General features: G+C 64.2%; 53 protein-coding genes and 1 riboswitch (1 of these 54 only partly in view). Of the genes, 25 read left to right on the forward strand and 28 right to left on the reverse strand.

Annotated features, from left to right (window positions below):
• Positions 1 to 304, forward strand: a 304-nt coding sequence (locus AB4Y97_RS18975) for a transketolase C-terminal domain-containing protein (RefSeq protein WP_442000609.1), incomplete at its 5' end; no start/stop codon positions are given.
• Positions 305 to 365: 61 nt separating this feature from the next.
• Here AB4Y97_RS18975 and AB4Y97_RS18980 read toward each other — a convergent pair.
• Positions 366 to 1079, reverse strand: coding sequence for a superoxide dismutase (locus AB4Y97_RS18980; protein WP_442000610.1), 714 nt, complete (start codon positions 1077 to 1079; stop codon positions 366 to 368).
• 128 nt (positions 1080 to 1207) lie between these two features.
• On the opposite strand from AB4Y97_RS18980, the gene AB4Y97_RS18985 reads away from it, so the two are divergent.
• On the forward strand, positions 1208 to 1936 hold the full coding sequence (locus AB4Y97_RS18985; protein ID WP_442000611.1) for a TlyA family RNA methyltransferase: 729 nt from the start codon (positions 1208 to 1210) through the stop codon (positions 1934 to 1936).
• Between the two features lie 4 nt (positions 1937 to 1940).
• Positions 1941 to 3179, forward strand: a complete 1239-nt coding sequence (locus AB4Y97_RS18990) for a class I SAM-dependent RNA methyltransferase (protein ID WP_442000661.1) — start codon at positions 1941 to 1943, stop codon at positions 3177 to 3179.
• A gap of 44 nt (positions 3180 to 3223) precedes the next feature.
• On the opposite strand, the gene AB4Y97_RS18995 is transcribed toward AB4Y97_RS18990, so the two are convergent.
• From AB4Y97_RS18995 to AB4Y97_RS19010, 4 genes are read right to left on the reverse strand one after another with little or no spacing between them, the layout of a single operon-like run.
• Positions 3224 to 3976: an SOS response-associated peptidase gene (locus tag AB4Y97_RS18995; RefSeq protein ID WP_442000612.1), complete on the reverse strand. Its 753-nt coding sequence runs from the start codon at positions 3974 to 3976 to the stop codon at positions 3224 to 3226.
• Positions 3977 to 3980: 4 nt separating this feature from the next.
• Positions 3981 to 4970: a magnesium transporter CorA family protein gene (locus AB4Y97_RS19000; RefSeq protein ID WP_442000613.1), complete on the reverse strand. Its 990-nt coding sequence runs from the start codon at positions 4968 to 4970 to the stop codon at positions 3981 to 3983.
• A gap of 39 nt (positions 4971 to 5009) precedes the next feature.
• Entirely contained in the window at positions 5010 to 5861 is an 852-nt protein-coding gene (locus AB4Y97_RS19005; RefSeq protein ID WP_442000614.1) for an SDR family oxidoreductase, read from the reverse strand.
• 4 nt (positions 5862 to 5865) lie between these two features.
• The gene (locus AB4Y97_RS19010; RefSeq protein WP_442000615.1) at positions 5866 to 7647 is read right to left on the reverse strand and encodes an acyl-CoA dehydrogenase; all 1782 of its coding nucleotides are present in this window, start codon (positions 7645 to 7647) and stop codon (positions 5866 to 5868) included.
• A gap of 181 nt (positions 7648 to 7828) precedes the next feature.
• On the opposite strand from AB4Y97_RS19010, the gene AB4Y97_RS19015 reads away from it, so the two are divergent.
• Positions 7829 to 8818: an L-threonylcarbamoyladenylate synthase gene (locus AB4Y97_RS19015; RefSeq protein WP_442000616.1), complete on the forward strand. Its 990-nt coding sequence runs from the start codon at positions 7829 to 7831 to the stop codon at positions 8816 to 8818.
• A 27-nt stretch (positions 8819 to 8845) separates the two neighbouring features.
• Here the strand turns inward: AB4Y97_RS19015 and wrbA are convergent, their stop codons facing one another.
• Positions 8846 to 9448, reverse strand: coding sequence for an NAD(P)H:quinone oxidoreductase (gene wrbA, locus AB4Y97_RS19020; protein ID WP_442000617.1), 603 nt, complete (start codon positions 9446 to 9448; stop codon positions 8846 to 8848).
• 168 nt (positions 9449 to 9616) lie between these two features.
• Here wrbA and AB4Y97_RS19025 point away from each other — a divergent pair, with 168 nt between their 5' ends.
• A complete protein-coding gene (locus tag AB4Y97_RS19025) occupies positions 9617 to 10540 on the forward strand; it encodes a LysR family transcriptional regulator (protein WP_442000662.1) in 924 nt (307 codons plus the stop codon).
• A gap of 158 nt (positions 10541 to 10698) precedes the next feature.
• On the opposite strand, the gene acuI is transcribed toward AB4Y97_RS19025, so the two are convergent.
• The 6 genes from acuI to AB4Y97_RS19055 form a co-directional block, all read right to left on the reverse strand.
• Positions 10699 to 11685: an acrylyl-CoA reductase (NADPH) gene (acuI, locus tag AB4Y97_RS19030; RefSeq protein ID WP_442000618.1), complete on the reverse strand. Its 987-nt coding sequence runs from the start codon at positions 11683 to 11685 to the stop codon at positions 10699 to 10701.
• An 88-nt stretch (positions 11686 to 11773) separates the two neighbouring features.
• Entirely contained in the window at positions 11774 to 13015 is a 1242-nt protein-coding gene (locus tag AB4Y97_RS19035; protein WP_442000619.1) for an MFS transporter, read from the reverse strand.
• Positions 13016 to 13246: 231 nt separating this feature from the next.
• Entirely contained in the window at positions 13247 to 14728 is a 1482-nt protein-coding gene (locus AB4Y97_RS19040; protein WP_442000620.1) for a M10 family metallopeptidase C-terminal domain-containing protein, read from the reverse strand.
• Positions 14729 to 14955: 227 nt separating this feature from the next.
• Entirely contained in the window at positions 14956 to 16131 is a 1176-nt protein-coding gene (locus AB4Y97_RS19045; protein ID WP_442000621.1) for a cell wall hydrolase, read from the reverse strand.
• 140 nt (positions 16132 to 16271) lie between these two features.
• Positions 16272 to 17096, reverse strand: coding sequence for a helix-turn-helix domain-containing protein (locus AB4Y97_RS19050; RefSeq protein ID WP_442000663.1), 825 nt, complete (start codon positions 17094 to 17096; stop codon positions 16272 to 16274).
• A complete protein-coding gene (locus AB4Y97_RS19055) occupies positions 17096 to 17224 on the reverse strand; it encodes a hypothetical protein (protein ID WP_442000622.1) in 129 nt (42 codons plus the stop codon). The genes AB4Y97_RS19050 and AB4Y97_RS19055 overlap by 1 nt, the downstream gene beginning before the upstream one ends.
• A 15-nt stretch (positions 17225 to 17239) precedes the next feature.
• Between AB4Y97_RS19055 and AB4Y97_RS19060 the strand changes: the two genes are divergently transcribed.
• Complete coding sequence (locus tag AB4Y97_RS19060; RefSeq protein ID WP_442000623.1) at positions 17240 to 17641, forward strand: hypothetical protein; 402 nt, start codon at positions 17240 to 17242, stop codon at positions 17639 to 17641.
• A gap of 60 nt (positions 17642 to 17701) precedes the next feature.
• Here AB4Y97_RS19060 and AB4Y97_RS19065 read toward each other — a convergent pair whose 3' ends face one another.
• The 7 genes from AB4Y97_RS19065 to AB4Y97_RS19095 all read right to left on the reverse strand — a co-directional run bounded on the left by AB4Y97_RS19065 (position 17702) and on the right by AB4Y97_RS19095 (position 26681).
• Positions 17702 to 18049 carry a GFA family protein gene (locus tag AB4Y97_RS19065; RefSeq protein WP_442000624.1) on the reverse strand — a complete coding sequence of 116 codons (348 nt, stop codon included), beginning with the start codon at positions 18047 to 18049 and terminating at the stop codon, positions 17702 to 17704.
• A gap of 10 nt (positions 18050 to 18059) precedes the next feature.
• The gene (gene ppdK, locus AB4Y97_RS19070; RefSeq protein ID WP_442000625.1) at positions 18060 to 20738 is read right to left on the reverse strand and encodes a pyruvate, phosphate dikinase; all 2679 of its coding nucleotides are present in this window, start codon (positions 20736 to 20738) and stop codon (positions 18060 to 18062) included.
• Positions 20739 to 21077: 339 nt separating this feature from the next.
• Positions 21078 to 21728: a L,D-transpeptidase gene (locus AB4Y97_RS19075; RefSeq protein ID WP_442000626.1), complete on the reverse strand. Its 651-nt coding sequence runs from the start codon at positions 21726 to 21728 to the stop codon at positions 21078 to 21080.
• Positions 21729 to 21823: 95 nt separating this feature from the next.
• On the reverse strand, positions 21824 to 24073 hold the full coding sequence (gene glyS / locus AB4Y97_RS19080; protein ID WP_442000627.1) for a glycine--tRNA ligase subunit beta: 2250 nt from the start codon (positions 24071 to 24073) through the stop codon (positions 21824 to 21826).
• 15 nt (positions 24074 to 24088) lie between these two features.
• A complete protein-coding gene (locus tag AB4Y97_RS19085; protein WP_442000628.1) occupies positions 24089 to 24508 on the reverse strand; it encodes an endonuclease domain-containing protein in 420 nt (139 codons plus the stop codon).
• A 119-nt stretch (positions 24509 to 24627) separates the two neighbouring features.
• Entirely contained in the window at positions 24628 to 25608 is a 981-nt protein-coding gene (locus AB4Y97_RS19090) for a glycine--tRNA ligase subunit alpha (RefSeq protein ID WP_442000629.1), read from the reverse strand.
• Between the two features lie 191 nt (positions 25609 to 25799).
• Positions 25800 to 26681, reverse strand: a complete 882-nt coding sequence (locus AB4Y97_RS19095; protein WP_442000630.1) for a S49 family peptidase — start codon at positions 26679 to 26681, stop codon at positions 25800 to 25802.
• 180 nt (positions 26682 to 26861) lie between these two features.
• On the opposite strand from AB4Y97_RS19095, the gene AB4Y97_RS19100 reads away from it, so the two are divergent.
• Positions 26862 to 27140 carry a hypothetical protein gene (locus AB4Y97_RS19100; protein ID WP_442000631.1) on the forward strand — a complete coding sequence of 93 codons (279 nt, stop codon included), beginning with the start codon at positions 26862 to 26864 and terminating at the stop codon, positions 27138 to 27140.
• A gap of 46 nt (positions 27141 to 27186) precedes the next feature.
• Here AB4Y97_RS19100 and AB4Y97_RS19105 read toward each other — a convergent pair whose 3' ends face one another.
• On the reverse strand, positions 27187 to 27927 hold the full coding sequence (locus tag AB4Y97_RS19105; RefSeq protein WP_442000632.1) for a tRNA1(Val) (adenine(37)-N6)-methyltransferase: 741 nt from the start codon (positions 27925 to 27927) through the stop codon (positions 27187 to 27189).
• Entirely contained in the window at positions 27920 to 28144 is a 225-nt protein-coding gene (locus tag AB4Y97_RS19110; RefSeq protein ID WP_442000633.1) for a putative signal transducing protein, read from the reverse strand. Before AB4Y97_RS19110 ends, AB4Y97_RS19105 begins: the two co-directional genes overlap by 8 nt.
• A gap of 112 nt (positions 28145 to 28256) precedes the next feature.
• Here AB4Y97_RS19110 and AB4Y97_RS19115 point away from each other — a divergent pair, with 112 nt between their 5' ends.
• Together AB4Y97_RS19115 and AB4Y97_RS19120 are read left to right on the forward strand one after the other, a co-directional pair.
• Positions 28257 to 29276, forward strand: coding sequence for a polyprenyl synthetase family protein (locus AB4Y97_RS19115; RefSeq protein WP_442000634.1), 1020 nt, complete (start codon positions 28257 to 28259; stop codon positions 29274 to 29276).
• Between the two features lie 260 nt (positions 29277 to 29536).
• Positions 29537 to 29612, forward strand: a riboswitch (SAM riboswitch).
• A 193-nt stretch (positions 29613 to 29805) separates the two neighbouring features.
• Positions 29806 to 30612, forward strand: a complete 807-nt coding sequence (locus tag AB4Y97_RS19120; RefSeq protein WP_442000635.1) for a MetQ/NlpA family ABC transporter substrate-binding protein — start codon at positions 29806 to 29808, stop codon at positions 30610 to 30612.
• Between the two features lie 186 nt (positions 30613 to 30798).
• Here AB4Y97_RS19120 and AB4Y97_RS19125 read toward each other — a convergent pair whose 3' ends face one another.
• The 3 genes from AB4Y97_RS19125 to AB4Y97_RS19135 all read right to left on the reverse strand — a co-directional run bounded on the left by AB4Y97_RS19125 (position 30799) and on the right by AB4Y97_RS19135 (position 35462).
• The gene (locus AB4Y97_RS19125) at positions 30799 to 31671 is read right to left on the reverse strand and encodes a 4-(cytidine 5'-diphospho)-2-C-methyl-D-erythritol kinase (protein ID WP_442000636.1); all 873 of its coding nucleotides are present in this window, start codon (positions 31669 to 31671) and stop codon (positions 30799 to 30801) included.
• 153 nt (positions 31672 to 31824) lie between these two features.
• The gene (locus AB4Y97_RS19130; RefSeq protein ID WP_442000637.1) at positions 31825 to 33600 is read right to left on the reverse strand and encodes a tetratricopeptide repeat protein; all 1776 of its coding nucleotides are present in this window, start codon (positions 33598 to 33600) and stop codon (positions 31825 to 31827) included.
• A 197-nt stretch (positions 33601 to 33797) separates the two neighbouring features.
• Complete coding sequence (locus tag AB4Y97_RS19135) at positions 33798 to 35462, reverse strand: electron transfer flavoprotein-ubiquinone oxidoreductase (protein WP_442000638.1); 1665 nt, start codon at positions 35460 to 35462, stop codon at positions 33798 to 33800.
• Between the two features lie 247 nt (positions 35463 to 35709).
• Between AB4Y97_RS19135 and AB4Y97_RS19140 the strand changes: the two genes are divergently transcribed.
• The 3 genes from AB4Y97_RS19140 (at position 35710) to moaB (ending at position 38282) form a co-directional block, all read left to right on the forward strand.
• Entirely contained in the window at positions 35710 to 36543 is an 834-nt protein-coding gene (locus AB4Y97_RS19140; protein ID WP_442000639.1) for a uracil-DNA glycosylase, read from the forward strand.
• An 88-nt stretch (positions 36544 to 36631) separates the two neighbouring features.
• A complete protein-coding gene (gene ypfJ, locus AB4Y97_RS19145; protein WP_442000640.1) occupies positions 36632 to 37492 on the forward strand; it encodes a KPN_02809 family neutral zinc metallopeptidase in 861 nt (286 codons plus the stop codon).
• 235 nt (positions 37493 to 37727) lie between these two features.
• The gene (moaB, locus tag AB4Y97_RS19150) at positions 37728 to 38282 is read left to right on the forward strand and encodes a molybdenum cofactor biosynthesis protein B (protein ID WP_442000664.1); all 555 of its coding nucleotides are present in this window, start codon (positions 37728 to 37730) and stop codon (positions 38280 to 38282) included.
• Positions 38283 to 38471: 189 nt separating this feature from the next.
• Here moaB and AB4Y97_RS19155 read toward each other — a convergent pair whose 3' ends face one another.
• On the reverse strand, positions 38472 to 38975 hold the full coding sequence (locus tag AB4Y97_RS19155) for a hypothetical protein (protein ID WP_442000641.1): 504 nt from the start codon (positions 38973 to 38975) through the stop codon (positions 38472 to 38474).
• 118 nt (positions 38976 to 39093) lie between these two features.
• Between AB4Y97_RS19155 and AB4Y97_RS19160 the strand changes: the two genes are divergently transcribed.
• From AB4Y97_RS19160 to AB4Y97_RS19175, 4 genes are all read left to right on the forward strand, one after another.
• Positions 39094 to 40275: a PA0069 family radical SAM protein gene (locus AB4Y97_RS19160; protein WP_442000642.1), complete on the forward strand. Its 1182-nt coding sequence runs from the start codon at positions 39094 to 39096 to the stop codon at positions 40273 to 40275.
• A gap of 414 nt (positions 40276 to 40689) precedes the next feature.
• Complete coding sequence (locus AB4Y97_RS19165) at positions 40690 to 41325, forward strand: ribonuclease HII (RefSeq protein ID WP_442000643.1); 636 nt, start codon at positions 40690 to 40692, stop codon at positions 41323 to 41325.
• Between the two features lie 159 nt (positions 41326 to 41484).
• Positions 41485 to 42681 carry a site-specific DNA-methyltransferase gene (locus tag AB4Y97_RS19170; protein ID WP_442000644.1) on the forward strand — a complete coding sequence of 399 codons (1197 nt, stop codon included), beginning with the start codon at positions 41485 to 41487 and terminating at the stop codon, positions 42679 to 42681.
• Between the two features lie 264 nt (positions 42682 to 42945).
• Complete coding sequence (locus tag AB4Y97_RS19175; protein WP_442000645.1) at positions 42946 to 43842, forward strand: LysR family transcriptional regulator; 897 nt, start codon at positions 42946 to 42948, stop codon at positions 43840 to 43842.
• Positions 43843 to 43981: 139 nt separating this feature from the next.
• Here AB4Y97_RS19175 and mutY read toward each other — a convergent pair whose 3' ends face one another.
• Complete coding sequence (mutY, locus tag AB4Y97_RS19180) at positions 43982 to 45097, reverse strand: A/G-specific adenine glycosylase (RefSeq protein WP_442000646.1); 1116 nt, start codon at positions 45095 to 45097, stop codon at positions 43982 to 43984.
• Between the two features lie 60 nt (positions 45098 to 45157).
• Here mutY and AB4Y97_RS19185 point away from each other — a divergent pair, with 60 nt between their 5' ends.
• The 9 genes from AB4Y97_RS19185 to AB4Y97_RS19225 all read left to right on the forward strand — a co-directional run bounded on the left by AB4Y97_RS19185 (position 45158) and on the right by AB4Y97_RS19225 (position 53425).
• Positions 45158 to 45673, forward strand: a complete 516-nt coding sequence (locus AB4Y97_RS19185) for a DUF721 domain-containing protein (protein WP_442000647.1) — start codon at positions 45158 to 45160, stop codon at positions 45671 to 45673.
• A gap of 73 nt (positions 45674 to 45746) precedes the next feature.
• Entirely contained in the window at positions 45747 to 46385 is a 639-nt protein-coding gene (locus tag AB4Y97_RS19190; protein WP_442000648.1) for a DsbA family protein, read from the forward strand.
• Positions 46386 to 46430: 45 nt separating this feature from the next.
• Positions 46431 to 49889 (forward strand): chromosome segregation protein SMC, encoded by a 3459-nt coding sequence (gene smc / locus AB4Y97_RS19195; protein ID WP_442000649.1) that lies wholly within the window; start codon positions 46431 to 46433, stop codon positions 49887 to 49889.
• Positions 49890 to 50098: 209 nt separating this feature from the next.
• Positions 50099 to 50473: an AtpZ/AtpI family protein gene (locus AB4Y97_RS19200; protein ID WP_442000650.1), complete on the forward strand. Its 375-nt coding sequence runs from the start codon at positions 50099 to 50101 to the stop codon at positions 50471 to 50473.
• A gap of 56 nt (positions 50474 to 50529) precedes the next feature.
• The gene (locus AB4Y97_RS19205; RefSeq protein ID WP_442000651.1) at positions 50530 to 51258 is read left to right on the forward strand and encodes a F0F1 ATP synthase subunit A; all 729 of its coding nucleotides are present in this window, start codon (positions 50530 to 50532) and stop codon (positions 51256 to 51258) included.
• A 57-nt stretch (positions 51259 to 51315) separates the two neighbouring features.
• On the forward strand, positions 51316 to 51540 hold the full coding sequence (locus AB4Y97_RS19210; RefSeq protein WP_009764739.1) for a F0F1 ATP synthase subunit C: 225 nt from the start codon (positions 51316 to 51318) through the stop codon (positions 51538 to 51540).
• Between the two features lie 121 nt (positions 51541 to 51661).
• The gene (locus AB4Y97_RS19215; RefSeq protein WP_442000652.1) at positions 51662 to 52210 is read left to right on the forward strand and encodes a F0F1 ATP synthase subunit B family protein; all 549 of its coding nucleotides are present in this window, start codon (positions 51662 to 51664) and stop codon (positions 52208 to 52210) included.
• A gap of 13 nt (positions 52211 to 52223) precedes the next feature.
• Positions 52224 to 52709 carry a F0F1 ATP synthase subunit B family protein gene (locus AB4Y97_RS19220; protein ID WP_442000653.1) on the forward strand — a complete coding sequence of 162 codons (486 nt, stop codon included), beginning with the start codon at positions 52224 to 52226 and terminating at the stop codon, positions 52707 to 52709.
• Between the two features lie 65 nt (positions 52710 to 52774).
• On the forward strand, positions 52775 to 53425 hold the full coding sequence (locus AB4Y97_RS19225) for an HAD family hydrolase (protein ID WP_442000654.1): 651 nt from the start codon (positions 52775 to 52777) through the stop codon (positions 53423 to 53425).
• A 398-nt stretch (positions 53426 to 53823) separates the two neighbouring features.
• On the opposite strand, the gene gcvPB is transcribed toward AB4Y97_RS19225, so the two are convergent.
• Positions 53824 to 55392, reverse strand: coding sequence for an aminomethyl-transferring glycine dehydrogenase subunit GcvPB (gene gcvPB, locus AB4Y97_RS19230; protein WP_442000655.1), 1569 nt, complete (start codon positions 55390 to 55392; stop codon positions 53824 to 53826).
• Positions 55392 to 55485, reverse strand: the final stretch of a protein-coding gene (gcvPA, locus tag AB4Y97_RS19235; protein WP_442000656.1) for an aminomethyl-transferring glycine dehydrogenase subunit GcvPA. It continues 1247 nt past the right edge of the window; only the last 94 of its 1341 coding nucleotides appear in the window; its start codon lies beyond the right edge, outside the window — the gene reads right to left on this strand; its stop codon occupies positions 55392 to 55394. Before gcvPA ends, gcvPB begins: the two co-directional genes overlap by 1 nt.

Below are 55485 nucleotides of genomic sequence, written 5' to 3' on the forward strand. Positions count from 1 at the left end.
GGGCTTTGCCAAGCCGCTCGACGAAGACCTGATCCTGCGGCTGGCGCGCGAGCACGAGGTGCTGGTCACGGTGGAGGAAGGCGCGATCGGCGGGTTTGGGTCGTATGTGCTGCAGCTGTTGGCCGAGCATGGCGGGCTCGACCGCGGCAGCCTCAAGGTGCGGTCGCTGGTGCTGCCGGATCTGTATCTCGACCACGACAAGCCCGAGCGCCTGTATGCCAGGGCCGGCCTCGATGCCGCCGGCATCGTCGCAAAAGTCTTCGAAGCGCTGGGACAGGAAACATCACGCAAGGCGCGGGCGTAAGCGTAACTCGCACCATCATTCCGGGCTCGCCTGCGGCGACCCGGAACGACAGTGGAGGTTCTCAAATCACCAGCTTACCCGCTTTTGCCGCAGCATAGCGTTGGCCGATCTTGTCCCAGTCGAGCACGTTCCACCACGCTTTCAGATAGTCCGGGCGGCGGTTCTGGTATTTGAGGTAATAGGCGTGTTCCCACACGTCGTTGCCCATGAGGACATGGTGCCCGTCCATGAGCGGCGTGTCCTGGTTCGGCTTGGTCACGAGGGCGAGCTTGCCCGAGCGGTCGACGGTCACGAAGACCCAGCCCGAACCGAAGACTTTTTCACCCGCATTGTTGAAATCGGCCTGGAACTTCGACATTCCACCGAGATCGCGGTCGATGGCGCTCTTCACCTCGCCCGTCGGCTCGCCGCCCGATCCGCCCATGATCTCCCAGAACATGGTGTGATTGGCGTGGCCGCCGCCATTGTTGCGGACCGCGATGCGGATCGATTCCGGGACCTTATTCAAATTGGCCAGAATGTCCTGAAGCGGCATTCTGGCCACGTCCGTATGCTGCGCAACCGCATCGTTGAGATTCTTCACATAAGCCGCATGGTGTTTGTCGTGATGCAGTTCCATGGTCATCGCATCGATATACGGCTCGTTCTTGTTGGGCGCATAAAGCAGCGGCGGCAGCGTGAATGGACCGTTGGGGGCTTGCGCGAAGGCACGGGGAATGGCAGCGCTGGTGGCGAGAAGAGCGGCTCCGGTCAGGAGATGGCGGCGGCTGATCATCTGTGGCTCCCTCATTTCGGCCATCGTCGGCGTCTCGAACGGGAGATGCGGAACGGGGGGTTTTGTTCCTGGCCCAGAGGAAGCGGGAAGGTGGGAATTATGAGCGGCATGATCGGGACGAGGTTCGCATGACGCGCAAGCGGGCCGATATGGTTCTTGTCGAGCGGGGCTTCTTCACGAGCCGCGCGCGGGCGCAGGAAGCGATTGCGGCGGGCCTCGTCACGGTCGACGGCGCGGTCGTGCGCAAGGCTTCCGATATGGTGCCGAATGACGCCGTCATCACGGCGGAAGCGCCCCACCCTTACGTCTCGCGTGGCGGCGTGAAACTGGCGGCGGCGCTCGACATGTTCCACATCGACCCCAAGGACTGCATCTGCCTCGATATCGGAGCCTCCACCGGAGGATTCACGGAAGTGCTGCTTCTGCGCGGCGCGGCCCATGTCTACGCGGTCGATGTCGGGCATGGTCAGCTGCATCCCAAAATCGCGCAGGATACGCGCGTGACGAGCCTCGAGAGTACGGATGCGCGCATGGTGAGCCCGGCTCTCATCCCCGAGCCTGCGGACCTTCTCGTGGCCGATGTGAGCTTCATCTCGCTGAAGCTCGTCCTTCCCGCGGCTGTCGCACTTCTCAAGCCGCGCGCCTCTCTCGCCGTGCTCGTGAAGCCGCAATTCGAGGCAGGGCGGGGTCATGTGAAGAAGGGCATCGTGCGGGACGAAGCGGTGCATCGCGCCGTCTGCGAGGATATGACGAGTTTCGTCACGTCCCTCGGCTTCACCCCGCTGGGGCTGATTCCCTCCCCCATCGCGGGCGGGGACGGCAATCGTGAATTTCTGTTGGGAGCGCGCCGTGGCTGAACGGATGACGATCAAGCGCCTGGGCGCGAAGGCGGATGGCATTGCGGAAACGGAAAACGGTCCCGTCTTCGTACCTTATGCACTGCCGGGAGAAACGGTCCTGATCGAACGCGAGGGCTCACGGGGGCGGCTTCTCAGCGTCGAGGCCGCTTCGCCGGAGCGCGAGACTCCCTTCTGCCCCTATTTCGGAGAATGTGGCGGCTGCGCGACACAGCATATGCGGCACGGATTCTATCAGACCTGGAAACAGGAAACGCTGGCGCATACCTTGCGGCAGGCGCGGATCGATGCGCCGCTCGAACCGCTGATCGACGCCCATGGCGAGGGACGGCGGCGCGTGACGTTGCATGTGCGCTTTCCTGATCGCGCCATGCATGTGGGCTTCATGGCGGCACGCAGCCATCACGTGGTGGAGATCGATCACTGCCCCATCGCCGTGCAGGCTCTGCAACGGCAGGCCCCGATCGTCGCCCGCGCCATCGGCAAACATCTGAGCGCGGCGCGAAAACCCCTCGATGTCCAGATCACGGCGACGGAGAGCGGCCTCGATGTGGATGTGCGCGGGCACGGCCCCATCACGGACAAGGACCGCTTCAGCCTGATCGATCTCGCGGCGAGCCTCGATCTGGCGCGCCTTTCGCTCCATGGCGATGTGATCGTCGAGCGCCGCCCCCCGGCAATCACCGTGAGCCGTGCCTCCGTCGTTCCACCGCCGGGATCCTTCCTGCAAGCGACGCAAAGCGGCGAAGAAACCATGGCTGCTCTCGCGACCGATGCCTGTCAGCGCGCGAAGCGTGTCGCCGATCTGTTTTCCGGCTGCGGCCCCTTCGCCCTGCGACTGGCGGAGAAATCGGAGGTTCATGCCGTCGAAACCGATAAGGCTTCGATGGTGGCGCTCGACAAGGCGGCGCGCGCCACGCCCGGCCTGCGGCGCGTGAGTGTGGAAGCACGAGATCTCTTCCGCCGTCCTCTGCTGCTGCCCGAACTGAACACCTTCGATGCCGTCGTGATCGACCCGCCCCGCGCCGGTGCGGAAGCACAGGCGCAGCAGCTTGCCGTCTCGAAGGTGCCTCTCGTGGTGAGCGTGTCCTGCGACGCGGCGACCTTCGCCCGCGATGCGGCGATCCTCATGGGTGGCGGATACAGGCTGGAACGCGTCGTGCCGGTCGACCAGTTCAAGTATTCGCCGCATCTGGAAGTCGTCGGCATCCTGCGGCGGGATGTGGTGAAGAAACGGCGGTAGCGCGACATCCTCCCTCTCCCTCAGGGAGAGGTGATGGCACACAGCTAAAACAAGCTCCCCTGATCGTCCTCGTCGCTGGAGCGCGGCTTGGCGGCCTTGCGCTTCGTCTCGCGCACGGGCGCCGCTTCAGGTTCAGCAAGCGGCTCCTGCAGGCCCGGATCGTCGTTCTCGACCTTGTTCACCCGGCGGCTGACAGGAACCATGTCGAGCCATTCTTCGGGACAGGGGCGGACGAGACGCATGGCCCTGCTCGTGTCTTCATTCCGCACATCGAGCCAGGCGCCCATATCGTCCGGCGACAGGATCACCGGCATGCGGTCATGCACGGCGGAGAGGACGCCGTTGGCATCCGTCGTCACGATGGCGGCGGTGTCGATCTCGCCGCCTTCAGGATCGCTGTAGGTTTCCCACAATCCCGCCAGCGGCAACGGTTTCCGGTTGCGCTTGCGGATCAGGAACGGAGCTTTCTCGCGTCCGTGCCGCTGCCATTCGTAGAAGCCGTCGGCGAGAAAGATGCAGCGGCGGCGTTTCAAAGCGGCCTTGAAGGTCGGCTTGGTCTCGAGCGTTTCGCCGCGCGCATTGATGACGAGCGGGAAATCCCTCGGATCCTTCGCCCAGGATGGCAGGAAACCCCAGCGCACGAGCCTGAAATGCCGCTCGCCCCGATCCTCGATGACGACGGGCACGGGCTGTGTCGGCGCCACGTTGAAGCGCGGCGGAAAATTGGGTTGCTCCGGGTAGCCGAAAAATTCCCGATAGGCTTCCGGAGAAAGCGTGATGGCGTAGCGGCCGCACATGTCGTTAAAGCCACCGTTTCCAGCGGAAGAACAGATAGGGCAGGATGGCCGCCACGACGATCGCGCCGATGGCGTAGGGATAGCCGAGCTTCCAATGCAGTTCCGGCATGATTTCGAAATTCATGCCGTAGACCGACGCCACAAGGGTCGGCGGCAGGAAGATCACCGACATCACCGAGAACAGCTTGATGATGTCGTTCTGCTCGATGGTGACGAGGCCGAGCGTCGCATCGAGGAGGAATTGCAGCTTGTTCGAGAGAAAGGTCGCGTGCTCCTCGATGGATTGTACGTCGCGCACGGCGCTGCGCCATTCCGCATGCACTCCCTTACCCTTCTGGGACCGAGGAAGGCTGGCCGACAGGAACAGCAGAAGGCGCTCGATCGACATCATGCTCTCGCGGACCTTGGAGATGACATCGCCTTTCCGGCCGATGGATTTCAGCCCGGCCCGGAAGGCCGCCGCGCGACGCGGTCCCTGGCGTTCGTTGTCGAAGATCGATTGCGAGAGGCGGTCGATGCGCGCTCCGACCTGAGCCAGGATTTCGGCGGCGCGGTCGATGATAGTCTCGATGAGCCCTTCGAGCACCGCTTCGGGCTGCGGACGGCAGCCGCCGGGCTTCACGGCGCGGGACATGAACATGGTGAAGGAGCGCGGCTCGCCGTAGCGCACCGTCACAAGGGCCCTGTCCGTCAGGATGAAGGAGATATCGATGAGTTTGGGGGTCTCCGTCTCGGAACTGCACAGGACACGCGCCGTCATGTAGAGCGCGTTGTTCTCGCGGTAGAGGATTTCCGACGGCTCGATATCCGCCATCTCTTCCCGGGTCGGGATCTGGATGTTGAGAAACTGTTCGACGAGCTGATCTTCGTCGCGGGCCGGCTCGATCAGGTCGATCCACAGGGCATCTGCGGGAATGATTTCGCCCGGCCTCAGAATATGGCGCTCGAGTGTCGCCAATCCCGCTTTTTCCTTCGGTCTGTGAATGACGATCATGCCCGTCTCCGCCTGTTCGGATGGAGTTTTATCCGGTTTTCAAGAGGACCGCGAGGGCGGCCGGCTGTCGTCCGGCACGAAGAAATCCGGCATCAGGGGCTTGGACGGATCGACGCGGTATTTCTCGAAATCGGTGACGCCTTCGCCGCCCAGGAACGTGTCGTCGATGAGGAAATTCCCGGTGAAGGACTCCGCCGGCTTCTCGAAAATCGCATGGGCCGCATCCGCCAGGATTTCCGGCGTGCGGCTCGCCTGCGCGATCTGATCCCCGCCGAGCAGGTTCTTCACCGCACTCGTCGCGATGGTGGTGCGCGGCCAGAGCGCGTTGACGGCGATGCCCCTGCCCCGCAACTCGCCCGCGAGTCCAAGCACGCACAGGCTCATGCCGTATTTCGCCAGCGAATAGGCGAGATGCGGCGCGAACCATTTTTCCTTCATGTCGAGCGGCGGCGACAGCATGAGGATGTGCGGGTTTTCCGCCTTCTCCAGATGCGGGATCGCATATTTCGACACCATGTAGGTGCCGCGCGTATTGATCTGGTGCATCAGATCGAAACGCTTCATGTCGGTCTGCGGCGTCGGCGTGAGGCTGATGGCGCTGGCATTGTTCACGACGATATCGAGGCCGCCGAAGGTCTCCACGGTTTTGTCGATGGCGCCCTTCACCGCGTCCTCGTCGCGCACGTCGACGACGAGGGGCAGCGCCTTGCCGCCCGCCTTCTCGATCTCGCTCGCCGCCGTGTAGATGGTGCCCGGCAGCTTCGGATGCGGTTCGGCGGTCTTGGCCGCGATTACCACATTCGCGCCGTCCTTGGCCGCGCGAAGACCGATGGCAAGCCCGATGCCGCGGGAGGCACCGGTGATGAAGAGGGTTTTGCCTTTGAGACTCATGATGTCAGCTCACCAGGGCCAGATTTGCGTCATGCAGGAAACCTGCGCCGCTCAGGACCGTATCCTCCAGTCCCTTGGCGCCGACGGCGATGTTTTCCGCGAAGAAGCGGCAGAGCGCGATACGTCCTGCATGAGCCGGATCGGTGTCGCCCTCAGCCATCATCCTGTTGGCGGCAAGCGCCGCATCCGCGAGGGCCGTGCCGCCTTGCGCCAGGGCGAAGAGGCGTAAGTAAGGCGTCGCACCGGCAAGCGCCTCGGCGGGCGCATTCGCAAGCACGATCTTGAGTAGATAGCCGGTCGCCCGGTCGAGGCTCTCGACGGCATCGCGCAGGCGCGGCGCGGTGTGTCTGAAAGACGGTGTTCCCTCTTTCAGGAGGCGCGTGACCGTGGCGCGCATGGCGGCGATCTGCGCCCGCACCGTATCGCCGCCGGAGAGCGGCAGCTTGCGCATGACGAGGTCGATGGCCTGGATGCCGTTGGTGCCCTCGTAGATCGGCGCGATGCGCGCATCCCGCAGATGCTGCGCCGCGCCCGTCTCCTCCACATAGCCCATGCCGCCATGAACCTGGATGCCGAGGGAGGCCACCTCGACGCCGATATCGGTGGAGAAGGCTTTCGCCACCGGCGTGAGCAGGGAGGCGCGCTCATTGGCCTTCCGGCGAGCGGCCTCATCCTGCGCGAGATGGGCGCGGTCGATGGCGGCGGCGGTCATGTAGCAGATCGCGCGGGAGGCGGCGGTCAGCGCCTTCATGGTGAGGAGATTGCGCTGCACGTCCGGATGCTCGACGATGGGGCTCATGCCGTCCTGCGCACTGCCGACAGCGCGCCCCTGCCGGCGCTCATGAGCGTAAGCCAGAGCCTGCTGATAGGCCCGCTCCGCAATGGCGACGCCCTGCAAGCCCACTGCGAGGCGGGCATTGTTCATCATCGTGAACATGCAGGCGAGGCCGCGGTTTTCCTCGCCGACGAGCCAGCCGACGGCGCCGCCACGATCGCCGAAAATCATAGTGCAGGTGGGCGAGGCATGGATACCGAGCTTGTGCTCGATGCCGCTGCAACGAACGTCGTTGCGGGTCCCGTCGGGCAGGGCTTTGGGCACGAGAAACAGCGAGATGCCGCGCGTGCCCGCGGGCGCATCGGGCAGGCGCGCCAGCACGAGATGGACGATATTGTCCGTCAGGTCGTGCTCGCCATAGGTGATGAAGATCTTCTGGCCCCTGATGCGATAGGTGCCGTCCCCCACCCGTTCGGCGCGGGAGCGCAGGGCCGCGAGATCCGAGCCCGCCTGCGGCTCGGTCAGGTTCATGGTCGCCGTCCATTCGCCCGAGACGAGCTTTTCCAGATACCGGCTTCGCAGGTCATCGGAACCATGGGCGATCAGCGCCTCGATGGAACCCATGGTCAGGATCGGGCCGATGCCGAAGGCCATGGAAGCGGAGTTCCACATTTCGACGCAGGCGGAGTTGAGAAGGGTCGGCAGGCCCTGCCCGCCAAAGTCCATCGGGCCCGGCAGGGCATTCCAGCCCGCTTCCGTCCAGGCCCGGTAGGCCTCCTTCCAGCCCGGAGCGGTCGTGACCTCGCCATCTTTCAGCGTGACGCCATGCTTGTCGCCCTCACGGTTGAGGGGGGCGATCACCTCGCCCGCGAAACGGCCCGCCTCCGCCAGGATCGTCTCCGCCAGATCGACGGAAAGATCGCCATAAAGGCCATCCTCCAGAGCGCGGTCGAAACCTGCCACGTGGCGCAAGGTGAAGGCGATGTCGGAGACAGGGGCGCGGTAGGCCATCGGTTTCCTCTCGGCAGAAGGCTTGTTATGACGCGCGTCGCCGCACGGTTGGAGTATCTTGCGATTCCATAGGGTCGCAAGGCGCTCTGGAAGTCTTCATTCAACGCATTCTCTTTTGCGGAGAATGCTCTAAACCCGCCCGGCAAGTACTGAGCCTGCCTGGACAAAGGATAGTTTAGAGGTGAACGATCACGGGTCAATGGTGCGGACGGACCGCCTGCAACCGGATGCGGCCGGGCTTGCCCGAGCGGCGGAGATCCTGCGCCACGGCGGGCTGGTCGCCTTCCCGACGGAGACCGTCTACGGGCTGGGCGCCGATGCCACCCAGGCGGAAGCCGTGGCGGGGATCTATGCCGCCAAGGACCGCCCAAGCTTCAACCCCCTGATTTCCCACCTGGACAGCGTCCGATCCGCTCAAGTCCAGGGCATCTTCGACGAGACGGCACTGCGTCTGGCCGCAGCCTTCTGGCCCGGCCCCTTGACCCTCGTGGTCCCGGTCGCGCCGACCTGCACCATCTCGGACCTGGCCCGCGCGGGCCTCGACAGCGTCGGCCTGCGCGTGCCCTCGCACCCCCTCGCCCATGCCCTCCTGGCCGCGTTTGGCCGCCCCGTTGCCGCTCCTTCGGCCAACCGGTCCGGGCGTGTGAGCCCGACGGCTGCGGATCATGTGCTGGGCGATCTCGACGGGCGCATCGATGCGGTACTCGACGGCGGCGCTGCGGAGGTCGGACTGGAATCGACCATCGTGGCCTGCCTCGGCGGCCCCCCTCGCCTGCTGCGCCCCGGTGGCGTGCCGCGTGAGGCAATCGAAGCCGTCATCGGACAAAAGCTCGAAGGCGCTTCGGAGACGGGCAACAACCCTGTCGCGCCGGGCATGCTGGCCTCCCATTACGCGCCGCGCGCACAGGTGCGCCTCGATGCGAAGGATATCCGCTCCGGCGAGGCGGCACTGCTTTTCGGGGCCGGCCGGCCCGGCGGCATCGAGGGAGCGGCCGCCTCCCTCAACCTGAGCGAAAACGGCGACCTCACCGAGGCCGCCGCTCACCTGTTCTCTTATCTGAGGCAACTCGACGCGTCGGGCGCCGCAACCATTGCCGTGAGCCCGATCCCGGAGGCGGGCCTCGGCGAGGCGATCAACGACCGGCTCAGGCGGGCGGCGGCGGAGCGGTAATCCGCCCCACGACCTTTCGAACCGAGTTTACTTCGCGGCGAGCTTGCCGGCGATCTGCGCCACGTGCCGCCCCTGGAAGCGCGCCGCGTCGAGCTCGACCTTGCTCGGCTGGCGCGATCCGTCGGCGCCGGCAATCGTCGAGGCGCCGTAGGGCGAGCCGCCCTTCACTCCCTCGACGCCCATCTGGCCCGCGAAAGCATAGGGCAGGCCGACGACGACGAAGCCCAGATGCAGAAGGACCGGGTGGAAGGTCAGGATGGTCGATTCCTGACCGCCATGCTGGGTCGCGCTGGAGGCGAAGACCGAACCCACCTTGCCGACCAATGCACCGCTCGCCCAGTGGGCGCCTGTCTGGTCGAGGAAGTTCTTCATCTGCGCCGTCATGTTGCCGTAACGGGTCGGCGTGCCGAAGATGATCGCGTCGTACTGGGGAAGCTCCTCGATCGTGGCGATGGGTGCCTTCTGGTCGAGCTTGTAATGAGCGGCCTTGGCCACTTCCTCGGGCACGAGTTCGGGCACACGCTTCACCACGACCTCGGCTCCCGCTTCACGGGCTCCCTCGGCGGCAGCGTAAGCCATCTGCTCGATATGACCCCATGAGGAATAATACAGTACCAGAACCTTAGTCATTGTTTTCTCCAACAGCGATCGGTAGGGCGCGGGACGCAGCATTGAAAACGTTTGAGCGTTTTCATAAGCTGCAGCCATCTACTGCGATTGTGATGCTTGCGGACGATAAGCTTTCCAAGCTGCAAAACCAGTGGTAGCTTTGCAGGGTCTTTTTTGCATGGATGCAAAATCGTGGCGAAGCAGCATCTCGTCTGGGATGATTTCAGACTTGTGAAGGTCATCGCTGAGGCGAATGGACTGGCAGGCGCGGCAGATCGCCTCGGCGTCAATCATTCCACCGTTTTCCGTCGGCTCGGCCAGATGGAAGAAGGCCTCGGCGTCAAGCTCTTCGAGCGACACCGGACCGGCTATGTGCTGACGCCTGCGGGCGAAGAGATGACGGCGCTCGCGGAGCACATGGAGGAGAACGTCGCCTCCTTCACCCGCAAGCTCGCCGGACAGGCCGTGGCGCCTGCGGGCGAGTTGCGGGTAACGACCAACGACACCCTTCTCGTGCACTTGCTCACGCCGATCTTTGCAAGATTCATCACTGTCTGCCCCGAGATGCGTCTCGATGTGGTGCTTGCCAATCAGGCTCTGAACCTGTCGAAGCGCGACGCGGATGTGGCGATCCGGGCTACGGACAATCCGCCGGAAACGCTGGTGGGACGGCGCGTCGCGACCATCGCCTGGGCTATCTACGGCCGGACCGTGGATTTTCCGCAGCCCGACGAGGTCGCCGATACCCCCGCCCTCTACCAGCGGCCCTGGGTCGCGCTCGGAGACAACCTCGCCACTCTCAAGGCGGCACGCTTCGTGCGGGACCGGGTTCCGACCGAACAGATCGTCTATAAGGTCAATACGGTCCTGGGGCTTGCCGAAGCCATCGAGGTGGGAACCGGGATCGGCCCCCTGCCCTGTTTCATCGCCGATGCGAATCCGAGCCTCGTTCGCCTGTCGGCCATCAACCCGGATTTCGGAGCGGGCTTGTGGCTCCTCACCCATCCCGATCTTCGCCAATCGGCGCGGGTGCGCGCCTTCCTGGATTTCATGGCGACCGAGATCGGCAAGCAGAGGAAATGGATCGAGGGCAGCGGCGTCAGAGCCGCCTGAAAGGCTGCTTGTGAATGAAGCCGCGTCGTCGGATCTACCCCCCGTCATTCCGGGAAGGCCTTTCGGGTCGGGCTCTCGCTGACGCTCGCCCCGAAATGACGGAATGACGGGGCACCCATACTGGCCGGGAAACGGGCGTTCCGCGCCTTCGCAAAGGATCAACCGAGCTCCACCACGACCCGCCCGCGGATTCTGCCCTCCACGATCTCGCGGCCTGCTTCCATCACCTGATCGAGGGTGATGCTGGTCGTCATGCTGTCGAGCTTTTCAAGATCGAGATCGCGCGCGAGACGGCTCCACGCCTCCAGGCGAAGCGCCCTCGGCGCCATCACGGAATCGATCCCGAGAAGGGAGACCCCGCGCAGGATGAAGGGGGCAACCGAGCCCGGAAGGTCCATGCCGCCAGCAAGTCCGCAGGCGGCAATCGCGCCGCCATACCGGGTCATGGACAGCACATTCGCCAAGGTATGCGTCCCGACGATATCGATCCCGGCCAGCCATCTTTCCTTGGCCAGAGGTTTGGCCGGACCCATCAGCTCACTGCGGTCGAGAATCTCCGCGGCGCCGAGATTCTTGAGGTAATCCGCTTCATGGGTCCGCCCGGTGGATGCGATCACATGCCATCCGGCCCTGGCGAGCAGCGTTATGGCGACTGAGCCGACGCCGCCGGCCGCCCCCGTGACGATGGCCGGGCCGCGAGTGCAGCGAAGGCCGTGGCGCTCGAGCGCCATCATGCACAGCATGGCCGTATAGCCCGCGGTGCCGATGGCCATGGCCTGAAAGGCAGTCAGCCCCTTCGGCAGATGGATGAGCCACTCGCCCCTGACACGCACCTTCTCGGCATAGGCGCCCAGATGCGTTTCGCCCAGGCCCCAGCCGTTCAGGATGACCGGATCGCCCGTCTTGAAATCCGGATGGGACGAGGTCTCGACGATCCCTGCCAGATCGACCCCGGGGATCATCGGGAAACGGCGCACCACCGGCGCCTTGCCGGTGAGCGCCAAGCCATCCTTGTAATTGACGGTCGAATGCGTCACCTGGACCGTGACATCGCCTTCCATGAGGTCGGCTTCGTCGAAGTCGCGGCGCTCGACATGCTGTCCGGACTTGTCCTTGTCGATGACGATTGCCTTGAACGTGCCCATGCCGGTCCCTCCACTGCTTCAGGACAGTTGTGGCGTGGCAGCGGGCCGGGGCAAGCGTATTCGCGTCATTTCCGTAAAGGGGCCGTCCTCACTCGGCCGGCTGCAATCCCACCGCCCGCTCGACGGGCTTCTCCTTGATCGGGAGGTTGATCAGGGCCGAGGCGATGCCGAGCGCGATCGAGAGCCACCACACGAAGGTGTAATTGCCATAGGCCTCATAGAGCACGCCGCCGAGCCAGACGCCGAGGAAGCCGCCGACCTGATGGGAAAAGAAGGCGAAGCCGTAGAGCATGGCCATGTAACGGGTGCCGAACATCAGCATCACGAGGGAGGATGTGGGCGGGACCGTCGAAAGCCAGAGCAGGCCGATGGATATGCCGAAGGCAATGGATGTGGCGGGCGAGGCCGGCAGCAGGATGAAGACGGCGATGGCCACCGAGCGCCCGAAATAGATCCAGGCCAGCAGCCACCGCTTCGACATGCGGGTCGACAGCCAGCCCGAAGTGAGCGAGCCGAAGGCATTGGCAAGCCCGATCACCGCCAGCGTCCATCCGCCGACCGCGGCCGACAATCCGGCATCCCGCAGATAGGCCGGCAGGTGCACGGTGATGAAGGCAAGCTGGAACCCGCAGGTGAAGAAGCCGAGAACGAGAAGCACATAGGAGCGATGGCGGAAGGCTTCCGTCAGGGCCTGCCGGATCGACTGGCCCGGCACCGGGGCTGGCCCGCCCTGGTGTGCCGCCTCCACCGGGCGTGTCGCCAGCGCCACGGCGAAGGGCAGGACGAGCAGGACGCTAGCCGCGAACATCAGCAGGGCCTGATGCCAGCCGAGCGACTCGATCAGCATGTTGCCGATCGGGGGGAACAGGAACTGCCCGAAGGAGCCCGCCGCCGTTCCGGCGCCGAACGCCATGGGTCGCCAGGACTCGGGAAGAAGCTTGCTGAAGGCGCCCAGCACCAGATTGAAAGAGCAGCCGGACAGGCCGAAGCCGATCAGGACGCCGGCACCGAGATGCAGCATCGTGGGCGAGGTGGCATTGGCCATGACCACGAGGCCGAGCGCATAAAGCACCGCGCCGACGCACAGCACCCGGAAAGCCCCGAACCGATCCGCCACCGCGCCGGCGAAGGGCTGCCCGAGACCCCAGAGCAGGTTCTGGACGGCGATGGCCAGGCCGAACACATCGCGCCCCCAGCCGTATTCCATCGTCATCGGAATCTGGAACAGACCCGCGGAGGCCCTCGGTCCAAAGGTGATGAGGGCGATCACACAGCCGGAGAGGACGATGATCTCCGGCGAAAAACGGGAGCGGATAGAGGGCGCTGACATGATCTCGCTCCTTCGGCGACGCGAAGGCGGACACTAAACCAAGATGCCAAGCCGCAAAATTGAAAGTTTATCGCGCAAGCCATGAGATCGCGTGATGGATCGGACCTGCCGCGCGGCTCTCATGTTCGGACGCAGCGAGCACCGGGACAGTTCGCAAACGGAGATCGAATTCCATCCCCTAGGGCACGCTCTCGCCTCCGTGGGGTCTTGCGTGAGGTCGAAACGATTGCTTCAGATCACTCTGAAGTCATCGATGGTAAGCGCAAGCTTCTTAGTCAGCGTCGCAATATCGACCGCCTTTTTGGGGCCGGACCCATCGGGATCGAAATGCAATACGCCCTTCATCTTGTCGTAAATGACGTGATCGTCCCTGTCCCTTGCCTCTTCGCCGAAGGTGAAGAACTTCTTGTTCAACTTGCCGGGTTTCAACTCCGTGCCCTTGCCGATCTTGGTGAAGACCTTGTCGTCCAGCCAGATCGTGTCGTCCCTGACATTGAAATCGGCGATCTTGTCGCGATTGGACTCTATGTTCGGCTTGGTACTGAAGATGAATATATCGCGCCCCGCTCCACCCTTGAGCGTGTCGTTGCCGAGGCCGCCCGACAGGGTGTCGTTATTCGCATCGCCTATCAACTCATCGTCACCTGCGTAGCCTTGGAGGATGTCATTGCCGCCAAAGCCCCGAAGCACATCGTCGCCGGCATAGCCGCGAAGCAGGTTTGCAGCGTCGTTCCCGATCAGCCGATCATTCCAGCTGCCGCCATAGGCATTCTCGATCGTAACGCCGTTGGCGATCGTGAAGCCGCCACCGATATCCCATTGCTGGGATGCGTAGCCTCCGGCATTGGGGTCTCCCTGAACGAGGCTCGCCGCGCGCAGATCGATCGTGACCTCGCCCTCGGCGGAAAGGCCACTGATCGTATCGGTGCCACCGGTATCCCAAATGCTGGACCAGCCCGTTCCTGTCGTGTTCCGGCTCGGCAGAAGATAGGTGTCGTTATCCGGCGCCGCCGACATGTTTGCTCCATAGAGCGCCTGCAACGCGGCAATGTCGAAGGTTCCCAGGCCGCCCTGGCCTCCGAAGCTTGTGCTGTACGGAGCCTCGCTCCACCCACGATTATACGACATCGCCGTCCAGATGCTCTGGTTGAGACCAAGACTGCCGATGTCGCCGGGGGAATCGACGCCGGGGAATCTGGTTGCATCCGCCTCCCCGCCGCCGTCGTGCGGATGGGCGAGCCCCAGACCATGTCCGATTTCGTGGGTAATGACGTAAAGACCGTCCCCCCCGATGCTCAGATTGTTCCATGAGGCAGTGAAGGTCGGATTGAAATAGCCCCAAATCTGTCCGGCTGCCGGGAGCTCATGCGCACCGAGAATCTCATCGCCGAGATCGGCCTTCCACCACACCATATTGGCTTTTGCGACCGAGGCGGCAGGGACGAAGGTCAGGCTGCAAACGCGCTCGATGTTTGATAGGGCAAAAACGAAGGCTTTTATTTCCTGCGGCTTCCAGGCTTGCGCCGCGGCGCCGCTCGTCAAATATTCGCTTGCACCATGAGCCGTCAGCGCAGCGTTGAAATCGGCCTTGGCACCAAAGTAATACGAGATCGGCCCGCTCGCAGGATCCCAGGCATAACGTCCCCAGACCAAGGAATCGACGTAAGCGCTCCCATATCCCGATCCTGCAACGGAGTTTTTAATGACAGCCATATCATCACCTGATACCGGGCTGCCTGCCAATTCTTTTTATGTTATCTTGTAACTATACCAATAATATATTTCACCCGGCGCCTATCCACATAGCGCACAACACATCACGACCCATACTACCTTTGGGGAAACTTCAAGAAAAACTATGTAACGCAATAGCATTGAAAGAACATTCTCAAGCATGCGTGACTCACGTCAGCCCGATGCATGTCGCACGGGCGATACGATCAGGTCTGACCCGGCCTGAGCTTGTAGAAAATGTGCCGACCGATCACGTCCATTTTCTTCAGGCGGCGGGCCCAATAGGGTTTCACGTAATCGGCGTGATAGTGGGTCGCGCCGCCCACATCGGCGAGGTAGGTCCTGCCCTCGAGCACCGCGCTCGCGATCCGCTTCGCCCTGTCCCAGGGCTCGGATTCCGTCACCCGCAGCGCCTTGCCTTCGCAGGCGAAGGTGAACTGACAGGCGAGATGGCGGTGGCGGTTCTGGTAGACGACACCGCAGATCGACGAAGGATAGAGGCCGCTCTTCACGCGGTTCAGCACCACCTGGGCGACGGCGGCCTGGCCATCCTCGGATTCGCTGCGCGCCTCGAAATAGACGGCTTCCGCCAGGCAGCGCTGCTCCTTGCTCAAGTTGTCGGGATCGATGAGGTCCGCATAGCGCGGACGTTCATCGTCGGTGCGGGCAACGATCGTGGTGTCGGCGCTACCGTTCTTATCGATCCGCGAGACCGGAGCGGCGGCGATTTCAATCGGCGTCGCATCCGCTGGGGCGGGCGTCGTCGAGGACAGGACGATGGCGCGCTTGACGAAAGGCGTGGTCGAACCCGCGGCGGCACCTGTCGAACCCGCCGCGGCGGCGGCGGGCGACTGAATGGAGGTAGCCTGGCGCGTCGTGGTCAGTTCCGGAGCCTGCCAGGGCTCGAAGCCCTTCTGCTCCATCTCCGGCCCTTCGAGCTTTCCTTCCATGAGGATGGTCGGCGGCAGAAGATTTTCATTCCGGTTGAACAGGATGCGCGACCCGGACGGGGTCAGGCTCGTACGGATTTCCCGCGCGCGCTCCGAGAGCGTGAAAAGGCGGAAGGCCGCGCGCCCGCCTTTGAGAGCCCGGTCGACGGCAGGATAGGCGCCGGCGCCGGCTTTCATATCGCCGCGCAGATGTTCGCCCTTCAGGGTCGCCTCGTCGGGCAGATCGTAACGCGGCGTCGTGCGCAGGATATCGCGGCCGAGATCGAGCCTGCCCGAGAGACCGGAGGTCATGCCGATCGGCGGAACGAGGCCGGTATCGGTCAGGCGGGCCACGGGGCTTCGGGCCGCGAAGCTGAAGCCGGATTGAACGCCGTTGCTGGCCGAAGCCGTGAAGGAGACCAGGAGTCCGGCCGCCAGCGCCCAGGGCGCCACTGTGGCGCAGATCCATCTCACCCGAGATCGACGATACCGACGACGCACGCGACAAACACCCTACCAGAACCGACTCGAGGAGCTTCCACGGGGGCTGCTCCGGCTTGGGATGTTTATCGGCGATTAAGGTTGATGCCCGGTTAAGGCCCGGCGCTCGCGCCTTTCCGGCTCTGCGACATTTTCTGCAGGATCGTCGCCGTCGCGGGATCGGCCGGGAAGAAGGCCTCGATGGCGATTTCGGAAAGCGTCACGTCCACCGGCGTTCCGAACACCGTCGTGGTGCTGAAGAGCGTGAGCATCCCCTCCTCCGTCATGAGCTGAAGCGGCACGAGGACGCCCGCATAATCCTGGCGCGGCTGCGGCGCGCGCGATGCGCCGCCGGGCATGGGATAGGCACGCAGCTCGTCCATCAGCTTCATGAGCGTCGCATCCGCCGTCACATCGACCTGATGATGCAGGCGGGACAGGAGATGATCGCGCCACTCGGAAAGATTCACGATGCGCGGAGCAAGTCCCGCCGGATGCAGGCTGAGACGCAGCACGTTCACCGGCGGTTTCAGGAGCGCGGGATCGACAGCGCCGATCAGCGGCATGAGCGCGCCGTTTGCGGCGATGAGCGACCAATGCCGGTCGACGGCAAGCGCCGGATAAGGCTCATGCCCCTTGAGCACGAGATCGACCGCCTGTCGCGCCGCCTGCAGGGACGGATCGTCGAGCGGCTTGTGCGAATAGACCGGCGCATAGCCCGCCGCGATCAGCAGGATGTTGCGCTCGCGCAAGGGGATTTCGAGCTGCTCGGCAAGATGCAGAACCATCTCGCGACTCGGCTGCGAGCGTCCCGTTTCGAGGAAGCTCAAATGGCGGGTGGAGATATCGGCTTCGAGGGCGAGATCCATCTGGCTCAAGCGCCGGCGCTGACGCCAGTCACGCAGGTGGTCACCGATAGTGGGGCCGGAATTCATCATCATGCGCCGACGATAGCGCAAGCACGCGGCAGGTTCCAATGACCTCCGAGGTAATCGACCAGCCTCCTGACCATCGCGATCATGGCCGCAAGGTCGATGAAGCGAAAGCGGACCTTGAGAGAAGCCATTGAAAGGAGCTTGCCATGCCCATGATCGTTCCCTCCCCCTTCCTGCGTCAGGCCCTTGTCGCGGATGCCGCCACCAGCGCCGCCTGCGGCCTGCTGATGCTGCTCGCGGCAGGTCCTCTCGGCGCTATCCTCGGGCTGCCGGAAGTGCTCCTGCGCCTGTCCGGTACGATCCTCCTGCCCTATGCGGCGCTCGTCGGCTATCTCGGCCTGCGCGATCAGCTTGCCCGGCCCGTGGTATGGGCCGTCGTCATCGCCAACGCGATCTGGGCGACGGAGAGCATCCTGCTTCTCATGAGCGGATGGGTCGAGCCGACACGGGCAGGCTACGCCTTCGTCATCGCCCAAGGGCTGGTCGTGCTGATGTACGCGGAGCTGCAATTCATCGGGCTGCGCCGCTCGGATGCGGCGATGGCATGAACGACAAAGGCGAGCCCGCAGCAGAGTGCGGGCTCGCCTTCATTTAAGAATAACCGATACTCAGAAGCTGCGGCCGTCCACCGGAATGCGGTTGAGCGATGTGAGATCGATCGCTTCGAGACAGCGCACATTGATCGCCGCCGTCGCTTCGCCAGTCGGCTTCTTGCCCTCGCCGAACGGCGCGCAGCCGCATGTGGAGCAGAAGCGGTGCTGAATGCTGTGCGTGTTGAAGGTGTAGGTGGCGAGATCGCTCTCGCCACGGGTGATATTCAACGCGCCGCGTTGCACGAAGGCGAGCAGATAGCCCTTGCGGCTGCAATGCGAGCAATTGCATTCGATGATCTGTTCGAGATCGGTCTCGACCTCGAATGCGACCTTACCGCAATGACAAGATCCCTGGTGCAGCATGTCTGTTTCCTCAAGCCTGGCTCGCCGCTTTACCCCCGAGCGCCGCCTGGGCGGCCGCAAGACGCGCGATCGGCACACGGTAGGGCGAGCACGACACGTAGTCGAGTCCGACGCTCTGGCAGAAATGGATCGAGGCCGGATCGCCGCCATGCTCGCCGCAGATGCCGAGCTTGATGTTGCCGCGCACCTGCCGGCCGCGCTCCGCCGCGATCCTGATTAACTCGCCGACACCTTCCTGATCGATGGTAACGAACGGATCGGCGGGAAGAATGCCCTTCTGCGTATATGACCCTAAGAACGATGCCGCATCGTCGCGGGAGATGCCGAGCGCTGTCTGCGTCAGGTCGTTGGTGCCGAAGGAGAAGAACTCTGCCGAGCTCGCGATGTCCCCGGCGCGCAAAGCCGCGCGCGGCAGCTCGATCATCGTGCCGACCTGATACTCCACGGTGACGCCGGTTTCCTTACGGACAGCTTCGGCCATGGCGACGATGCGCGCCTTCACCAGATCGAGCTCCGGCTTCGTCATGACGAGCGGCACCATGATTTCCGGCACGACCGGCTTGCCGGTGGCGCGTCCGGCTTCCACCGCCGCCTCGAAGATGGCGCGGGCCTGCATCTCGGCGATTTCCGGATAGGCGACGGCAAGGCGCACGCCGCGGAAACCGAGCATCGGGTTGAACTCGTGCAGTTCGACGGCACGGCGCTTGAGCTTGTCGACGGAGGCGCTCATCGCCTTTGCGACTTCCTGCATCTCCTCTTCCGAATGAGGCAAGAACTCGTGCAGCGGCGGATCGAGCAGGCGGATCGTAACGGGCAGCCCGCTCATGATCGTGAACAGCTCGACGAAATCGGCGCGCTGCATCGGCAGGAGCTTGGCGAGCGCTGCGCGGCGGCCCTTCTCGTCGTCGGAGAGGATCATCTCACGCACGGCGACGATGCGGTCGCCTTCGAAGAACATGTGCTCGGTACGGCAAAGGCCGATGCCCTCCGCGCCGAAATTGCGCGCGGTCCGCGCATCGAGCGGCGTCTCCGCATTGGCGCGCACCTTCATGCGGCGCACCTTGTCGGCCCAGCCCATGAGGGTGGCGAACTCGCCGGAGAGTTCCGGCTCCAGCATCCTCACCTGGCCGAGCAGCACCTGCCCGTTCGCACCGTCGACGGTGATGACATCGCCCTTCTTCAGAACCTGTCCCGCCACATTCATGGTCTGCGCGTTGTAATCGACGCGGATCGAGCCCGCGCCGGAGACGCAGGGCTTGCCCATGCCGCGCGCGACCACCGCCGCATGCGAGGTCATGCCGCCGCGGGTGGTGAGAATGCCCTCCGCCGCATGCATGCCGTGAATGTCTTCCGGCGAAGTCTCGATGCGTACGAGAATGACTTTCCGGCCCGCCTTCTTCGCCGCCTCCGCATCGTCGGAATTGAACACGATCTCGCCCGAGGCCGCGCCCGGCGATGCGGGCAGGCCCGTGGCGATGATCTTGCGGTCGGCCTTGGGATCGATGGTGGGATGAAGCAACTGGTCGAGCGCCGCAGGCTCGACGCGGGTGATCGCCTCTTCCTGCGTGATCAGGCCCTCGGAGGCCAGTTCCACCGCGATGCGAAGCGCGGCTTTCGCCGTACGCTTGCCGTTGCGGGTCTGGAGCATCCAGAGCTTGCCCTTTTCCACCGTGAATTCCATGTCCTGCATGTCACGGTAGTGCTTCTCAAGAATGCCGTAGATACGCACGAGTTCGTTGTACGCATCCGGCATCGCCCGTTCCATAGAGGGTTTGTTGGAGCCCGATGCCACACGCGCGCGCTCCGTGATGTCCTGCGGCGTGCGGATGCCCGCCACCACATCCTCGCCCTGCGCATTGATGAGGAACTCGCCGTAGAGCTCCTTCTCGCCGGTGGACGGGTTGCGGGTAAACGCCACGCCGGTGGCCGAGGTCTCGCCCATATTGCCGAAGACCATGGCCTGCACGTTCACCGCCGTGCCCCAGTTCGCGGGAATGGAATGCAATTCGCGATACTTGATCGCGCGGTTGTTCATCCACGAGCCGAACACCGCGCCGATGGCGCCCCAGAGCTGCTCCTCCGGCTCCTGCGGGAAAGCCCTGCCCAGCTCTTTCTCGACGATGGCCTTGTAGCGCGGAATCAGCGCCTTCCAGTCGTCGGCGGACAGGTCGGTATCGAGGGTATAGCCGCGACGATCCTTGTACTCGTCGAGGGCTTCCTCGAAATGGTGATGATCGATGTCGAGCACCACGTTGGAATACATGGTGATGAAACGGCGGTAGGAATCGTAAGCGAAACGCTCGTCGCCCGCGCCTTTGGCGAGCGCCTGCACGGTGAGATCGTTGAGGCCGAGATTGAGCACCGTATCCATCATGCCGGGCATCGAGGCCCGCGCGCCGGAGCGGACGGAGACGAGAAGCGGATTTTCGGGATCGCCGAAGGTGCGGCTGGTGAGGCGGCCGACAAAGGCCAGGGCCTTCTCGACCTGATCCTTCAGCTCCGGCGGGTAGGAATTGCCGTGGTCGTAATAATACGTGCAGACTTCCGTGGTGATCGTAAATCCGGGCGGAACCGGCAAGCCCAGATTGGACATCTCGGCGAGGTTGGCGCCCTTGCCGCCGAGCAGGTTCTTCATTCCCGCCTCACCCTCAGCCTTGCCGTCACCGAAGGCATACACCCATTGCGTCATCGTTCGACCCTTTTGGCTCACATGACCCTGCCGTAGCGCAGGTTTTGGCTTGAAGCATGTCGCACCAAAACGCAACCTGAACAGCCAAGGTTCCAGCGCCGCGGGAAGGCCGATTTTGCCGGCAAAACAAGGATTTTCCCTGACGGCGCCACGACTTCCGATAACCCACTCTCCTGGAGAGAAATTTCGCGCCGGAATTCGAACCGAAATGGCTATGAAAAGCCATGTTTTTCAAACATTTCGAGAACCGAACAGCAAATTCCCATCCGGCAGCGTTCCGCCAGCAAAAAGGCCGGGACTGGGCCCGGCCTTCGAACACTTTTCAGGAATGGACAGGTATCAGACCCGATAGCGCCCGTTGCGCTTCACATAGACCGTCGAACCGACGGGAACGCGCTCGTAGAGGTCAACCACATCCTCGTTCAGCATGCGCACGCAGCCGGAAGAGAGCTGCTCGCCGATGCTCCATGGCTCGTTGGTGCCGTGGATGCGGAACAGGATGTCGCGGCCGTCCTGATAGAGGTAGAGAGCGCGGGCGCCGAGCGGGTTGTCGAGGCCGGCCTCGCGGAAGCGCGGCAGATCCGGCTTGATGCCGACCATGGTCTTGGTGGGCGACCAGGAAGGCCAGACGCCCTTGCGGCCAACCGACGCAACACCCTTCCAGGAGAAGCCCTGCTTGCCGACGCCGACGCCGTAGCGGATGGCCTTGCTGTCCGGCTGCACGAGATAGAGAACGCGCTCGTCGATATCCACGACGATGCTGCCCGGCTTCTCCGAGCCCTTATACTCCACCGTCTGGCGGGCGTATTTGGCGTCCATCTTGCTGCGGTCGACCAGCGGCACGTCGAACGGCTTGTCGGGAGCCATGCCGATATACCAGCCGGCATAGGGATCGACCTCGGCCACAGGCTGCGGCGGGGCCTGGACGGTCTGACAGGCGGCGAGAGACGCACTCAGAAGAGCGCCAAGCAGGAGACGGCGGAAGATCATCGCTTTTAACCGAAGGAAACGGGGTTGCCGTCTGCCTAACGCGAAGCAGCCGGCAAAGCTGTGTCCCCGACGCAACAGCCGCGGGGGAATGTGCCTCAGCCCTCGATCCGGGAGAAATCCGCGACCGTGCGGGTGGCCTCACGGATGGCGTTGAGAAGCCGCAAACGGTTCTCGCGCTGCTCCGGATCCTCCGCATTGACCGTCACCTTGTCGAAAAAGGCGTCGACGGCGGGGCGAAGCTCGGCGAGCGCGCGCATCGCGCCCTCGAAATCCTCGCGCATCACATGCTCGTGAGCATGACGCGCCGCCGTTTCGAGCACTTCGAGCAGCACCTTCTCCTCGGGCTGGCCGCGCTCGTGGATGAGATGGCGATTCGGCTCCTCGTTATAGGCCCGCCCGTCCTTCTTCTCCTCGATGCGGAGAATGTTCGCCGCGCGGCGATAACCTGCGAGAAGGTTCGCGCCGTCTTCTGTGTCGAGAAAGCGCCCGAGCGCCTCGACGCGGCGAACGATCATGAGCAGATCGTCCTGGCCTTCGAGCGCGAAAACGGCGTCGATGAGATCGTGTCGCGCGCCCTGATCGCGGAGATAGACCTTTAGGCGGTCGGCGAAGAAGGAGAGGAGGTCGGGAATGATGCTGGCAAGATCTCCGCTCGCGCTGGGCTTGCCAGCAACACCATCAATCGGATCGAACAAAAGTGCCGTCAGCTTCTTCCTGTCCTCGATATTCTGAATGAGCTCAATAAGGCTTGTATAAGCCGGCTCAAACGCTCTCACTTCAGCTCGTCCAAACTGCCTTGCGATGCGAAGCTCTGCAAAATTAAGCACCGGTATGAGCGGCAGCCTAATATCGTTCTCCAGTACCAACCTAATCACGCCCAAAGCCGCCCGCCTTAGCGCGTAAGGATCCTTCGATCCTGTCGGCTTCTCATCGATGGCCCAAAAACCCACCAGCGTGTCGATCTTGTCGGCCAGCGCCACCGCAACCGACACAGGATCGGTCGGAACGCGGTCGGAGGGGCCGAGCGGCTTGTAGTGTTCCTCGATGGCCGAGGCGACACTGACGGGCTCGCCCTGGATCGCCGCGTAGTAGCGGCCCATGAGGCCCTGCAATTCGGGGAATTCGCCGACCATCTCGGTAACGAGGTCGGCCTTGGCGAGGCGCGCGGCGCGCTCGGCCTGCGCAGGCTCGGCGCCGACGATAGGCGCGAGTTCCTTCGCCAGCGCGGCGATGCGCTCCACGCGCTCGTATTGCGTGCCGAGCTTTTCGTGGAAGACGATTGTCGTCAGCTTTTCCAGCCGGTCTTCCAGCTTCACCTTCTGGTCCGTCTCCCAGAAGAACTTGGCGTCCGACAGACGGGCGCGCACCACGCGCTCGTTACCGCCGACGATGGTCTTGCCGCCATCCTTCGCCACGAGGTTGGAGGTCAGCAGGAACTTGTTGGCGAGCTTGTCCTTGCGCGGGTCGCGCAACACGAAGCATTTCTGATTGGCGCGGATCGTGGTGCGGATCACTTCCGGCGGGATATCGAGAAAGGCTTCGTCGAAGGAGCCCATCAGCACCACCGGCCATTCGACGAGGCCCGCGACCTCCTCCAGCAAGCCTTCGTCCTCGACGAGTTCGAGGCCTTGCGCGAAGGCGAGGTCCTTGGCGTCGTGCAGGATGATATCCTTGCGGCGGTCCGCATCGAGCACGACCTTGGCGCGCTCGAGCGCCGGCGCATAATCGTCGTAGCGCCGCACCTTGATCTGCCCCGGCGCCATGAAGCGGTGACCATGAGTGACGTCGCCCGAGACGATGCCGTCCACTTCGAAACGCACCACCACGGGCTCTTCCGTCTCGGGGCCGAAGGTGCAGACGATGGATTGCAACGGGCGCACCCAACGCAGGGAGCCCGGCGAGGCGGAAGCCGCGCCCGAGCGCATGGATTTCGGCCAGGGGAAGGTTTTCACGATCTGCGGGATGATCTCCGCCAGCACCTCTTCCGTCGGGCGGCCGGGCCGCTCGATCAGCGCCACGTAGAACTCGCCCTTCTTCGGGTCCTTCTCGATCTTGGCCTGATCGAGGGAGGCCAGCCCCGCGCTCTTCAAAAAGCCCTGGACGGCAGCCTCCGGCGCGCCGACACGGGGGCCCTTGCGCTCCTCGCGCACATCCTGCCCCTTCACGGGGAGGCCGACGACGTTGAGCGTCAAGCGGCGCGGCGTCGCGAAGGCTTGAGCGCCCTCATAGAGGAAGCCGCGCTCCACGAGCGCGTCGGTCACAAGCTTCTTCAGGTCCTCAGCGGCACGCCGCTGCATCCGGGCGGGAATTTCTTCGGAGAAGAGTTCAAGGAGAAGATCGGGCATGAGAACTCGTCGCGCTCACTCCCCTCCCCCTTGTGGGGAGGGGCTGGGGGTGGGGGTGACGGCGCCAGCGCCGTTTGAAGATGCGGTGTAAAGAGCCGCATGGATTGTGTCGAGTACGACATCGATCTGCGACATCACTTCGTCGTTCCAGAACCGCAAGACTTGGTAGCCCTGGGAGGAAAGCCAGGCCGTCCGGGCGGCATCGGCCCGCAAGCCTTCCTCAAAGCCATGCTGGAAACCATCAACCTCGATTACGAGCCCGGCGCTGTGACAGACGAAATCGACCACATAGGGGCCGATTGCGGCTAGCCGCCGGAAGTGGCCCTTCTCCACTGGCACGCGCTCAAGGTGCCACCAGAGGCGCTTTTCCGCCTCGGTCATTTGCTTGCGCAACGACCTGGAGCGAAGCGTTCCTGGTTTTCGGGACCGGGGCATGATGAAACCGGATAAGGCAGCGGCAACACCCTCACCCTAACCCTCCCCACAAGGGGGAGGGAATAAGGTCGCGGCTTCCGACCCTCATCCTCAAGGGGAGAGTGAGGCGCGGGCTGACCTTACGCTTCGACCTTCGACTTCTCCGCCAAAGCCGGCGTTTCATGTCCCAATCCGCCGCCGTCGGTCTTCAGCCACGCCGCGCCGCAGGCCTTCGCCAGCTCGCGTACACGCAAAATGTAGCTCTGGCGTTCGGTGACGGAAATCACGCCGCGGGCGTCGAGCAGGTTGAACATGTGGCTCGCCTTGATGGCTTGGTCATAGGCCGGCAGGGCCATGAGGTGGCGCTGGTCGTTCGCGCCGGGCTTCGGCTCGCCATCCGCCAGATATTTCCGGCAGGCGGCCTCGGCGTCGCGGAAATGGCGGAAGAGCATCTCCGTGTCGGCATATTCGAAATTGTGCCGGGAGAATTCCTGCTCGGCCTGCTTGAAGATCTCCCCGTAGGTAACCTTCTGGTCCCCTTCGAGGCCGTTGAAGTTGAGGTCGTAGATCGATTCCACGCCCTGCAGATACATGGCAAGGCGTTCGAGACCGTAGGTGAGCTCGCCCGCCACAGGTGCAACCTCGAAGCCCGCCACCTGCTGGAAGTAGGTGAACTGCGACACTTCCATGCCGTCGCACCAGCATTCCCAGCCCAGTCCCCAGGCACCGAGGGTCGGGCTTTCCCAGTCGTCCTCCACGAAACGGATATCGTGCACGGAGGTGTCGATGCCGATGGCTTCCAGGGACTTCACGTAGAGGTCCTGAATGTTCGGCGGGTTCGGCTTCAGGATGACCTGGAACTGGTAGTAATGCTGGAGCCGGTTCGGGTTCTCGCCGTAGCGCCCGTCCTTCGGGCGACGGGAAGGCTGGACATAGGCCGCGCGCCAGGGCTTCGGGCCCAGGGCCCGCAAGGTGGTGGCCGGATGGAAGGTGCCCGCGCCCATTTCCATGTCGTAGGGCTGAAGAATGACGCAGCCCTGCTCGGCCCAATAGCGCTGGAGGGTGAGGATCAGGCCCTGGAAGGAGCGCGCGGGATTCATATGCGCGGGTTCGCTCGTCATGTCGGCGTCCGATGATTGAAGATTTCAGCCGAACCCTTGGGATGAGGGAGGGCTCAAGTCAAGCGTTGGAGGCGGGAGAGCGTCATCCCGGGGCCGCGAAGCAAAACCCAGGATCGCTGGCAGGATGGGATGCTTTCATCATCATGCGATCCCGGATCGCCTACGGCGTCCGGAATGCCAGCCGAAAGCAATTAGAGCCCCAGCCGCGCCCAGGCTGCCCTCTCCTCCACCACGCCCAGCATTTCCGCAGGATCGAGCAGGCTGGTCTGGCCGAAGGCACGACGGCCGAGGAGGCGGCCGAGGAGCGGCGGGCGCGCTGGCTCGATCAGGCGCAACTGCACCCTCTCGCCGAAACGATCGCGCATGGTGGTGCGGATGTCGCCCAGGCCGTCGACGAGGCCCAGGCTCACCGCCTGATCCCCAACCCAGAAAGCTCCCGAGAAAAGGTCGCTGTCGGTTTCATCGAGCTTTCGCCCCCGGCGCGTGCGGACGAGGCCGACGAAGACGTCGTGAATGTGACGCTGGAGATTCTTGAGCCGCTCCACATCCTGCGGATCCTCCGGCTGGAAGGGATCGAGCATCGCCTTCTTCTCGCCCGCCGTATGCACGCGCCGCTCGATGCCGAAGCGCTCGATCAGGCGGTCGAAGCCGAAACCGGCGGAGACGACGCCGATGGACCCGACGATGGAGGAAGGATCAGCATAGATCTCGTCCGCGGCGCAGGCGATCATGTAACCGCCGGACGCGGCCGCATCCTCCACAAAGGCGAAGACCGGCAGCTTCTTCTCCTCCGCAAGGGCGCGGATGCGCTTGAAGATGAGATGCGATTGCGCTGGCGATCCGCCAGGCGAATTGACGACGACAGCGACGGCCCTCGCGCCCGAAAGAGAAAAGGCCCGCTCCAGCACGGGCGCGACGCTTGAAATCGCAAGCCCCGGCCGCAATGGCATCATCGCGCCGATCACGCCCGACAGGCGCACCACGGAAACGACGGGATGGCGGACCCTGAAACGGGCGGGAACGAGAAATTGCAGGCGCTCGGGGAGCTTCGAAATGAATGAATCCTGAGTCATGACTTCCATGTAATGCGCCTCGCGCAATGCGCCAGACGGCGCCGCTTCCCGAAGATGAACATTCCTTTAGGGAAGCGGTCGGTCTTCGTTCAGTTAGGGTCGCTTAAACATTGGGCCTTAGAACGGCCCTGTCGATACTCTGTAGCGGGCCGCAGACTAGCCCGAAGTGAGGAGATTCATATGCGCAAATTTCTTTTCGGCCTTTTTGGCGTGGTTGCCCTCGGGTTCGGCGCATTCGCCGCTCAGCCCGCCTCGGCGCAGCCCTATTATCCCGGTTATCATGAGCGGCCCGGCTACCGGCCCATCGAATATCGCGGCCCCTATCGCGGCCCGCGCTATCATGGCTACCGTCCCCATGGCTACCGCCCGGCCTATGTCGCCCCGCGCTGCTTCGTCCGTCCGCAGCGCGTCTGGAACGGCTATCGCTGGGTCCAGCGTCCTGTGCGCATCTGCCGCTAAGGCGGTTCGAAGGATAGCGGAATCGGGCGCCCTCGGGCGCCCTTTTTCATAGGAGAAGGGCATCGCCGCGATGCAACGCCTCCGAGAGCGGCGTGAAACGCCCTTCGGAATCGTTGAGAATCAGCGGCGGAGCGATGCCGAGCGGCGCGCGGCTCCCCTTTACCCCCGTCAGCAGAAAGCGGATTGCCGGCTGGTCGTCGGCGGGGTGGATGAAGCGGACTTCAAGGCCGCCGAGCCTTTTTCCCACGGCGTTCAGGCAATCGGCCAGCCGGTCGGCCCGGTGAATGAGAACGAACCGGCCCTTGGGCTTGAGAAGGCCGATGCAGGCCGAGAGCCAGGCCTCGAGCCCGCCGACCGGCAGGGCATGGGCGGCCGCCCTCCCCCGGTCGGGCGAGATGCGGACCTGACCCTCTTCCAGAAACGGCGGATTGGTCAGGACGAGGTCGGCCCTGTCGGCCTCGAGACCCGCCGCGTGGCGCGAGGACCTGTCGAGCAGATCCGCGACCGCCACGTGCCCCTCGACCCCGTTCTCCGCGCAATTTCGGCGGCAGAGGGCGGCGAGAGCCTCATCACGCTCGACGAAAACGAAGCGGGCTCCCTTCTCCCGCGCCGCCACCATGAGGCCGACGGCGCCCGTCGATGCGCCCACATCCATCACGAGATCGCCGGACCTGACGGGCGCTGCGGCCGCCAAGAGCACAGCATCCGTCCCGGCCCGATGGCCCTTCCTGGGCTGGATCAGGGGCACGCGTCCGCCAAGCAGCGAATCGGTCGTCGTCTCAAGCATGGCGCAGCTCGGCATCGAGCCCGGCCTCGCGAATGAGGCGGCGAGCCTGGGCTTCATGATCCTGTGGAACCAGGATTCGGCGCGGAAATGCGCCGATCATGCCTTCCAGCGCGCTCATATGCAGGTCCGCTACGAGAACAGGGATATTGGCGTTTTCCAACAAGGACTGTAGGAAGCCGATCAGAACGAGATCGCTGGTTCTGACGATTTCGACCATCGGCGCCGGGCTCCTCCTGCGGCAAGCTCTTGCATTGCAGCATGAGGATCGTCATGCCACGGTGTCTTGATATTCCTACCGGCCTCTCGCGCCGGCAACCCGGGTTTGAGGCGTGGGCGTCGTCGTTCCATTCGAAGACAAGCATCCCGAAAAGAATGCAGGCATCGAGAAGCTCGTCTCCCTTGTGACTGCGGACATGGAACGGGTCAATGCGATGATCCTGTCGCGGACCGGATCCGAAGTCACCATGATTCCGGAGGTGGCGAACCATCTCATCTCCTCCGGCGGCAAGCGCCTGCGGCCCATGCTGACCCTCGCGACGGCCGGACTGTCCGGCTACGAGGGCGACGGCCATGTGAAACTCGCGGCAAGCGTCGAGTTCATGCACACCGCCACCCTTCTCCACGACGACGTGGTGGACGAGAGCGACATGCGCCGCGGCAAGATCGCCGCCCGCATCAAGTGGGGCAACGAGGCCAGCGTGCTGGTGGGCGATTTTCTGCTCGGCCAGGCTTTCCGCATGATGGTGGAAGTGGGGTCCTTACGCGCCCTCGACATCCTCTCCGCCGCCGCGACCGTGATCGCGGAGGGCGAGGTGATGCAGCTCGCCGCCGCCAAGAACACCGAGACCACCGAGGACGAATATCTCGCCGTGATCCGCGGCAAGACGGCGGAGCTGTTCGCCGCCGCCTGCGAGGTCGGCCCGGTCATCGCCAACCGCCCCAAGGCGGAGCAGACCGCGTGCCGCTCCTACGGCATGAATCTCGGCATAGCCTTCCAGCTCGTGGACGATGCCCTCGATTACGGCGGCAAGGCAGCGACGCTCGGCAAGAATGTCGGCGACGATTTCCGCGAGGGCAAGATCACCCTTCCCGTGGTCCTCTCCTTCCGCCGGGGGACGGACGAGGAGCGCGCCTTCTGGAAGCGGGTTCTCGAACAGGGCGAGATCGAGAATTCGGATCTCGAACAGGCCATCGCCATCATGCGCCGCCACCGGGCGCTCGAGGATACCGTCGAGCGCGCGCGCCATTACGGCGCCATGGCGCGGGACGCCCTCGCCCTCTTTCCGAACGGCCCGATGAAGCAGGCTCTGCTCGATACGGTCGATTTCTGCATCGCCCGGGCGCACTGACCGCGCCCGGCTCCACTAGGAAGAGAATCGTTCTCCAATCCGAACGGCGGGTTGATCCATCTCGCCGTTTTTACGGCGAGATCTGCTTGATAACAGCTCTTGCTTGCACCGCTCCGCCCCTTCCGGAAGCGAATTTTCTCGCGAGAATGGCCTGCTGGGAACTTTCCCTCTCTTCGGATTCGTTCTTTTAAAAGAACATTTTGATTGACAGGGAAGAAAGCGGGTGCCAATTTGCTCCTGCTTCCGGACGACCTCGGTCATGCGGAAGCCGCGGTGATTTGAGACGAGCAGCTTGCGCCGCGTCAAAAAACGCTAAAGCGCCACGGAGCGTACTTTCCGCCTCGTGGTTCACAGGATCGATGTGCCATGACGCGCCTTTTCCCAATGCCGACACGAATGACGAGCTTACCCCTCGCCCCGGCCCATGGGTGTTGTCGCCTCACGGCATAATCCTCACTTCAACAATCCAGAACCGCACGCCCGGCTTCGCTTGAGCCGGCAGACGAACTTTGCCTGAAAGGTCCTATCCATGTTCGATTTCACCCGTCGCACCCTGCTGTCCGCCTCTTTCGCCCTCGGCGCGGTTATCGCCACCGCGCTTCCGGCCGCCGCCGAATCGACCATTAAGGTCGGCGTCATGTCGGGCGCGGAGGAGGAAGTGGCGCAGGTCGTCAAGAAGGTCGCGGCGACCAAGGGGCTGAACGTGCAGCTCGTCCCCTTCTCCGATTACGCCCTGGTCAACGAGGCCCTCGCCCGCGGCGATCTCGACGCCAACGCCTTCCAGCACAAGCCCTATCTGGACGCGCAGATCGCGGCGCGCGGCTACAAGATCGTGCCCGTGGGCTTCACCTTCGTGCAGCCGATCGGGCTCTACTCGAAGAAGGTCAAGGCGATAGCCGATCTGCCCAAGGGCGCGAAGATCGGCCTTCCGAACGATCCGAGCAATGGCGGCCGAGCCCTCAACCTTCTCGCCGCGCAGGGCTTGATCAAGCTGAAGGACGGCAAGGGCCTGTCACCGAGCCTTCTCGATATCGCCGAGAACCCGAAGGACCTCAAGTTCTCCGAACTCGACGCGGCGCAGCTGCCCCGCGCCCTGCCCGATCTCGATGCGGCGGTGATCAACACCGACCACGCGATCAATGCCGGCCTCGACATCCGCAAGGACACGATCGCCGTCGAGAAGCGCGAGGGCAATCCTTACGCGAACTTCATCGCCGCTCGCCAGGGTGAGGAGAACCGTCCCGAGATCAAGACCTTCGTGCAATCCTACCAGTCCCCGGAAGTCGCTTCCTTCCTGGACACCCGTTTCAAGGGCGCCATCATCCCGGCGTGGTAAGAATGCGCCTCTTCTCTTCCCCTCCCCCTTGCGGGGAGGGGAAGGGGTGGTGGTTGTAAAGTCGGAGCGCGGAGGTGGAGAGATGCGAAGGCTCAAGTCCGCTACAGCTCTCCCTCCACCCCACTCACCCGGTCGTTCCACCCCACCCTTCATCCCTCCCCGCAGGGGTGAGGGAAAATCGAGCCCCTACCTCAAGCTCGTCGCCTGCACCCACCATTCCGGCCGTTGATGCCGGATCTTCTTCGCAGCCTCGGCGGCAGCCATGCAATCGTCATACAACCCGAACACCGTCGCGCCGGAGCCCGACATGCGCGCAAGGCGGCAGCTTTCGGTTTCGGATAAGAGCGTCAGCGCTTCGCCGACCAGCGGCTGAAGTTTTCGCGCCGGCGGTTCCAGATCGTTGCGGGCCGCCTTCAGGCGATCCATTAGGACCTCAGCCGAAGCCTGTTCCACATCCGGGTGTTTCGCCCCATCGAGGCTTTGCCCCGGCTGCAATCCCAGCGCCTTGAACACAGCAGGCGTCTCGACCGGGACACGCGGATTGACAAGCACGGCGAAAAGGCGCGGCAGACGCAGCGCAGGCCCCACAGCCTCTCCAACCCCTCGCATCATGCGCGCCCGCGGCTCCAGGCAGACGGGCACATCGGCTCCCGTCAGGCGGGCGGCCTCCCGTATGGCGGGGTGGAACAGGGGCAGGTCGTTCAGTCGCGCGAGAAGACGAAGGGCGGCGGCCGCATCGGAGGATCCGCCGCCAATTCCTGCGGCAACCGGCAGGCGCTTCGTCAGGTGGAAGGTCCCGAGGCACAGGCCCGCGACACGGTCGGCGAGCAGGCGTGATGCTTTCAGGACGAGATTATCCGCATCCGAGCCGGCAAGAGCCGCCGTCGGGCCGCTCACTTCGAGCCGGAGCGCCTCGCCCGGCTCCAGCCGCAGATCGTCGCCGGTGCCCGCGAAGACGACGAGGCTTTCCAGATCATGATAGCTGTCCGCCCGCTTTCCGAGGACGTGAAGCGTCAGGTTGATCTTGGCGGGGGCGCGGGTTGCGAGGGTGCGAGCCATGGGGATTCCATGCCCGAGAGACGCGCGGATGGGAAGAGGATCACCTCCTGTCATTCCGGGGGCCGCGCCAGAAGCGCGTCCCGGAATGAAGGTGGAGAGGTTGCCGTTCAATAAAATGGCCGGGACAAGCCCGGCCATGACGACTGAAGAGGCCTACCCCCCGCTCTGGTTCGACGGGGCCGGCACCACCGGCGCGCCTTCCACGGCGGGCTTGGAATCGTCGAGACCGTTGTCGATCTTCTGGAGAATCTTCACCAGATCCTCGTGCTCGGGGTTCGAGTCCTTGGCGTGGTTCCACTGGAACTTCGCCTCCAGCCTGCGGCCGGTCTTCCAATAAGCGTCGCCCAGATGGTCGTTGATCACCGGATCGCCGGCTTTCAGCTCGACCGCCTTTTCGAGTTCCCGCACCGCGTCGTCGTAGCGGCCCATGCGGTAATAGGCCCAGCCGAGCGAGTCGATGATCATGCCGTCGCGGGGGGCGAGTTCGACGGCCCGGGTCAACATCTTGAAGGCCTCATCGATATTCTCGTTCCGATCGACCCAGGAATAGGCGAGGTAGTTGAGCACTTGCGCCTTGCCTTGCGGCAGGGTGTCGGGGACGAGTTCCATTGCCTTCTTCAGGTCGGCCTCCGCCAGATCCCATTGCTTGGCGCGCTCGTGGGACGTGCCGCGATAGAAAAACAGGATCCAGTGGCTGCGCTCGGGCGAGCCGACGAGCTTGATGGCCTTGTCATAAGTTTCGGCGGCGGCCGCGAACTGCTTGCGGGAGCGCTGTACATTGCCCAGCGCCATCACGACCTCGACATCGTCCGGATGCGCCTTCATGAGCGTCTGGAGATGGCTTTCCGCCTCGGCGCTGCGGCCGAGAAGCTCGTAGTTCTGGCCGATGGCGATATCGGCGCTGGTGCGGACCGGCGCATCCTTGGGCACGCGGACGAAAACCTCGTTCGCCCGGTCGTACTGCTTCAGGCGCTCGTAGACATCACCAAGTGTGACCAGGGCGAGCGCATGGTTCGGATCGAGATCGAGCCCGAGGCGCAGATAGATGATCGCCGTCAGCTCGTCGCCCTGACTGTTGCCTACCACACCGAGGCCATAGAGCAGCTCCGCCGCCCCTGCCTGGGCGGTCGTGACGAGCGGCGCGAGGGGCTTGCCCTCCTTCAGCGCCGCCATGGCCGCGCGGACGGCGGGATGGCGCGGCACCGTCTCGTCGAAGGACTTGTAGAGGGCCAGCGCCTCGTCGCGGCGTCCGCGCTTCGCCAGGAAGCGGGCATAGGCGTCGACCACCTGCAGGGTATTGCGTTCGCTCTCATAGGCCGCCTTGAAGCGCTTCTCCGCCTCGGCCGGATTGTTGGTGACATCGGCGATCAGGGCGGCGTGATATTCCCGGAATTGGTTGAAGGCGCGCTCGCTCTTGAGGCGGTCGACCGTCGACAGAGCCTGCTTGCCGTCCTTGGCCCCCGCATAGGCCCAGGCGGTGAGAAGCGTTGCGGTCAAGTCCGCCTTCCGCCCCCGGCCGTTCAGCTTGGCACGGGTGTCGGCATATTTCTTGGCCTTCAGCGACTGAACGGCCAAAGCGAACTGAGCGAGGTTGTTCGACGGATCGCGGGAGGCAAGACGCTCCGCCGCGCGGAAGGCCTCAGGCATGGAGCCGTTGGCCAGGAAGGCCACGAAAGCACGCTCCAGAAGCTCCTGATTGCGCGGGTCTTCCTGGATCGCCTGCTTGAAAAAGGTCGTCGCCGCCGCCGTATCCCGAGCCGAGCCCGCCACATAGGCCGCTAGGAAGTTGCCCTCCAGGCTCGCCGCCGGCCTCAGGATCTCGTTCTGATCGGTATTGGCCGCCCAAACAGGCGTCGCCAGAAGACCGGCAATCGAAAACACAAGCGCGGGCAGGCCTTTACGGGCCGAGAACAAATTAAAGGTTGGCACTCAGTGCTGCTCCAGTCATCGCGCATCCGGGGGAGAAGATCCCCTGGACAGATGTGCGTCAAATCAGGCCGGAGAATGGCGTCTCACTGTCGCGGCGGCAAGGGGAACATTGCCGCTGGTCGAGTTCTCATGAAGAAAGAGGCTGTCATTCCGGGCTCCGCTCACGCGGACCCGGAATGACAGGGAGAGTTCCAGCCTCACATATTGACGTAGTTCGGCCCGCCCGGCCCCTCCGGCGTGACCCAGTTGATGTTCTGGTTCGGGTCCTTGATATCGCAGGTCTTGCAGTGGACGCAGTTCTGCGCGTTGATCTGGTAGCGCAGGCCGCTCTCGTCCTCGACCCATTCATAGACGCCGGCCGGACAGTAAAGCCGCGATGGCCCCCCATAGACGTCGTGCTCGGACCGCTTCTGCAGCTCCATGTCCCTGATCTGGAGATGGGGCGGCTGGTCCTCCTCGTGGTTGGTGTTCGACAGAAACACCGAGGACAGCTTGTCGAAGGTCAACACGCCGTCGGGCTTGCCGTATTGGATCGGCGTCACCGCCGCGAGCGGCTTCAAGCTTTCATGGTCGGGCTTGCCGTGCTTCATGGTGCCGAACGGCGACCAGCCGGTAAGCTGGTTCAGCCACATGTCGAGCCCGCCCAAGGCCACGCCGATGGCGGTGCCGTATTTCGACCAGAGCGGCTTGACGTTGCGCACGCGCTTGAGATCGGAGCCGATGGGAGAGGAGCGCCAGGCCTCCTCGTAAGCGGCGACCTCGTCATGGGCGCGGCCCGCCTGCAGCGCCGCAAAGACGTGATCGGCGCAGAGCATGCCGGACAGGATCGCGTTGTGGCTGCCCTTGATGCGCGGCACGTTCACGAAGCCGGCCGAGTCGCCGACGAGGCAGCCGCCCGGGAAGGACAGGCGCGGCACCGATTGCCAGCCGCCCTCCATGATGGCGCGGGCCCCATAGCCGATGCGCTTTCCGCCCTCGAACACGTCGCGGATCATCGGATGGGTCTTGAAGCGCTGGAATTCGTCGAAAGGCGACAGGGTCGGGTTCTTGTAGTTGAGATGCACCACGAAGCCGACCGAGACGAGGTTGTCGTCGAAATGGTAGAGCCAGGAACCGCCGCCGGTGTCGTTCTCCAGCGGCCAGCCCATGGAATGGCGCACGAGGCCGGGCCGGTGCTTCTCCGGCCTGACCTGCCAGAGCTCCTTGATGCCGATGCCGTATTTCTGGTGGTCGCGGCCTTTGTTGAGCCCGAAGCGGTCGACCATCTGCTTGGTGAGCGAGCCGCGCGCGCCCTCGCCGAAGATGGTGTACTTGGCGCGCAGCTCCATGCCGCGGGTGAAATTGGCGTTGGGCTCGCCGTTGCGGCCGATGCCCATGTCGCCGGTGGCGATGCCCACCACCTTGCCATCCTCCACCAGCACCTCGGACGCCGGGAAACCGGGATAGATCTCGACGCCAAGTTCCTCCGCCTTGCGCCCGAGCCAGCGGGCGACGTTGCCGAGCGAGCCGACGAAATTGCCGTGATTGTCCATCAGTTTCGGCATGAGCGCGTTCGGCAGCCGCATGCCGCCGGCCGGGCCGAGATAGAGGAACTCGTCCGCGGTGACCTGCGTCGTGAGTGGCCGGTCGGAATCGTCGCGCCAGCCGGGCAGCAGCCGGTCGAGGCCGCTGGGATCGATCACCGCCCCGGAGAGGATATGCGCGCCGACCTCGGAGCCCTTCTCGACCACGACCACGGAGATGTCCGTGCCCGCCTCGACAGTCTGCTGTTTCAGGCGGATGGCGGTCGCCAGACCGGCCGGACCCGCGCCCACGACGACGACGTCGAACTCCATCGATTCACGGGCGGGCAGATCGGCCATGGATTCCTCCTGATACGCGGTCACGCTTCGTGGCAGACCGTTTACATATGAACAAAGCGTCTCATGTTCTCAAGCTTTTCGGCGGAAAACTTGGAACAGTTCCATTCGAAGGAAAAGCACGGCAGGGCAAGAGCCTTGTCGAGTTGTCCACGCTACGCAGGACATTTGGCAGGCTCCCCTTGGGGACCGCATGATCCTTTCGGCGAACCGGTTTCCACTTTGCCGGATCATGCTCTAAATACGCTTCATGCAGGATCACCCTCCCGACCGCGACGCCCTTCACGCACTCCTCGACTTCCACGTCGAGGCGGGGGTGGATCTTGCGCTCGACGAGACGCCCCACAACCGCTTCGCGGAGGCACCGCCTCCCGCACTCGAGCGGCGAGCCGAGCCGCAGCAGGAAACATTGCGTTCCGCGCCCGCGCCTTCTTCCCCTCCGCGCGCCCTGCCGATGGTCGCTGCCGGCGCGCCGGAGGATGCAGCCCTGCTTGCCCGCGAGCAGGCAAAACACGCGCAATCCCTGGAGGAGTTGGAGGCGATCCTGCGCCAATTCGATGGCTGCGCCTTGAAATTCAGCGCCAAGAACCTCGCCTTCTCCGACGGCAATCCACAAGGCCGCGTGATGCTGGTGGGCGAGGCCCCTGGCGCGGACGAGGACCGGATCGGCAAGCCGTTCATGGGCCGCTCGGGCCAGCTGCTCGACCGGATGCTCGCGGCCATCGGCCTCGACCGGACCCATGTCTACGTGGCCAACATCGTGCCATGGCGTCCGCCCGGCAACCGCACGCCGACGCCGCAGGAGGTGGCGATCTGCAAGCCGTTCATTGCGCGCCAGATCGAACTGGCGAGTCCGGAATTCCTGCTCTGTCTCGGCGGCCCCGCCGCCCAGAACCTTCTCGACATCAAGGATGGGATCCTGCGTACCCGCGGACGCTGGTTCACCTACAAGACCGGGGACGGACGTGACATCAGGACGCTTCCGACCCTGCATCCGGCCTATCTGCTGCGCCAACCCCTGCAGAAGCGCCTGGGATGGCGGGATTTTTCGGCCTTGCGCCGGGCTCTCGACGGAAAAGAATGAACGGCCCTTTCCGTTCTCGCTGGAACCTGTCTATACGCTCCAGCTTTAAGGCTCTGCGGGGCGTCATGTTGCCTCTGTAAGGTGGACCATGCGCTGGGAAGATTTCCGAACCTCATCCAATGTCGAAGATCGCCGGGGCATCCCGGGAGGCGCGGGCGGCCTCGGCATCGGAACCGTCATCGTGCTCGGCCTCATCGGCTGGGCCTTCGGCATCGATCCGCGCCTGCTCATCGGCGGCGCTGAGATGATCGCCAACAAGGGCGGCTATGAACAGCAGCAGCAGGGCAAGCAGGGCGCGCCCCAGGACGAGATGGGCCGCTTCGCAGCCGCGATCCTCGGCAATACCGAGGATGTGTGGAAGGTCGTGCTGCCCCAGCAGGTCAACAAGCAGTACCAGCCGCCCAAGCTCGTGCTCTTCTCGGGCGCGACCCGCTCGGGCTGCGGCGCCGCGCAATCGGCCATGGGGCCGTTCTATTGCCCGCTCGACCAGACCGTCTATCTCGACCTCTCCTTCTTCCAGGAAATGCAGCGCCGCTTCCGCGCCGGAGGCGATTTCGCCTATGCCTACGTGATCGCGCACGAGGTCGGCCACCATGTGGAAAACCAGCTCGGCATCCTGCCGCGCGTCCAGGCGCGCCAGCAGGAGGTCGGAGGGACCGAGCGCAATCAGCTTTCCGTCCGCGTCGAGTTGATGGCCGATTGCCTCGCCGGGGTCTGGGCGCATCATTCCCAGCAGCGCTGGCAATCGCTCGAGCAGGGCGATATCGAAGAGGCTATCGCAGCGGCGGAGGCCATCGGCGACGACCGCCTGCAGAAGCAATCCCAGGGCCAGGTGGTACCCGATTCCTTCACCCACGGCTCCTCGGCCCAGCGCGTGCGCTGGCTGACGACGGGATTGAAGACCGGACAGATCCAGGCCTGCGACACGTTCCGGGCGAGCCGGCTGTAAGGATTCAAAGAGCCGGCGTGCCGTCATTCCGGGGCCGCGCAGCGGAGCCCGGAACCCATATCCGCTGAGGGTTCAGGATTAGGCACAGCGGTTGGCCTTGTGATTCTTTCGGTGCGTTGTGTTTATGGGTTCCGGGTTCCGCTGAGGCGGCCCCGGAGTGACGAAGATTGTGCTTTGGCTGGAACCGGTCGCAAGGCAGCGCTACATCAGGACCCGCCCCAACCAGAGCCCTCCCATGCCCGCTATCGACGAATCCTATCCCTTCATCCCGCTCACGATCGCCATCCTCACCGTGTCGGACACGCGTGCGCTGGAGGACGACAAGTCGGGCAGCACCTTGGTCGAGCGCCTGACGAAGGCCGGCCACACGCTCGGCGACCGGGCCATCGTGCCGGACGACGTGGAGGCGATCCGGGGCAAGGTGAAGGGCTGGATCGCCGATCCCGCCATCGATGTCGTCATCACCACCGGCGGCACCGGATTTACCGGCCGCGACGTGACGCCGGAGGCGATCGAGCCTTTGTTCGAGAAGCGCATGGACGGCTTTTCCGCCGTCTTCCACCGCATTTCCTACGACAAGATCGGCACCGCGACGATCCAGTCGCGCGCCACGGCGGGAGTTGCGGGCGCAACCTTCATCTTCGTGCTGCCGGGGTCTCCCGGCGCCTGCAAGGATGCCTGGGACGGCGTGCTGTCGACGCAGCTCGATTACCGTTACCGGCCCTGCAATTTCGTCGAGATCATGCCCCGCCTCGACGAGCATCTGAAACGCGACAAGCTGAAGTCCTGAGAACTCTTTTAAGTTTTAGTCTGCCGCATTTTCTCACGCAAAACCGGTATCCACTTTTGCGGAAAATGCTCTAGCGCATCGTTGTATGCGGAAAAGTGGACCCGGTTTTCCGCATACAACGATGCGCCGCTTAAGGAAATGAGCATCGGATTGATCCCAAAAGTGGACTCCACTTTTGGGTCCGATGCTCTAGCCGAAGATCGGATCGCGCCCGATGGTGGCGGCAAGCCGTACCGGCGCGCGCACCCTGCCATTCTCCATAAGGACACGGCGGTGAACCAAGTCGCCCGCGCGGACGCCCCTCCGGTTCAGGATGGCGCGCAATCCGTCGGCGCCAGCGCGCAGCAATCCTTCCCGTTGGCGCCGCAGGCGGCCCGACCCACCCTCGGGAGCGCCCAAGGCCACGAACCGTTCGAGCACGCGGATCCAGCCCTCCTGCGGAATGTCGCCGTCATCGAGGCACAAAAGCCAGTCGTGCCGCGCTGCCCGCGCACCTTCCTTCCAAGGCTCCTCCCCCGTCACGACCAAAACCGCGCCGGCCGCATCGGCCACTTTGTCGACATTCTCATCCTGGGTCTCAGCCAGAATGACGGCGTCGCCCACGAGCCCCGCGGCCACGGCGGGAACGAGCGCGCTTAAAGTAACGGCCAGGGCCTCGGGCCCGTGTTCGACGCGGATGAGAGCGGTGATCATGTGCAGAGCATAACCCTTTCGAAGGCTCGCGTCGCCACGAAGAAGACTTGATTTCGTTCCATTTTTGTTCTCTGTTCTCGTAACGTTCTCATTTCATCGGATTCGTTTCGAGGCCGCCATGACCATCCGTTTCAAGGAAACCGCCCGCGATTCCGTCCGCTTACGGCCCGTCAGCCGCTCGCCGATCGAGGCGGCCGAGGCCGCGCGCCGCCGGATGGACGATCCCGCCTATCGGGTGGAAACGGACCGCCGCCGCGGCCGGGGCGCGGTATCGAACCCGACGGGGCGCTACGAGCCCGCGAAGCGTGAGGGCTTCGACGACGGCTGGGATTTCGAAGAGGAGCTTCCTCCGCTTCCGACGGAAGTCATCATCGAGAAGCCGCGCACGATCATCACCCGCAACGATTCGCCCGATATCGGCTACGACCGCTCGATCAATCCCTACCGGGGCTGCGAGCACGGCTGCTCCTATTGCTTCGCGCGCCCGACCCATGCCTATCAGGGCCTGTCCTCGGGGCTCGATTTCGAGACCAAGATCTTCGCCAAGCCGAGCGCGCCGGACCTTCTGGAAAAGGAGCTGCGCGCCACGAACTACGAGCCGAAGGTGATCGCGCTCGGCTCCAACACCGATCCCTACCAGCCGGTGGAGCGGCGCTTCCGCATCACGCGCGGCATCCTCGAGACCCTGAACCGGGCGAATCATCCGGTCGGGATCGTGACGAAATCGGCACTTGTGACCCGCGATATCGACGTCCTAAGCCAGATGGCAGACCGGCAGCTCGCCAAGGTCGCGATCTCCATCACTACCCTCGACCCCAAGCTCGCCCGCAGGATGGAGCCCCGCGCCGCCTCGCCCGCCAAGCGTCTGGAAACGGTGCGCAAGCTCTCCGAGGCGGGAATTCCCGTCACGGTGCTGGTGGCTCCCATTATCCCAGCCATCAACGACCATGAGATCGAGGCGATCCTGAAAGCCGCCCATGCAGCCGGGGCGCGCGAGGCCGGTTACGTTCTGCTGCGCCTGCCGCACGATCTGAAGGACCTGATGCGCGACTGGCTCGCCGAGCACTACCCGGACAAGCTCAATCACGTGTTCTCGCTGCTCCAGGAAGCGCGCGGCGGCAAGGATTACGATGCGCAATGGGGCGCTCGGCAAACGGGCATCGGCCCCTTCGCCTGGATGATCGGCCGCCGATTCGAAACCGCCGCCGAGCGCCTTGGCCTCAACAAGCGTTCGCTCAAGCTGCGCACGGACCTGTTCACGCCGCCGGTGAAGGAAACGGGGCAACTGTCGCTGTTTTGACAAAGGCTTCATAACCCTTCCTCTTCACCCTCCCTCATCATCCCGGACGCCATCTTTCCTCTCTTCTCTCTCCCACCGGGAGAGGTGGAAGCGCGGATCGGTCGCCGTATCCTCAAACCTCATCCTGAGGAGCAGCCGTTAGGCTGCGTCTCGAAGGAGGATCCAGCACGCACGGGAGACGCCTCGTCCTTCGAGACGGTCACTGCGTGACCTCCTCAGGATGAGGCTGCGAGGTGCGTTCCCCTTGTCATTCCCGGCTGGAGCGCAGCGGAGGGAAAGAGAATCCATCAGTGCCAGACTGGAAGCTGGATCCCCTTCCCTCGCCTTCGGCTCGCCGGGGATAACACGCGGTGGTCATGGGCGCGACGTTGCCGGGGCTGGAAAAGGAACGGCATTGCCGCTTCTATGCCGTTCATGACCGCACCGATTCGCATCACGGCAGGCCTCGGCCTCAAGCGCGAGCGCGCCCTGAGCCGCGCGGGCTATCGGTGCATTGCCGGGCTCGACGAAGTCGGGCGCGGGCCACTGGCCGGGCCGGTCGTCTCGGCGGCTGTGGTGCTGAACCTGAAGAACGTGCCTGACGGGCTCGCCGATTCGAAGGTGCTCACCGCGCAGAAGCGCGAAGCCCTGTTCGCCCAGATCCTCGCCACGGCGCATGTGGGCATCGCCTCGATTTCCCACGTGGAGATCGACACCATCAATATTCGCCAGGCCTCGCTGCTCGCCATGTGCCGGGCGCTCGCGGCGCTTCCCTGCAAACCGGATATGGCGCTGGTCGACGGCAACGATCCGCCGGACCTGCCCTGCACAGTGGAAACGGTCATCCAGGGCGATTCGAGCATCGCCTCCATTGCCGCCGCCTCCATCGTCGCGAAGGTGGTGCGCGACCGGCTGATGGCGCGGCTCGGTGCCATCTACCCCGCTTATGGATTCGCGACCAATGCGGGCTACAGCACGAAGACACATCTTTCCGTGCTGGCGAGCGACGGTCCCTGCCCCTTCCATCGCTTAAGTTTTTCCCCCTTGCGCCAAGGGTTACTGGACCTGTAACCGAACTTAATGCTCGTTAACTAGAAAAATCCAACAATATCAATGGGTAGGCAGAATTTGCCGATCCAAAATAAGACGTATTTTTTCTTGGCTGGAAACTTCGTCTTTACCCTAACGGGTCATGATCCGGACTGTCAGTTGCGTAAACGGTGATCACCCATGGGTACCTCGCGTACCGGGGCCGCCGGCGCCGCCACCCGGATTGATGTCTCGCGTACCGGGCGGGCTGCGTCGGCGCCTCGGACGGGGCGCAAAGCGCCCCTTTCCGTCCTGCCGTCTTCCCTTCCTCTCAACGAGATCCTTCTCGGCGATTGCATCGCCAATCTCGCAAAGCTTCCGCCCGAGAGCGTCGATGTCGTTTTCGCGGATCCGCCGTACAATCTCCAGCTCGAACAGGCGCTGACGCGCCCGGACCAGAGCCTCGTCGACGCGGTCGACGACGACTGGGACAAGTTCTCGAGCTTTGCCGATTACGATGCCTTCACCCGCGCCTGGCTGTCGGGCGTGCGCCGCGTGATGAAGAAGAACGCGACTCTGTGGGTCATCGGCTCCTATCACAACATCTTCCGGGTCGGCGCGGCCCTGCAGGATCTGGATTTCTGGCTCCTCAACGACATCGTGTGGCGCAAGGCCAATCCGATGCCGAATTTCAAGGGGCGCCGCTTCACCAATGCGCACGAGACCATGATCTGGGCCTCGAAAAGCGCTGAGGCGAAGAGCTACACCTTCCATTACGACGCGCTGAAAGCCGGCAATGAAGACGTGCAGATGCGCTCGGACTGGTTCATCCCCCTCTGCACGGGCGAAGAGCGCCTGAAGGGTGAGGATGGCCGCAAGGTTCATCCGACCCAGAAGCCCGAAGCGCTCCTGGCGCGCGTGCTTCTGTCCTCCTCCAATCCCGGCGACGTGGTGCTCGACCCGTTCTTCGGCACCGGCACCACGGGCGCGGTGGCGAAGAAGCTCGGACGCCATTTCATCGGCCTCGAGCGCGACCCGACCTATGCCAAGGCGGCGCGGGCGCGGATCGATGCGGCGGAGACCCTCTCCGACGTCTCGATCGCGGCTCCCCCGGAGAAGCGCGCGGAGGTCCGCGTCCCGTTCCTGTCCCTGATCGAGGGCGGCCATGTGAAGGCCGGCGAAACCCTGGTCGACGAGCGCCGCCGCTTCCAGGCGACTGTGCGCGCCGACGGAACGCTCGCGCTCGGCGCCATCATCGGTTCGATCCACAAGATCGGTGCGCTGACGCAGGGCCTGCCCGCCTGCAACGGCTGGACCTTCTGGTATGTGGAGCGCAACGGAAAGCTCGTCTGCATCGACGAGTTCCGCACCAAGGTGCGGGCGGAATTAGCGGCATAGTAAGAACGGATTAATAGCAAGAAACATCATCCCGGACGCCGTCAGGCGATCCGGGATCGTTGGACGCGATCAGCGCCCGATCCGGCACACGACCCTGGGTTCCGCTGCGCGGCCCGGGACGACGACCTCCCCACGAATGAAGACTGCTCTCATGAAACTGGCGGGCTGCGCCTTCCGGCGGGCTGCGTGATGGTTGGGCTCAAGTTCAACCTGGAACGCCAAGCCCCCTATGCCGACACATCGGAACAGTTTTAACATCGTTTCATGGCTCCTTCTCCTGTCGACCCATCCCGGCACTCCCAGGCGGAACCGTCCTGGGACGACCTCAAGATATTCCTGGCCGTGGTGGTTCATGGATCGCTGAACGGCGCGGGCAAGGCGCTCGGACAGAGCCAGCCCACCGTTGCACGACGGATCAGGGTGCTTGAGGAGACGCTCGGGGTTCCGCTCTTCCAGCGCGGCCCCAACAATCTCGAACTGACGGAAGCAGGCCAGGCGATCTTTGACACCGCCTCCCCCATGGGCGAAGCTGCGGGCGTGGTGTCGCGCACGGCCGCCGCTTACAGGCCCGACCCCGACGCGCCCGTGCGGGTAACAGCGACATCCTCGGTCGCCATGTTCCTGTCGCTGCATTCGGCGGAACTGCACAAGGCTGCCGAGCCCGTGGAAATCGCCTATATCCCCACCCGCCGTAAACTCGATCTCGCCTCGGGCGAAGCCGATATCGGCCTGCGCATGCGCACTCTGCCCGAAGGCACGGACGACCTCGTGGTGCGTAAAGTTGGACAGATCGCCTTCGCTCTCTACGCCACCACAGAGAACCCTGATGCCGTCATCGCGCCGCCGGAGGATCCGACGCTGTCGCGGCAAGCGGCTTACGTCGCCGAATTCGCGCAGGGCCGCACCATTGCGGCGCGCATCGGCGACATGCCGATCCGCTATCAGGCCGCGAAGGCGGGCTTAGGCGCAGCCTTCCTGCCCTGCTGGCTCGGCGATTCCGATCCCGATCTCGTGCAGGTGGTGAAGCCAGAGGGCGATCTAATCGAGGACGTGTTCCTCGTCATGCACCGCCGCAGCCGCAACAGGCCGAACGTGGCGCGGGTCGCGAATGCATTGGCGGCTTTGTTCAAGCGCAGTCAAAAGGCGCTCGTGGGCAATTAGACGCTCGATGAAACCACTACCCTCATCCTGAGGAGCCGCGAAGCGGCGTCTCGAAGGATGATCCAGAGAGCACTGGAGACGCCTCGCCCCTTCGAGACGGTCACTACGTGACCTCCTCAGGGTGAGGCTATGAATGAGCTTAATCGCTCTTCACCGGCTTTCCGCCAGGCGCTTTCTTCGTACCCGGCAGATCCCCCAGCGCATGGGAGAGCACCTTCTTCATCACCCCGGGCAGGGCTTCGTCCTGAAGCGCGCGCCGCGGCGTCCAGCGCATCTCGTCCGGGGACGGGGTTCCCTTCGGGACCTTGGCGAAGAGCACCGTCAGTTCGAGCGGGAAATGGGTGAAGACATGGCGCACCACGCCCGGCAGGCGCTGCCAGCGGGCTTCGATGGGCGCATCGAGAACCGCCTGTGACGGCTGATAGTCGGGCTCCCAGGCGCTGGTCGGCGTCTCGGCCATGCCGCCCAGAAGGCCTTGCGGCGGGCGGGTTCTGAGCAGGATGCTGTCATCGGCCCGCAGGATCACGAAAGCCGCGCCGCGCCGCAGCTGGCCAGCTTCCTTCTTCTGCTTCTTCGGATAGGCCTCCTGCATTCCTTGAGCACGCGCCCAGCACGGCGACATCCAGGGACAGAGAGCGCAGGCCGGGCGCTTCGGGGTACAGATCGTGGCGCCGAGATCCATGACCGCTTGCGCGAAATCGCCGGGCCGATCTGCGGGAACGAGATCCTCCGTCAACGCCCGGATCAGCGGCTTCGCCTTTGGCAAAGCCTCCTCGACCGTGAAGAGGCGGGAGACGACCCGCTCCACATTGCCGTCGACCGCCGCAGCCGCTTCATCGAAGGCGATCGCCGCCACCGCCGCCGCCGTATAGGCGCCGATGCCGGGAAGCTTCAGGAGTTCGGCCTCGGTGGAGGGAAAATGCCCGCCATGCCTCTCGACCACAGCCTTGGCGCAGGCATGGAGGTTGCGGGCGCGGGAATAATAGCCGAGCCCCGCCCAGGCCTGCATCACCGCATCCACGGGCGCCTCGGCGAGGGCGTCCACGGTGGGGAAGCGCTCCAGGAAGCGCAGGTAGAAGGGTTTTACCGCCACGACGGTCGTCTGCTGCAGCATGATTTCCGACAGCCAGACGCGATAAGGGTCCGCGGTCTCGCCTGGCCTCGCGCGCCAAGGCAGATCGCGCCGGTGACGATCGTACCAGGCGAGCAGGTCGGCGGGGTCGGGCTTGGTGACGCGCGAGGCGGGCGTTAACATGTGACGTGGAATAACGATCCTGATGGAATATTCCAACGCGGCTTTTGGATTTAAATCAACATGCGTCAGCCGAGACCACGGCCCCGCCCCCTTGCCGATTTCCTCGATGTCTGCCTAGGTCCGAGCCTTGCAGCGCAAGGGTTTGCCACGTCCGACGTGATCGTTGCCTGGCCGGATATCGTCGGCGAGCGGCTGGCGGGTTTTACCCAGCCGCTTAAGATCGAGTGGAAGCGCAAAGGCCCTCATGCCGATCCGGAAACCAGACCCGACCCGGCGACCCTGGTGGTGCGGGTGGAGAGTGCATTTGCCCTCGAAATGCAGCATCTCGCGCCCGTCGTCATCGACCGGGTCAACACCTATTACGGCTGGCGCTGCATCGGAAAACTGGTCCTGAAACAGGGGCCGGTGCGGCGGGCTGAGAAGAAGCGCCCGGTCGTGCGACCGCTCAGCGATGCGGACCGGGAGCGTGTCGGCGCGGCGATCGGGCCGATAGAGGACGAGACCTTGAAGGCGGCGCTCGACCGGCTGGGCCAGGCCATCGTCGGCTCGAGCGGCGGCGCGCGCACGAAAGCGTGACGGACGGGGCGCTTGCCAGGACAAGCGTCTCATTCTACCGCAGAATGAAACCTCTTAAGGGAGCATTTTTCAGATGATCACCCGGCGTCAAACGCTTCAGCTTCTCGGCACTGCAGCCGCCACCGCCCTCCTCGCATCGAGCCTGCCAGCCTTTGCGCAGAACGTTGCGGTCCAGGATCTGGCGGTTCCCGGCCCCCTCGGCGATGTGACCTTGGGACCGACGGACGCCAAGGTGACGATCATCGAGTACGCCTCCCTCACCTGCTCGCACTGCGCACATTTCCACAAGGAAACCTGGCCCGAGCTGAAGAAGCGCTACATCGATACCGGCAAGGTGCGCTTCACCTTACGTGAATTCCCGCTCGATCCCTTGGCTACGGCCGGTTTCATGCTCGCCCGCTGCGACGGCGACAGCAAATATTACCCGATCACCGACCTGCTCTTCGAACAGCAGAAAAACTGGGCTTTCACCGACAAGCCGCTCGACGCCCTGCGGCAGATCATGCGTCAGGCCGGTTTTTCACAGGAGAAATTCGACGCTTGCTTGCGGGACCAGAAACTTTATGACGCGGTGAACGCGGTGAAGAACCGGGCTATGGATCAGTTCAAAGTGGACTCCACCCCGACCTTCTTCATCAATGGTCAGCGTTACCCGGGAAGCATGTCGATCGATGAGCTTGAGAAGATCATCAAGCCCTTGCTGGGAGCCTAAGCTCTCTCATCCTGCCCTCTCGGGGCGGGACGGAAAGGCGCGTCGATGAAGCTGACGCGCCTTCGCATCGCCGGCTTCAAGACCTTCGTCGAGCCGATGGATTTCCTGATCGAGCCGGGACTCACCGGCGTGGTCGGGCCGAACGGCTGCGGCAAGTCGAATCTCGTCGAGGCCCTGCGCTGGGTCATGGGGGAGAACTCCCACAAGAACATGCGTGCCTCGGGGATGGATGACGTCATCTTCTCCGGTTCCGGCGGCCGCCCGGCCCGCAATTCGGCTGAAGTGATGCTCACCATCGACAACGGCGAGCGCACGGCACCCGCCGCCTTCAACGATGCGGACATGCTGGAAATCTCGCGCAAGATCGAGCGTGAGGAAGGCTCGACCTATCGCATCAACGGCAAGGAAGTCCGCGCCCGCGACGTGCAGATCCTGTTCGCCGATGCCGCGACCGGCGCGCGCTCGCCCGCCCTTGTCCGCCAGGGCCAGATCAGCGAGATCATTTCCGCCAAGCCCCAGGCTCGCCGCCGCATTCTCGAAGACGCCGCCGGCATCGCCGGTCTTCATGCCCGCCGCCACGAGGCGGAGCTGCGGCTGAAGGCGGCCGAGGACAACCTGCTGCGTGTCGAGGACGTGATCCGCGAGCTGGAGACCCAGGTCGACAGCCTCAAGCGCCAGGGCCGCCAAGCCTCCCGCTACAAGAACCTCTCCGCAGAGATTCGCCGTCTCGAAGCCCTCATGTACGCCATCGGCTTCGCCGAGGCGCGCGAGCAGGCAGCCTCCTCCGAGCAGCAGGCGGCGGACGACCTGAAGGCGGTTGCCGACCGCACGGAGGAGCAGACCAAGGCCGCGACCGCCCAGGCCGTCGCAGCTCATGCCATTCCGCCGCTTCGCGAGGCGGAGGCCAGGGCCGCCGCTGCCCTGCAGCGCCTGACCCATGCCCGCAACGAGCTCGAATCGGAGGAGCGCCGCTCCAAGGATCGCGTGACGGAGCTCGAGCGCCACATCGCCGACATCAACCGGGACCTCGCCCGCGAGACGGCGCAGCGCACGGACGCGCAAGCGACCATCGAGCGCCTGCGCAACGAGGAAGCCGAGATCGCGCTCACCACGGACGGGGCCGACGACGCCCGCGCCGAGAGCGAGGAGCGGCTTCAGAATGTCGAAGCCGAGCTTGCCGAGGCCGAAACGGCGCTGAGCGCCCTCCAAGCCCAGACCTCCGACCTCAATGCCCGCCGCGCGGCCCTGGAACGGGCCATGCGGGAGGAGATGGAGCGGGCGGCCCGCTTCGCCTCCGAGAAGGAGCGGATCGAGCGCGACATCGCCGCGCTTTCCGTCGCCCCCGAAGATGGCCTGCCGATCGACATCCTGCGTGAGGAAGCGGCCATTGCCGAGGAAATGGCACAGACCTCGGAAGAGTCGGTCATCAGCGCCCGCGAGGCGTTGGCCGCGGCCCGCGAGGCCGAGAATCGCTCGCGCCAGCCGCTCAACGAGGCCGAGCGCAAGGCGCAGCGGCTCGAGACCGAGGCGCGGACGCTCGCGAAGCTCGTCACCTCCGCGACGGGCGATCTCTGGCCTCCGGCCCTCGACCAGATCACGGTCCGGAAAGGCTATGAGACAGCCCTGGGCGCGGCGCTGGGCGATGATCTCGACGCCTCCACCAATCCGACCGCTCCCTCCCACTGGGCCGAGACCGGCACGGGGGAAGAGGACCCGGCTCTGCCTGAAAACGTCCCCTCCCTCGCGGATTTGTCCCAGGCCCCGTCAGCCCTTCAGCGCCGTCTGAGGCAGATCGGCATCGTCAGCAAGGCGGACGGGCTTCGCCTGCGCAATCTCCTGAAGCCGGGGCAACGCCTCGTCTCGCAGGAGGGCGACCTATGGCGCTGGGACGGTTTAACCACGGCGGCGGAAGCACCGTCCCCCGCCGCCCGCCGACTGGCGGAAAAGAATCGCCTGGGCGATCTGGAGCTCGAAGCCGCCGCCGCCCGCGAAGAGGCGGAACGCCTGCGCTATGAGGCGGAAGAGGCCCTGAACACCGTTCGCACCGCCGCCTCTCATGAAATGCAGGCCATCGAATCGGCACGGCAGGCCCGTCAGGCGCTCGACGCCGCACGCACCCGGCTTGCCCATGCCGAACGCCGCGAGGCGGAACTCGGCCAGCGCCGCTCGGCCCTGCAGGAGGGCCTGGCGCGCATCTCGGCCAGCGAAAGCGAAGCGCAGGAGCGCGCCCAGGACGCCGAGGCCGCCCTGCACGAGCTGGCGCCCGCGCCCGACCTGGAAAGCCGCCTCCTGGAAGAGCGCACCCGTGTGGCCGAGCGCCGCGCCGCGGCTTCGGAAGCGAGGGCCGCGCTGCAATCCCTCGTCCATGAGGCGGAGCTGCGCCGCCGCCGTCAGGAATCGATCGCTGCCGATATCCGTCTCTGGACCGATCGCGCCGAGCGCGCCGCAAGAGCACTCGAGGATCTGGGCGAGCGCCTGGAACGTGCGCAGGACGAGCACCTGAGGCTCCTCGAAGCACCCGACACCTATCTGATGCGCCGGCGCGCCCTGATCGCCGAGGTCGAACAGGCCGAGGCGAACCGCAAGGAAGCGGCTGACCGGCTCGCTGACGCGGAGACACATCTCGCCGAAACCGACCGTGCCGCCCGCGCTGCCCTGGAAGCCCTCTCCGCTGCCCGCGAAGCGCGTGCCGGCTCCCAGGCCCGCCACGAGGCCGCCATCCAGCGCCTTGCCGAAATCACGCGCACCATCGCCGAGAACCTGGAGACGACCCCGGCCGGGCTGATCGAGCTCGCCGGCCTGAAAGAGGGCATCGAGCTGCCGTCACAAGGAGAGATCGAATCCAAGCTCCACGCCCTGAAAGGGGACCGGGAGCGCCTGGGTGCGGTCAATCTGCGCGCCGAGGAAGAGCTGACGGAGCTCGAGACCAAGCATGGCAGCATCGCCGCAGAGCGCGACGATCTGGTCGAGGCCATCAAGCGCCTGCGCGGGGCCATCGGCAGCCTCAACCGCGAAGGCCGCGAGCGCCTGCTGGCTGCCTTCGACGTGGTGAACGCCCATTTCCAGCGCCTGTTCACCACCCTGTTCGGCGGCGGCACGGCGGAGCTGACCTTGGTCGATTCGGACGACCCGCTGGAAGCGGGCCTCGACATTCTCGCCCGCCCGCCCGGCAAGAAGCCGCAGAGCATGACCCTACTCTCGGGCGGCGAGCAGGCGCTGACGGCGACCGCGCTGATCTTCGCCGTGTTCCTCACGAATCCCTCCCCCATCTGCGTTCTGGACGAGGTGGACGCCCCGCTCGACGACGCGAATGTGGAGCGTTACTGCGACCTTCTCGACGACATGGCGCGGCAGACCGAGACTCGCTTCGTCGTCATCACCCACAACCCGATCACCATGGCCCGCATGAATCGCCTGTTCGGCGTGACCATGGCGGAACGGGGCGTGTCGCAGCTCGTCTCGGTCGATCTCCAAAGCGCCGAGCGCATTCTCGAAACCGCCTGAGATTTCGGGCGCAGCCATAGTTCAGCCCCAGAATCGTGAGCGATTTCACGCAAAGGTGTTGCGAAAGTTAAGTTTTTTCATACAAATCAGAGACTTAACCGTTTCTTGACGGTCCTTGACAGGGGGGACCCTCCCCCATATGTTTCGCGCGGCTTTCGGGGCCGGGATTCCAGACCTTTTCCCGCACTGCTTTGATCAAGGAGAACGCCATGGCGGATCCCACGAAGCGGAGTGACGAAAACGGTCGGGAGCCGACCAGCTCCGACGATGCTAACCTTACAGCGAGGCTGAAATCTCTCGATGCGCGGATCGACAAGGCATCCGCACAGCGCAGCAAGATGACGGAATCGGCTACCCGTTCGAAGTCGGATTCGAGCGCCCTCGGTCAGGCCTTCAGGCTGTCGGCGGAGTTCGTGTCCGGAGTGATCGCGGGTGGAATCGTCGGGTGGCTCGTCGACCGGCTGTTCGGGATCTCTCCCTGGGGGCTCATCGTCTGCGTCATCCTCGGATTCTGCGCCGGGATGCTCAATCTGCTGCGAGCAGCCGGGATGCTGAAAGGCGCCCGGTACGATGAGAAGCAATGATGAACCTAAACCCACCAGCCGAATGGCGACAGGCAAAAGCGATTTAAGAGCGGATCATGGCAAGCCCGATTGAGCAATTCCAGATCAAGCCGATCATTCCTGTCATCAATTTCACGAATTCGTCCCTGTTCATGGTCGGAGCCGTGGCGGTCATCGTCGGCGGCCTTCTGCTGGCCACCCGCAAGCGCGCCGTCGTTCCGGGCCGCGCCCAGTCCCTTGCGGAAATCCTGCACGATTTCGTGGCCGGCACCTTGAGAGATGCCGCAGGCCAGGAGGGAATGAAGTTCTTCCCTCTCGTCTTCTCGCTCTTCATGTTCGTGCTGACCGCCAACCTGCTCGGCATGATTCCGGGCTTCTTCACGGTCACGAGCCACGTCATCGTCACCTTCTCCCTGGCGATCCTGGTCATCGGCACCGTGGTCGTCTACGGCTTCGTCAAGCACGGCACCCATTTCCTCGGCCTCTTCGTGCCGTCGGGCGTGCCAGCCTGGCTTCTGCCCTTCATCGTCGTGATCGAGCTGATCTCCTTCCTCTCACGGCCGATTTCGCTCTCCTTGCGTCTCTTCGCGAACATGCTCGCGGGGCACATCGCGCTCAAGGTTTTCGCCGGCTTCGTGGTTGCCCTCCTGGGCGCCGGCGGCGCCCTGTCGATCCTCGCTCCGCTTCCGCTTCTCATGGCGGTCGCCCTTATGGCGCTCGAGTTCCTCGTCGCCGCTCTGCAGGCCTACGTCTTCACGGTGTTGACCTGCATCTACCTCAACGACGCGCTGCACCCGGGCCACTAGGTCTGCGCTGAGTTAATCCCCTCCCCTCCCGGTCAACACCTATTCAAGGAGATCACGATGGATCCGGTTGCTTTCAAGTTCCTCGGCGCGGGCCTCGCCTGCATCGGCATGGGCCTCGCCGCTATGGGCGTCGGCAACATCTTCGGCAACTTCCTCTCGGGCGCCCTGCGCAACCCGTCGGCTGCCGACGGTCAGTTCGCTCGCGCCTTCATCGGCGCGGCGCTCGCGGAAGGTCTCGGCATCTTCTGCCTCGTCGTCGCCCTCGTCCTTCTCTTCACCTAATACTCAAACGGTGATCGGGAGGGCGAAGCGCTGAAGCGCTTCGCTTCGACAAAGGTGACGGCGGGTCCACCGCCGTCATTCATTGTTTCTAGGATTACGGAATCCTATCAGGATCAGCTCCATGGCTCAGGCTCAGACGACCCATGCTGCAACGGAAGCGCATGGCGGCGCTCACGAAGATGTCGGCTTTCCGCCCTTCAAGACGGAAACCTACGCCGGTCAGATCATCTGGCTGACGATCACCTTCGTGGTGCTCTACGCCCTGCTCTCCAAACTGGTTCTGCCGCGTCTCTCGGGCATCATCGAGCACCGCCGCGTAACCATTGCCGGCGATCTCGACGGGGCAGCCGCGATGAAATCCCGCGCGGAGGAAGCCGGTGTCGCCTACGAGAAGGCGCTGTCGGAAGCCAAGGGCCGCGCCCAGACCCTCGCCCAGGAGGCACGCTCCAAGGTGTCGGCCGAGACCGATGCCAAGCGCAAGGCTCTCGAGGGCGACCTCGCCAAGCGCCTTGCCGAGGCCGAGGCCGTCATTGCCCAGAAAAAGACCGAAGCCATGGCCAATGTGCGCGGCATTGCGATCGATACGGCTGCGGCCATCGTCGAGCGCCTGACCGGCAAGGCTCCGGCTCCGCAGGCGGTGGAAGCCGCCCTCGACCAATCCAAGGCTTGATCAGGAGATCCGCATGTTCGCCAGCGCCGAATTCTGGGTCGCCGTCGCCTTCGTCATCTTCTGGGGCATCCTGTTCTATTACGGGGTCCCGGGAAAAGTGATGGGCTCGCTCGATTCCCGCGGAAAGCGGATCGCCGATGAGCTCGCCGAGGCCAAGCGCCTGCGTCAGGACGCCGAGAAGCTCCTAAAGGAGTTCGAGTCCAAGCGCGCCGCCGCCGAGCGCGAAGCCGCCGACATCGTTTCCACCGCCAAGGAAGAGGCCGAGCGCCTTGCACGCGAGGCGCAGGAGAAGCTGGCGGATTTCGTGAAGCGCCGCACCGCTTCCGCCGAGGCCAAGATCGCCCAGGCGGAGAGCCAGGCCATGGCCGAGGTCCGCTCTGTCGCCGTCGACACCGCCATCAAGGCTTCGGAGCGCGTCCTGCGGGACGAACTGTCGGGCCCCACCGGCGCTTCGCTCCTGGAAAAGAGCCTGGGCGACGTCCGCGCGAAGCTGCAATAAGAGCTTTGCCTTGAGCTGGAATCAAAAGCCGCCTCCAAGGCGGCTTTTTTATTGAGACGCGATCCATGCTGTTGATTTTTGATTGCGACGGGGTTCTCGTCGACTCGGAACTCCTCGCCTGTCAGATCGAAGCGGAGTTTCTGAGCGCGCTGGGTTTTTCCTACACGCTCGAAGACATCCTGCGCAATTTCGTCGGCAGAAGCATGCGGGATGCAATGGCACAGATCGAGCGCGATCACGGCCGGCCGCTTCCGCCGGATTTCAGCGCCAGGGCCAACCGCGCCCTCTTCGCACGTTTCGAAACGGACCTGCACGCGATCCCTGATATTCGCGATGCCATTCTGTCCCTCCCCCATCCGCGCTGCGTCGCCTCCTCGTCGACGCCCGAGCGGATCGCGCTCTCTCTCCGGGTGACGGGCCTCGACGACCTGTTCACGGATGTGTTCAGCGCCGTGGAAGTCGAACGCGGCAAGCCGGCGCCTGACCTTTTCCTTCACGCGGCGTCCCGAATGAGCGCGCATCCTACGGAATGTCTGGTGATCGAGGATTCGCCCGCAGGCGTTCAGGCCGCGATTGCCGCCGGGATGCGCGTGATCGGCTTCACGGGCGGCGGGCATTGCGGGTCAGGGCATGCCGACAAGCTGCGAGGGGCTGGAGCGCCGGTCATCCTGGAGCGAATGACAGACTTGCCGGAGATGGTGCGGTCGATCGTCTGACCGACTGTGTCATCCCCCATGCCGAAGGCGATCCGGGATCGCTCTCGGAATGGGGTGCATCGCTCTTCCCTCCCCCTTGCGGGGAGGGATTGAGGGTGGGGGTGGAACGACTGGGTAAGCGGGGTGGAGGGAAAGCTGTAGTGGCCTGAGCCCTTGCCAATCCGACACAGCGGTCCGACTTTGCGACCCCCATCTCCAACTCCTCCCCGCAAGGGGAAGGGAAGAGCGCAGCGCTTTATCCGGATAGCGCACTCCCCTCACCCGCACCTAAAGGTCCGACCTCTCCCCATGGGAGAGGTGAAGTCGCGCTAGCCTCACAAAACGAAACGGCCGGGACAAGCCCGGCCATGACAACGTGATTGCCCTCTCCCGCGAGGGGAGAGGGTTATTGGCTGTTCTTACTCCGCCGCTTCCGCCATCGGCGCGGGCGGCGTCCACTTGAGCACTGGGTTGCGGGCTGCGCGGGTCTCGTCGAGGCGGCGGCGCGGGGCATGGTAGGGTGCGCCGGTGAAGCGTTCCGTCTCGCCCTTCTTCGCGGCCATGGCGAGATCGCGCAGGGTCGCGATGAAGAGGTCGAGGGACGTCTTCGATTCGGATTCCGTCGGCTCGATCAGCATCGCTCCATGGACGACCAGCGGGAAATACATGGTCATGGGGTGATAGCCCTCGTCGATCATGGCTTTCGCGAAATCGAGCGTGGTGACGCCGGTGTCCTTGAGCCAGGTATCGTCGAAGAGCACTTCATGCATGCAAGGCTTGTCGCCGAAGGGCTGCGAGAACAGGTCCGACAGCGATGCGCGGATGTAGTTGGCGTTGAGCACGGCATCTTCGGAAGCCTGCTTCATGCCGTCCGAACCATGCGAGAGCATGTAGGAGAGCGCGCGCACATACATGCCCATCTGGCCGTTGAAGGCGGTCATGCGGCCGAAGGGCTTCTCGGCTGCGTCTTCCTCATGTTCCACCAGCGTGAGCTCGCCGTCCTTCAGCGTCACGAAGGGTACCGGCGCAAACGGCGCGAGGCGGGCTGAGAGCACCACCGGACCGGAGCCCGGACCGCCGCCGCCGTGAGGCGTCGAGAAGGTCTTGTGCAGGTTGATGTGCATGGCATCGACACCGAGATCGCCCGGCTTCGCCTTGCCGACGATGGCGTTGAAGTTCGCGCCGTCGCAGTAGAAATAGGCGCCCGCATCGTGGATCGCCTTGGCGATCTCCGCCACCTGGTTCTCGAAGAGGCCGCAGGTATTGGGGTTCGTGAGCATGATCGCGGCCACGTCGGGGCCGAGCAGCTTCTTCACGTCGTCCACATGCACCCAGCCGTCGTCGCGGGCCGGCACCGGCTTCACGACAAAGCCGATCAGCGCCGCCGTGGCGGGGTTCGTGCCATGGGCAGAATCCGGCACCAGCACCACGTTGCGGGTCTTGCCCTCGCCCTTGGCCTCGATGGCGGCCTTGATCGCCATCATGCCGCAGAGCTCGCCATGCGCGCCCGCCTTCGGAGAGAGCGCGACGGTTGTCATGTTGGTGAGCGTCACCAGATAGCGCGCCAGCTCGTTCATGAGTTCGAGCGCACCCTTCACCGTCGAGACCGGCTGCAGCGGATGCACGTCGGAGAAGCCCGGCAGGCGGGCCATGCGCTCGTTGAGGCGCGCATTGTGCTTCATCGTGCAGGATCCGAGCGGGAAGAGGCCCGTATCGATGCCGTAGTTCATCTGAGACAGACGCACGTAGTGGCGCATCGTCTCCGGCTCGGAAAGTCCGGGAAGGCCGATGGCTTCCTTGCGCTCCAGGCCGCCGATGCGCGACGTGAAGGTCTCCGGCTCATCGAGGTCGACGCCGGTCGTCTCGATTCGGCCGATCTCGAAGAGCAAGGGCTCGACCTGCGCCAGCGCCTTGTTGCCGGTGAAGGTCGAATGTTCGTTGGAGCCGGCTTCTCCGGCGGCGGTGGGACGTCCCTGGCGGTTCAACATCACAGAACCTCCTTCAATGCGGCGACAAAGGCCGCGCGATCATCATCGGTGTTCACTTCTGTGGAGGCCACCAGAAGCAGGTTGTCGAGGCCG

This window comes from Microvirga sp. 2TAF3, assembly GCF_052114965.1.
Classification (GTDB): domain Bacteria; phylum Pseudomonadota; class Alphaproteobacteria; order Rhizobiales; family Beijerinckiaceae; genus Microvirga.

What these genes read in the sequence shown, in the direction of transcription:
- AB4Y97_RS18980 (WP_442000610.1), bottom strand. Translation starts at nt 1,079, where the DNA reads ATGATCAGCCGCCGCCATCTCCTGACCGGAGCCGCTCTTCTCGCCACC.
- AB4Y97_RS18985 (WP_442000611.1), top strand. Translation starts at nt 1,208, where the DNA reads ATGACGCGCAAGCGGGCCGATATGGTTCTTGTCGAGCGGGGCTTCTTC.
- AB4Y97_RS18990 (WP_442000661.1), top strand. Translation starts at nt 1,941, where the DNA reads ATGACGATCAAGCGCCTGGGCGCGAAGGCGGATGGCATTGCGGAAACG.
- AB4Y97_RS18995 (WP_442000612.1), bottom strand. Translation starts at nt 3,976, where the DNA reads ATGTGCGGCCGCTACGCCATCACGCTTTCTCCGGAAGCCTATCGGGAA.
- AB4Y97_RS19000 (WP_442000613.1), bottom strand. Translation starts at nt 4,970, where the DNA reads ATGATCGTCATTCACAGACCGAAGGAAAAAGCGGGATTGGCGACACTC.
- AB4Y97_RS19005 (WP_442000614.1), bottom strand. Translation starts at nt 5,861, where the DNA reads ATGAGTCTCAAAGGCAAAACCCTCTTCATCACCGGTGCCTCCCGCGGC.
- AB4Y97_RS19010 (WP_442000615.1), bottom strand. Translation starts at nt 7,647, where the DNA reads ATGGCCTACCGCGCCCCTGTCTCCGACATCGCCTTCACCTTGCGCCAC.
- wrbA (WP_442000617.1), bottom strand. Translation starts at nt 9,448, where the DNA reads ATGACTAAGGTTCTGGTACTGTATTATTCCTCATGGGGTCATATCGAG.
- acuI (WP_442000618.1), bottom strand. Translation starts at nt 11,685, where the DNA reads ATGGGCACGTTCAAGGCAATCGTCATCGACAAGGACAAGTCCGGACAG.
- AB4Y97_RS19035 (WP_442000619.1), bottom strand. Translation starts at nt 13,015, where the DNA reads ATGTCAGCGCCCTCTATCCGCTCCCGTTTTTCGCCGGAGATCATCGTC.
- AB4Y97_RS19040 (WP_442000620.1), bottom strand. Translation starts at nt 14,728, where the DNA reads ATGGCTGTCATTAAAAACTCCGTTGCAGGATCGGGATATGGGAGCGCT.
- AB4Y97_RS19050 (WP_442000663.1), bottom strand. Translation starts at nt 17,096, where the DNA reads ATGATGAATTCCGGCCCCACTATCGGTGACCACCTGCGTGACTGGCGT.
- AB4Y97_RS19055 (WP_442000622.1), bottom strand. Translation starts at nt 17,224, where the DNA reads ATGGCTTCTCTCAAGGTCCGCTTTCGCTTCATCGACCTTGCGGCCATG.
- AB4Y97_RS19060 (WP_442000623.1), top strand. Translation starts at nt 17,240, where the DNA reads ATGCCCATGATCGTTCCCTCCCCCTTCCTGCGTCAGGCCCTTGTCGCG.
- AB4Y97_RS19065 (WP_442000624.1), bottom strand. Translation starts at nt 18,049, where the DNA reads ATGCTGCACCAGGGATCTTGTCATTGCGGTAAGGTCGCATTCGAGGTC.
- ppdK (WP_442000625.1), bottom strand. Translation starts at nt 20,738, where the DNA reads ATGACGCAATGGGTGTATGCCTTCGGTGACGGCAAGGCTGAGGGTGAG.
- AB4Y97_RS19075 (WP_442000626.1), bottom strand. Translation starts at nt 21,728, where the DNA reads ATGATCTTCCGCCGTCTCCTGCTTGGCGCTCTTCTGAGTGCGTCTCTC.
- glyS (WP_442000627.1), bottom strand. Translation starts at nt 24,073, where the DNA reads ATGCCCGATCTTCTCCTTGAACTCTTCTCCGAAGAAATTCCCGCCCGG.
- AB4Y97_RS19085 (WP_442000628.1), bottom strand. Translation starts at nt 24,508, where the DNA reads ATGCCCCGGTCCCGAAAACCAGGAACGCTTCGCTCCAGGTCGTTGCGC.
- AB4Y97_RS19090 (WP_442000629.1), bottom strand. Translation starts at nt 25,608, where the DNA reads ATGACGAGCGAACCCGCGCATATGAATCCCGCGCGCTCCTTCCAGGGC.
- AB4Y97_RS19095 (WP_442000630.1), bottom strand. Translation starts at nt 26,681, where the DNA reads ATGACTCAGGATTCATTCATTTCGAAGCTCCCCGAGCGCCTGCAATTT.
- AB4Y97_RS19100 (WP_442000631.1), top strand. Translation starts at nt 26,862, where the DNA reads ATGCGCAAATTTCTTTTCGGCCTTTTTGGCGTGGTTGCCCTCGGGTTC.
- AB4Y97_RS19105 (WP_442000632.1), bottom strand. Translation starts at nt 27,927, where the DNA reads ATGCTTGAGACGACGACCGATTCGCTGCTTGGCGGACGCGTGCCCCTG.
- AB4Y97_RS19110 (WP_442000633.1), bottom strand. Translation starts at nt 28,144, where the DNA reads ATGGTCGAAATCGTCAGAACCAGCGATCTCGTTCTGATCGGCTTCCTA.
- AB4Y97_RS19120 (WP_442000635.1), top strand. Translation starts at nt 29,806, where the DNA reads ATGTTCGATTTCACCCGTCGCACCCTGCTGTCCGCCTCTTTCGCCCTC.
- AB4Y97_RS19125 (WP_442000636.1), bottom strand. Translation starts at nt 31,671, where the DNA reads ATGGCTCGCACCCTCGCAACCCGCGCCCCCGCCAAGATCAACCTGACG.
- AB4Y97_RS19135 (WP_442000638.1), bottom strand. Translation starts at nt 35,462, where the DNA reads ATGGCCGATCTGCCCGCCCGTGAATCGATGGAGTTCGACGTCGTCGTC.
- AB4Y97_RS19140 (WP_442000639.1), top strand. Translation starts at nt 35,710, where the DNA reads ATGCAGGATCACCCTCCCGACCGCGACGCCCTTCACGCACTCCTCGAC.
- ypfJ (WP_442000640.1), top strand. Translation starts at nt 36,632, where the DNA reads ATGCGCTGGGAAGATTTCCGAACCTCATCCAATGTCGAAGATCGCCGG.
- moaB (WP_442000664.1), top strand. Translation starts at nt 37,728, where the DNA reads ATGCCCGCTATCGACGAATCCTATCCCTTCATCCCGCTCACGATCGCC.
- AB4Y97_RS19155 (WP_442000641.1), bottom strand. Translation starts at nt 38,975, where the DNA reads ATGATCACCGCTCTCATCCGCGTCGAACACGGGCCCGAGGCCCTGGCC.
- AB4Y97_RS19160 (WP_442000642.1), top strand. Translation starts at nt 39,094, where the DNA reads ATGACCATCCGTTTCAAGGAAACCGCCCGCGATTCCGTCCGCTTACGG.
- AB4Y97_RS19165 (WP_442000643.1), top strand. Translation starts at nt 40,690, where the DNA reads ATGACCGCACCGATTCGCATCACGGCAGGCCTCGGCCTCAAGCGCGAG.
- AB4Y97_RS19170 (WP_442000644.1), top strand. Translation starts at nt 41,485, where the DNA reads ATGGGTACCTCGCGTACCGGGGCCGCCGGCGCCGCCACCCGGATTGAT.
- AB4Y97_RS19175 (WP_442000645.1), top strand. Translation starts at nt 42,946, where the DNA reads ATGGCTCCTTCTCCTGTCGACCCATCCCGGCACTCCCAGGCGGAACCG.
- mutY (WP_442000646.1), bottom strand. Translation starts at nt 45,097, where the DNA reads ATGTTAACGCCCGCCTCGCGCGTCACCAAGCCCGACCCCGCCGACCTG.
- AB4Y97_RS19185 (WP_442000647.1), top strand. Translation starts at nt 45,158, where the DNA reads ATGCGTCAGCCGAGACCACGGCCCCGCCCCCTTGCCGATTTCCTCGAT.
- AB4Y97_RS19190 (WP_442000648.1), top strand. Translation starts at nt 45,747, where the DNA reads ATGATCACCCGGCGTCAAACGCTTCAGCTTCTCGGCACTGCAGCCGCC.
- smc (WP_442000649.1), top strand. Translation starts at nt 46,431, where the DNA reads ATGAAGCTGACGCGCCTTCGCATCGCCGGCTTCAAGACCTTCGTCGAG.
- AB4Y97_RS19200 (WP_442000650.1), top strand. Translation starts at nt 50,099, where the DNA reads ATGGCGGATCCCACGAAGCGGAGTGACGAAAACGGTCGGGAGCCGACC.
- AB4Y97_RS19205 (WP_442000651.1), top strand. Translation starts at nt 50,530, where the DNA reads ATGGCAAGCCCGATTGAGCAATTCCAGATCAAGCCGATCATTCCTGTC.
- AB4Y97_RS19210 (WP_009764739.1), top strand. Translation starts at nt 51,316, where the DNA reads ATGGATCCGGTTGCTTTCAAGTTCCTCGGCGCGGGCCTCGCCTGCATC.
- AB4Y97_RS19215 (WP_442000652.1), top strand. Translation starts at nt 51,662, where the DNA reads ATGGCTCAGGCTCAGACGACCCATGCTGCAACGGAAGCGCATGGCGGC.
- AB4Y97_RS19220 (WP_442000653.1), top strand. Translation starts at nt 52,224, where the DNA reads ATGTTCGCCAGCGCCGAATTCTGGGTCGCCGTCGCCTTCGTCATCTTC.
- AB4Y97_RS19225 (WP_442000654.1), top strand. Translation starts at nt 52,775, where the DNA reads ATGCTGTTGATTTTTGATTGCGACGGGGTTCTCGTCGACTCGGAACTC.
- gcvPB (WP_442000655.1), bottom strand. Translation starts at nt 55,392, where the DNA reads ATGTTGAACCGCCAGGGACGTCCCACCGCCGCCGGAGAAGCCGGCTCC.